Origin of the sequence: Ensifer sp. R-19 (assembly GCF_049905105.1) — a bacterium.
Taxonomy (GTDB): domain Bacteria; phylum Pseudomonadota; class Alphaproteobacteria; order Rhizobiales; family Rhizobiaceae; genus Ensifer.
This window is the reverse complement of the sequence record NZ_CP184570.1, coordinates 2,337,501-2,393,906: the sequence shown is the minus strand read 5'-3', so window position 1 is coordinate 2,393,906 and position 56,406 is coordinate 2,337,501. Positions and strand designations below refer to the sequence as shown.

Below are 56,406 nucleotides of genomic sequence, written 5' to 3'. Positions count from 1 at the left end.
TCGGTGCGCAACCTGGTCACGCGCTTCGACCTGAAGGCGGGGCTGTTCGGCCACGTCTCCGGCCGGGTGCATGCGGTGGAGAACGTCACCTTCGATATCTTTCCGGGCGAAACCCTGGCGCTGGTCGGTGAATCCGGTTGCGGCAAGTCGACGGTTGCCCGCTCGATCATGCAGCTCGATCGACCACGGTCGGGCTCTATCCGCTTCGATGGAACCGAGCTGATCGGCGCGCCGCGCCCCGTCCTCGCGAGATTTCGCCGCGAAGCCCAGATGGTCTTCCAGGATCCTTTCTCCTCGCTCAACCCGCGCATGACGATCGAGGAGTCGCTGATGGATCCGATGCGGGTTCACAAGCTGGGCTCGACGGAGGTCATGCGCGCCCGTGCCGCCGAGCTTCTGGCTAAGGTCGAGCTTTCGCCCGAGCACCTCGAGCGCTATCCGCATGCGTTTTCCGGCGGCCAGCGCCAGCGCATCTGTATCGCCCGCGCGCTCGCGCTCAACCCGCGTCTCATCGTCGCCGACGAGGCGGTTGCCTCGCTCGACGTGACGATCCAGGCGCAGGTCATCAATCTCTTGATGGACCTGCAGCGCGAAATGCAGATCGCGCTCCTCTTCATCAGCCACGATATGGCCGTGGTCGAACGCATCGCCCACCGCGTCGCCGTCATGTATCTCGGCGAGATCGTCGAGATCGGCGATCGCCGCTCGGTATTCGGCAACCCGCAGCACCCCTATACCCGCAAGCTGCTATCGACCGTTCCGATCGCTGACCCGACACGCCGCCCGGAAGGACGCCAGCCGATGTCCGACGAAATCCCGAGTGCGGTGCGTGGGCCGGACTTCGTGCCGCACGAACTGCCGATGCGGCAGATCTCATCGAGCCATTACGTGCGGCAGGTCGTAACCGGCTGACAACGGCCGCAATTTCCCGTCCAGATCAGAGTAACCCAACATGAGCACTTCCGAAGTGACGCAATCGGCTGCGAGCGCGGCCGGCATGGCGTCGGCAGACATCGACAACGGCGCAAACGAGGTGAAGGCCGAGGGCTTCCTGCGTCCAACGGCTGCCGAGCAACCGACGCCCTATATCGAAGTCGACGAGAGACGGCTTACGCGCAACATCAAGGGCATGCAGCAGCGCGCCGACGCGGCCGGCGTCACGATGTTTCCGCATGTGAAGACGCACAAGAGCCTCTACATCGCACGACAGCAGCTCGAGGCAGGCGCGCGCGGCATCACCGCATCCAAGCCCAGCGAGGCACTGATCTTCGCCGAAGCCGGGATCCCGTCGATCATCCTCGCCTATCCCATCGTCCGCGCCGCGTCACTCGATCGCCTGCTGCCTGTGGTAAAGGCACGGGGCGTCGAGCTGCGTACGATTGCGGCGAGCGAAACGGGTGTCGATGCGCTGTCGGAAGCCGCCAACCGACACGGCGTCGAGATCGGCGTGTTCCTCAAGGTCGACGTTGGCCTCGGTCGCGTCGGCCTCAAACCCAATGGTCCTGCAGCGCTCGATTTGTGCGCAAGGATCGCCGCCACCGACGGCCTGCGTTTTGCCGGCCTGCTTTCGCACGCAGGACATGCCTACGCGGCTTCCCAACCGCACGCCTTAGCCAAAATCGCCCGCGATGAGGCGACAGACCTCGTCAGTCTCGCCGACCGGCTTCGCGAGCGCGGAATCGCGGTCGACTGCATTTCCGTCGGCGCGACGCCGACTTGCCAGGGCGCGCCGCTGCCCCAGGAGGTCGACTGTATCCGGCCCGGCAATTACGTCTTTCTGGACGGCACCGCGCTCCGGCTTGGTATCTGCTCTGCCGACGACCTCGCGCTTTGCGTGGTCGCCCGCGTCGTTGCCTCCAACGACACTCACTTCGTCATTGACGCCGGCTCGAAGTCCATGAGCTCCGATCGCGGCGCGCATGGCATGGGTGGTGCAGGCTTCGGCACTGTCGTCAGCGCCGAAGGCGACGGCGAAACCGGTATGTGGACACTCGAACGACTGTCCGAAGAGCATGGTTTCGTTCCCTTCTCGGGACGTCCCCTGCCGCTCGGCAGTCGCGTGCGTGTGTTCCCCAACCACTCCTGCGCCTCGATCGCCAACTTTGACAGTTTCATCCTACGTCGCGTCGATGGTACCGCGCTCAGCCTCCCCGTGGATGCCCGCAGCGGCCAGACCTGACGAGCGTCACCGGCTTTACCAATCTCAACTCTCTCTCCCTCGCACTCCGGCCCCGGCTGCACATCGCCGGGAACCGTCCTCGTCTTGCAGCGTTTCTCGTTCCACCGGTGCTTTCGGACGCTGGACCGCACGAGAGAACCTGGATCGTACAGATCACAGGTTAGAGCAGAGGGTAAAAGACGATATGGGTTTGGTGCAACTCGGCCGGGCTCGCCTTGCGCTGGTGCTTCCACGGCATCGCGAACTCCTGCGCATGACAAAGAACCAACAGCTCTACGACCTTTACGAGGCCTATGCGCGCGAGTCGATGACCCTCGACAATCTGTTGCGGGAACTTCCGCGTCGCGAGAAGCAGGTATCCGAACATCAGCAAATCTGCCTGGACCTGCAGGCCGAAGTAGTAACGCTGCTGACGCGGCTCGCAGAGCCGCTCAAGCCGGGAGCGTTGTAGCATTCGGCCGCGACAGCCCCGGAGGCACCGTGCCCGACGCTTAACGCTTTTAAGCGACCCGGAAATAGTCTGTCCCAACTTCCAGCGCCTCAGCTCGGAATTCGCCCCGAAGGCCACCTGATCTGATCAAAACGAGTTCCTATATTACAGTTCCGTCGCCGGCGGTTCATTCCCCGTGAGTGGAGATGAGACCAAGGCGTATTTATCAACCGGAGGAATTCTGGATGACCAAGAGAGCTGTTCTGGCCGGTGGCTGTTTCTGGGGGATGCAAGACCTGATCCGCAGGCTTCCCGGCGTCACCGATACGCGCGTGGGTTACACCGGTGGCGACGTGCCCAATGCAACCTACCGCAATCACGGCACCCATGCCGAGGGCATCGAAATCCTCTTCGATCCGGAGAGGATCAGCTACAGGCGAATTCTGGAGGTCTTCTTCCAGATCCATGACCCGACCACGAAGAACCGCCAGGGCAATGACATTGGCATGTCCTATCGGTCGGCAATCTATTACGTCGATGACGAGCAGAAGCGAATTGCAGAAGATACCATCGCGGACGTGGAAGCATCAGGCCTGTGGCCAGGCAAGGTCGTGACCGAAGTGGAGCCCGTGGGAGATTTCTGGGAGGCCGAGCCGGAACACCAGGACTACTTGGAGCGCTATCCCAACGGCTACACCTGCCATTTCCCGCGCGCGAACTGGGTTCTGCCCCAGCGGTCGGCGGCGGAATGATCGCTCTACGTGGGGATGCTGGAAAGAACTTGGGCCCAACCGCGTAGGATGGGCTCTTGGCCGGGAACAGTCTCGCGCGTTGAGCTTACAGGTAGCGTTTCGCTCAAGGCGGAGAACCTTGATTCCTATTCGGGAAATTGCCGACAACGAGGGCAGTCGATAGGACAGCGGCGATGGTCGGCTTCAACCGCCTAGACGGGAAAGACCTTCGCACGGCGCAGCGTCACAAAACCATTTTCGCCGGATTTCACGGTCCGCTCCGCCTCCAGGTCGAGTTCCAGATGCACGCCGCTGCGGGTGGTCGCAATCACGCGGCGACCGCTAGGCCTGTCCATGACCCGGCTGATCGTGGCTGCGATGCCGCCCCCCTGCGGCACCCAGTCGAGATCACCCGGACGGGCGTAGAGTTCAGCCTTGCCATCTGCCAACCCCGCCGCCTCGATCACCGCGCCGTCGGCATAGGCCCTGCCGTCGCGCACTTCGGCAGAGAGCATGTTGGCATCGCCCAGGAACTTCATGACAAATGCCGACTTGGGGTCGCGGCAGACGGCTTCGGGTGTTCCCTGTTGAACGATGTGGCCATCCTTCAGGATCACGACGCGATCGGCTAGGTCGAGTGCCTCTTCCTGATCGTGGGTGACGAACAGCGTCGTGATGCCGAGCGTCGTATGGATCTCGCGCAGCCAGCGGCGTAGCTCTCGACGGACGTTCGCATCCAGGGCACCGAAAGGTTCATCGAGCAGGAGCACTTTCGGATCGACCGCCAGGGCGCGGGCAAGCGCAACGCGCTGGCGCTGCCCTCCGGAGATTTGCGCCGGAAACCGGTCGCCCAGCCCTTCGAGGCGCACCAGCCGCAAGAGTTCCGTCACCCGCGCCTGGATCACTGCCTTCTCGCGCTTGACCTTCGACACGTCCATGCCGAAGGCAATGTTCTCAGCCACGGTCATGTGCGGGAAAAGTGCATAGTGCTGGAACACGAAGCCGACGCCGCGGTCGCGCACCGGTATGTCGGTCGCATCCTGATCGCCGAAATAGATGTGGCCGCCATCGGCGAATTCGAGGCCCGCGACCATCCGCAGGATCGTCGTCTTGCCGGAACCGGACGGACCGAGCAACGCAACAAGCTCGCCGCTTTGAACCTCCAGGGAGACGTCCTTGACGGCGCGGAAGGTTTGGAAAGTCTTGACGACGTGGTCAAGGCGGATCTTCATGCTGTTTTCTCCGCAGGATTGACTGCCGGACGGACGCGGCCCGCCCCACGGCGCTCCAGCGCCACTTTGGCGATAATGGTGAAGACGGCGATGAGCGCCAGAATGGACGCCGACGCGAAGGCGCCTGCGGCCTGGTAGTCGTGGTAAAGCAACTCGATATGGAGCGGCAGCGTGTTGGTTTGACCACGGATATTGCCCGACACGACCGAAACCGCGCCGAACTCGCCCATTACGCGCGCATTGCAAAGGACGACACCATAGAGCAGCGCCCATTTGATGTTCGGCAGCGTGACCGAGAAGAAGGTACGCCAGCCGGATGCCCCGAGCGAGGTCGCCGCCTCTTCGAGGTCCCTGCCCTGGGACTGCATGAGCGGGATGAGTTCACGCGCCACGAACGGCGCCGTGACGAACATCGAGGCGAGAATGATGCCGGGGATGGCGAACAGGATCTTGATGCCATAGGCATCGAGCGTCGGCCCGAAAAGGCCCTGCAGGCCGTAGACGAAGAGGTAGGCGACGCCGGCTACAATCGGCGAGACCGAGAACGGGATCTCGATGACAACCAGCAGGAAGGCTTTGCCGCGGAAGTCGAATTTGGTGACGGCCCATGCCGCGGCAATGCCGAAGGCGGTGTTGACTGGCACCGCGACGAGGGCGGTAAGCACTGTCAACATGATCGCATGCCGGGTGTCGGGATGAAGGATCGTGTCGCGATAAACCTGCCATCCCTTGGCAAAGGCTTCGACGCCGATGATCAGCAGCGGGGCGAGAATGAGGAAGGCACCGAGGATAAGGACAATGCCTATCAATATGCGACGGAAGAATGGTCCGTCGCCGACCCGCGGCGGGGTACGTCCGGTTCTCATCGTTCCCATGGTCAGCCCCTTGCCGTGTAACGCAGCGCTCGCGCTTGCAGCCAATTGGTGAAGCCGAGCATGAGGAAAGCCGCAAGCAATAGGACGGACGCGATCGCGGCGGCGGCCTGATAATCGTACTCTTCCAGCCGAATGAAGATCAGCAGAGCGGTAATTTCGGTCGACATCGGCTGGTTGCCGGCAATGAAGATGATCGCGCCGAATTCGCCAAGGCTCCGGGCGAAGGAGAGCGACACACCTGCGAGAAGAGCCGGCGTGAGGAGCGGCAGGATGACCTTGCGGAAGATCGCCCAATCCGAGCCCCCGAGCGATTGAGCGGCCTCTTCCAGCGACGGGTCGAGATCCTCCAGGACCGGCTGCACCGTGCGCACGATGAAAGGCAGCGAAGTGAAGCACATGGCAATCATGATGCCGAGTGGGGTATAGGCGACCTTGATGCCGAAATCGCCGAGGATGGAGCCGAACACGCCGTTAGTCGTGAAGAGAGCCGTCAGCGAAATACCGGCGACCGCCGTGGGCAGTGCAAACGGCAGATCGACCATGGCGTCGACGATGCGTTTCCCCGGAAAACGATAGCGCACCAGGACCCAGGCAAGCGCCAGGCCGAAAAAGAGATTGAAGAAGGTCGCAGCAAGTGCAGCGAGCACGGTGACGCGATAGCTCGCGAGAGCCCGCGACGACGAGACAATCTGCCAGTAGTCAGCAGGGCCAAGGCTCGCCGCCTTGAACACGAGTGCTGCCAGCGGCAGGACGACGATCAAGCTCACATAGAGCAGCGTCACACCCAGCGACAGGCGTAATCCGGGCAAGACATTGCGTCTCAAGCGGTCATTTCCTTGTCATGTCATGGTGAAACCCGGCAAACGGATCGTCTGCCGGGCTGGCTGAAGGCGAGAGCCGCTTGACGATTAGCGGCTGCCGTAGAGCGTGTCCAAAACCCCGCCAGATGCGAAGTGCTCGCTCTGGATCTTGCTCCAGCCGCCAAAGACGTCGTCGACGTTGACGAGGCGGATTGCCGGGAACTTATCCTTGAATTCGCCAGCGACCTTGTCGTTGCGCACGCGGTGGCCGAACTCAGCGGCGATGCGCTGGCCTTCCTCGGTGTAGAGAAAATCGAGATAGGTTTTGGCAAGGGCTTCCGTGCCGTGTTTTTCGGCGACCTTGTCGACGACGGCAACCGGAAACTCCGCAAGCAGGCTGACGGACGGAATGACGCTCTCGACCTTGTCGGCACCATACTGCCTGACGATGCTGCGGGTCTCGGCCTCGAAGGTGATCAGAACATCACCGGTTTCGCGTTCGACAAAAGTTGTCGTGGAGGCACGACCGCCCGTATCGAATACGGGAACATTGTCGAAGATTTTGGTGATATAGGCCGCGATCTTTGCCTCGTCGCCCTCATAGGCCTCCTTGGCCCAGGCGTAAGCGGCAAGATAGGTGTAGCGGGCGTTGCCGGACGTTTTCGGATTGGGGAAGACCGCGTGAACATCGTCACGCGCGAGATCGGCCCAATCCTTGATGTTCTTGGGATTGCCGGTCCGCACCAGGAACGAGGGGAAGGAATAGAACGGTGAGGCATTGTTCGGGAAAGCCTTCGCCCAATCCTTGGCGACGAAACCGTTCTTGGCCAGGAACTCGATATCGGTGGTCTGGTTGAAGGTTACGACGTCGGCCTCAAGGCCTTCGAGGATCGAGCGCGCCTGCTTGGAGGTGCCCGCGTGCGCCTGGTCGATCGTCACGCCCGGATGCTGCTTGATGAACGCCTCGTTCTCAACAACGAAGAGCTCGCGCGAGACGTCGTAGGAAGCGTTGAGGAGTTTTGTGGGCTCCTCAGCCAGCGCGGGAGTCACGAAATGCGCGGCAAGGGCGGCGCCAAGAATGAGGAGGCGTTTCATGCAATTCTCCGGTGTTGACTTCCCCGAGAACCTACCGGTGGGCGTGCAATAGCGCGAGGGACCGAGCACTTTGGTTGCGCAACGCCTTAGAAATTCCGTCTAGTTTCCGCCACAGTTCGCGGAGTTTTTTGCCCGCAGGTCTTCAATTGGTCTGCCCGGACGCAATCACAGCGCAAAGCACCTGCCCCGTCGGCGATAACGCCAGCGGCGGGCCCGTCAGCTTTGCGCTCGAGAACGTATCTGAACCAAACCACAATTTGCAGTTGCAGAGAACGAAGACATGGTCGGACGCAGCGCGCACTTGGACGCGGGACGGGGTCTGATTAGTCCCCGTCCGTGCTTCCCTATCGCCCTGCGGTCGCCGTCAGCACGCCTTCCTGCAAACGGCCTCGTCGGCAAGAATGGCGGCGGCCTCGTTCAGCAGGACGTCCTTTGCATTCTTGCGGGCATTCTCAATGGCAATGTCGGCACTCAGGCTCCGCTCGTTTGCATTGAGGCCATCATCTCCGCCAGTGTCGTCGCCATCACCTGCTAGCGCGCGGGACTTCCGTCGTTTTTCCCGGTCGGTCTGTTCTTTGCGGCGTTCGGCTTCATTGAGGGAGATCTCCCCTTTCTCGCGCTGCGCTTTCACTTCCGCAATGTCTTTCAGCAGGCGCTGGAAGTCCGGATCGCTCTCAACCCGCACATCATGGCGGCTCTGCAGTTTCGGCAGCAACCTCATCACAGTGTCGGCGGGCGCATACTTCGCGGGCTTGATCTGCGCCCACGGCAAGGCATTGTCATAGCTGGTCTCGCCAAAGCTGGTCGGGTCGGAAAGTCCCGGCAGGCTGATATCAGGGGTCACGCCGCGCAGCTGCGTCGTGCCGCCATCGATCCGAAAAAACTGGGCGATCGTCACTTTCAGCTCACCGAATTCGGGCTTGCTGTTGCGAACCATCTCGTCAAGATTGACGACGGCTTGAACTGTGCCCTTGCCGAAACTGGGTTCGCCAATGATCACGCCTCGACCGTAATCCTGGATTGCCGCGGCAAAAATCTCCGAAGCCGACGCCGAGCCGCGATTGACCAAAACGCCCACGGCGCCTGTCCACACGGGCGCTGGAAAATCAGCGCTTCTTACGTCAACCTTGCCGTCGCTGCCGCGCTGCTGGACGACCGGACCATTGCCGATGAACAGGCCGGTCAAATCGATCGCCTCGTCCAGTGAGCCGCCGCCATTGTTGCGCACGTCGATAAGAACGCTGTCGACTTTTTCCCGCTTGAGTTCGTCGAGAAGTTTTCGCACGTCGCGGCTCGCGCTACGGTAGTCCTTGTCGCCTTTGCGCCGGGCTTCAAAATCCTCGTAGAATGCCGGCAGTGTAATCACGCCGATCTTACGCTCGGCGTCGCCCACTTTCACAGTGAGTACGGTCTTCTGCGCAGCCTGCTTTTCGAGGCTGATCTTATCGCGCACCAGGGTGACGACGCGATGCGTGGCATCCGCCCCGGCATCTGCTGGCAGGATGTCCAAGCGCACGACGGAGCCCTTCTTCCCGCGTATCAATTGCACGACTTCATCCAGGCGGGTGCCAACCACTTCTTTTATCGCACCGCCCTTGCCCTGACCAACACCGGTAATGCGGTCTCCGACCGCAAGCTTGCCGGACAGCTGCGCCGGCCCGCCGGGCACGAGTTCACGAATCGTCGTGTAGTCGTCGCGCTCCTGCAGCACCGCACCGATACCAACCAGCGAAAGCTTCATGGCGATGTTGAAATCGGCCGAAGCGCTCGCGCCGAAGTAATCCGTGTGCGGGTCGACCGACGTCGTGTAGGCGTTCATGAACGACTGGAAAACGTCATCGCTTTTGTACTTGTAGGCGCGATCGAGAGCGTTTGTATATCGCTTGGTGAGCGTTTCGCGAATGGCTGCGTCGGTCTTGCCGCCCAGCTTCAAACGCAACCAGTCGCTTTTTACGCGCTTGCGCCAAAGGTCATTGCTCTCGGCTTCCGACTGCGGCCAAGGCGCGTTTTCGCGCAGTACGGGATAGCTTTCCTGCTCGCTGAAATCGAAGTCCTGCTTAAGCAAGTCGCGCGCGTAGTTCATGCGGTCGACAACGCGCTTACCGTACACGTTGAAGATTTCAAACGGGATCTTCAAATTCTTCCGCCGGATGGCATCGTCGATCTCGCTGCGGTCGGACATGAACCCGTCGATATCCGCCTGCAGGAAAAGTACGCGATCCGGATCGAGGGATTTGATGAACCGATCCATGATCTTGGCGGACAAGGCGTCGTCGAGTTGAACCGGCTTGTAGCTGAAACGCGAGAGAAATTTTGCACTCAACTGCGCCGCTTGTGCCTGTTGCTTCAGTGGCTCCAAAACAGGCGGTGGGGCGACTTCAGCATAGGCGGACTGTACGATTGCAAGAAATGCACCAAGGAAGACGTATGATATGCGCATTCAGCGTTGATCCAATTCTTAATGCCGAGTGTCGATGCCAATCTAGGTGAAGCAATTATGGTTTTTTGGCAACCGGGTGGATCATGCGCGGCAGTTCTTACGACCGAATGACCGCTCAATCGACGGCGAGGTCAATCACGCCGCCGTCAGAATGACCTCCACGTCATCAGAAAAACCTCATATGATAGCCGTCCGCCCACAAGCTTTCCGGAGGATCCAGATGATCCGGCTCGAACCACCGCTACGAGTTGCAAGCGAGGCAGATGCGAAGGCGTTGGCCGATCTCGTCAACTTCGCGGGCGAGGGTTTGCCCCTGTACATCTGGGAGGGGCTTGCAAAGGACGGGCAAGATCCATGGGACGTTGGTCGCGTCCGACAAATGCAAAGGGTGCGCGAAGGCCAGATTGTGGTTGTGGATTTCGGGGATGGCGCCGTAGCAAGCCTGACTGGTTACCCGATTGGATCGGAGCCCGACCCAATTGCCGATGATTTCCCCGCCCTGTTCCGGCCGCTGCAAGAACTGGAAAACAAGGCACTCGACAGCTGGTATGTCAATGTACTGGCCTGCTATCCCGAGTACCGAGGGCAAGGGCTTGGCTCACGCCTGCTCGGTCTGGCAGAAGACATAGCGCGGGATCAGGCGCTCCGTCGGATGAGCGTCATCGTCGCCGACAACAATGTGGGTGCCAGACGACTGTACGAGCGCAGCGGCTACGAGCAAGTGGCAACGCTCGCCTGTGTCCGGGAAGGCTGGAAGGGCGATACGGAAAATTGGGTGCTTCTGATGAAATCGCTTCGTCCATCGGATGGCTGATGAGTCCTACTGCCCTCGGGCTCGGTACATTCCGCGCTGCGGTCATGAGACCCAACAAGGCACCTAATCGATACGCTAATATCGTCGCGCCACACGCGCTGAGCCGCAACAGATCGCATCCCGAATCGCGCCGGCGCGACCGTGAGTTCCCTCTCTCGTGTGGTCAATCCGAGGGGTCTTGACCCGCTTTTCTGGTGCCCGCCTCCATTAAGCGAGTTCACGTTTTGAAATGAACGGTCACGCAATATGACTTCCTATTCTAGACCAATGTGGTCATGTGACGCTCAAAGTTCGTCCGAGTCACCCCTCGACGACTAACGGACCAAAGAGCTGACAGTATGGAAAACCCGATCGCATTGAACCGTCTTGCCGAAAACAGCGTCTTTCGCAAAGGAGATGTTTTCGTCCTCTTCGGCGAACTGTTCGGTCGCGGATACGCGACTGGCCTGCTCGACGAAGCCCGGCGGGCTGGTATGGAAATCGTGGGGATCACGGTCGGACGGCGCGATGAGAACAACGCGCTGCGGCCTCTGGACGCCGAGGAACTCGCCGCCGCCGAAGAGCGGCTGGGCGGCAAGATCATCAACATCCCTCTGATGGCGGGCTTCGATCTCGACGCTCCGGCCGGCGGCCCAACTGCGACCGATATTCTCGCGGACATGACGCTGGAGAGCTGGCAGGACGACAAGCTCGACTGGGACTACATCAAACAGTGCCGGGACATCGCCACCGCGCGGTTCACGAATGCGCTCAAGGAGGTCATGGCCGCTCTCGACGGAATGATCGCCGACGGCCGCAACGTCTTTTTCGCCCATACAATGGCCGGGGGCATCCCGAAGGCGAAGGTCTTCCTGGTTATTGCCAATCGAATCTACAAGGGTCGTGGTGCCCGCCACATGTCGTCGCAAGCCCTGCTCGACAGCGATATGGGCAAGCTCATCCTGCAGAATTTCGACGAAGTCTCCGCAATCACGTTCCGACATCTCATCGACTACAGCACGGCGATCCGGGAGCGCATCGAGGCATCGGGCGGTCAGGTTCGCTATACGGCCTATGGTTACCATGGAACGGCCGTCCTGATTGACGGCAGCTACCGTTGGCAGACCTACACCAACTACACGCAAGGCTACGCCAAGATGCGGCTCGAAGGCATCGCGCAGGATGCCTGGACCGCGGGTATCAAGGCGACCGTCTATAACTGCCCCGAAATCCGGACCAATTCGTCCGACGTCTTCACCGGCATCGAGCTCCCACTGATACCGCTTCTGCTTGCGTTGAAGAAAGAGAACGGCGGCCAATGGGCAGAGTACCAGTGGCAGGCCTGCCAGCAGCTTCTGGCCGACGGCCTCACGATGAAGGATGTGTTCCAGAAAATTACCGACATGCAGGCCAATGAAGTCATGCGTCCGTTTTACGACTTCTCGGCGTGGCCCATGGCGAACAGCCAAGCGCAGTCCGATCTGACAATCGGCACGTCCAACGAAATCACGCAGATGCACCGCGACGGCAAGGTCATGATCAGCGACCACCTGAGTGCTCTGGTGGTGGAGGCGACGGGGCAACTCATCTTCGGCGCGTCGTCAGAACCGTCCGGTCCCATCCAGTGGCTCAACCACGATATCGTGGCGCGCCGGCTCAACGCTTCCCACATGCAATGGGAATCGCCGTCGATCGCTGAAGGGGCGAAAGACTCTCAGCTCGAAGTGGCCTGAAGGCGTCCCGCCCGCATGCGCGGTCAACAACGCGCGCTGCGCGACCACCAACTCCGCAGTCCCCGTCACGACCTCCCCGATTACGGCCGCCTCAAAGCCATGCTTGCGGAAGACGTCGAGCACTTCCGGCGCGGACGATCGCGAGCAGGCGACGAGCAGACCGCCGCTTGTCTGCGGATCGCATAGCAGCGCCTTGTCGATCGTTCCCATCTCGCGAGAAAAGACGACCTCCTGCCCGTAACACGCCCAATTGCGGCCCGCGGCACCCGTGATGAAGCCCGCACCGGCGAGGTCGCGGGCTCCCTCCAGCAAGGGCACAGCGGACCAGTCGATCCGCAGTTGACAGCCCGAGCCGCGCGCCATTTCGAGAGCGTGACCGGCAAGGCCAAAGCCCGTCACATCGGCCATGGCGTGGACATCGGCAAGACGCGCGAGATCCGGTCCGGGCGTGTTGAGGCGGGTCGTGCTCTCGATCACGCGGGCGTAGCCGGCCTCGTCGAGCGCACCCTTTTTTAAAGCGGCGGAAAAGATGATGACGCAGCGCAATGACATCAAAACAATTTCCCATGGAAGAAACTATACAATCGTATAGCAATGGTCTTGCGACGCGGCCGCGCCCGGTTATTCTGGGCTTCGGCGGCCCCGGCCGCCTCAATCGAAATTCTAATCGTGGTAGTAGCGATGTCCCGAGACCCCCGCTTCGATATTCTCTTCGAACCCGTCAAGATCGGCCCGGTCACGGCGCGTAACCGCTTCTATCAAGTGCCGCACTGTTCCGGCATGGGGTACCGTTATCCCAACGCAGAGGCCCACCTGCGCGGCATGAAAGCCGAAGGTGGCTGGGCGGTCGTCTCCACCCAGGAAGCGGAAATCCATCCAACCTCGGACCTGACGCCGGCCAACGAAGCGCGTCTTTGGGACGAGGGCGACCTGCCCGCGCTCTCGGCCGTCACCGAGCGCATCCATCACCATGGCAGCCTGGCGGCCATCCAGCTCGTGCATAATGGCCTGCATGTCGCCAACCGCTTCAGCCGGATGATCCCGCTTGCCCCGTCGCATGCCATCAGCGACAGCCTCGACCCCGTCCAGGCGCGTGCGATGGACAAGGCCGACATCGCCGACATGCGCCGCTGGTATCGCAATGCCGCGTTGCGTGCCAAGAGGGCCGGTTTCGACATCGTCTATGTCTATGCCGGCCACGACATGAGCGTGCTGCAGCACTTCCTTTCGCGCCGCCACAATGATCGCAGCGACGAATATGGCGGCTCCTTCGAAAACCGGCTGCGGCTTTTCCGGGAGATTCTGGAGGATACCCGCGAGGCGATCGGCGATACCTGCGCACTCGCCGTGCGCCTCGCAGTCGACGAACTGATGGGCCCATCCGGTATTACCAGCGAAGGAGAAGGCAAGGACATCATCTCGGCGCTCGCCGATCTTCCCGACCTATGGGACGTCAACCTATCCGACTGGTCCAACGACAGCCAGACGGCCCGCTTTTCCGAGGAAGGCTACCAGGAGCCCTATATCCGCTTCGTCAAATCCGTCACGACCAAGCCGGTGGTCGGCGTTGGGCGCTATACCTCACCGGACAGCATGGTGCGGGTGATCCGCCAGGGTATTCTCGACTTCATCGGCGCGGCACGCCCGTCGATCGCCGATCCCTACCTGCCGAAAAAAATCGAGGAGGGACGCATCGACGACATCCGCGAATGTATCGGCTGCAACATCTGCACTTCCGGCGACAATACCAACGTGCCGATGCGCTGTACGCAGAATCCGACAATCGGCGAAGAATGGCGCAAGGGCTGGCACCCGGAGATTATCGCATCCTCACCGGCGCCTGAGCCGGCGCTCATCATCGGTGGCGGCCCGGCGGGTCTTGAGGCGTCGCGTGCTCTTGCCCAACGCGGCGTCGACGTCGTACTCGCCGAGGCGGGCGGAGAATGGGGCGGACGGGTCGCGCGCGAATGCCGTTTGCCAGGGCTTTCGACCTGGGGGCGCGTGCGCGACTGGCGCGTCGGCCAGCTGAGCACGCAGGTGAATGCCCAACTCTACCTGCACAGCCCGCTGAGCGCCGAAGACGTTCTGCAATACGGCATGCCTCATGTGGCGATTGCCACCGGCGCGAACTGGCGATGCGACGGCGTCGGCCGCACCCACCGCTTGCCCCTGGAATTCCTTTCGGAAGGCGCCCTCGTTTCGCCCGACGCCCTTCTTGTCGACGGCACCGCGGCCGTGTCCGTCGACGGTCCGGTCGTAATCTTCGATGACGATTGCTTCTATATGGGCAGCGTGCTTGCTGAAATGCTCGCCAGGGCTGGCCGGGCCGTGACCTTCGTGACGCCCGAAGCCCAGGTTGCGCCGTGGAGCAAGAACACGCTGGAACAGGGACGGGTGCAAAGACGTCTCATCGAACTCGGCGTGGATATCATTCCTGCCATGGCGCTTGCCGGGCGCACGAAGGACCGGCTTGAGGTTTCCTGCGTCTATAGCGGAAAGACGCGGCAAATCGACTGCGCCACACTCGTCCCGGTCACGGCGCGGCTGCCCGATGAAACCTTGTGGCATGACCTGAAAGCACGGGAAGCGGAATGGGCAGATGCGGGGATCAAGACTGTTGTCCGGCTAGGCGACTGTTTGGCGCCCGGCTTGATCGCCGCCGCCGTCTATTCGGGTCACGAATATGCCCGAACCTACCAGGAGCAGATCGACAGGGATCGCCCTCCTTTCCTGCGCGAAGACATAGCAGTGCTTCACGACAGGTTGGGTGGCTGGAACCGATAGCGGGCGCGCCGGTGCGCGTTGCGTCAGCACAACCATCGCATTAGGGATCGACGTTCGAGTTGCAAGCGCGCGCCTGCTTGCGCGCGCCTTCACGATCCGGCTGAGCTCTGGGAACCTACGGTCACTTGAGTGGTGGTGAACGGTTCGCCATCCATGCGCAGATAACCGAAGGGTATCGTCCATACGTCCCTCGTATGGTTGCCCCCTGGACCTTGGAATGTCGCGCACTACTTCGTCACTTTGGCACGCCTGATATAGTATCGGGCCTCGCCCCTCCGCATTCTCGGCCGCAAGGATCTGCGGCTCGGAACTGCGCCCCCCTCAATCCAACGTATTTTCACCACGCAAGCGGAAGGACTTTCCATGGCCACTGCCCAATGCACCTGTGGCGCTCTTAGACTGACGTTTGGCGAACCGCCGCAATTGACCGCGCTGTGTCACTGCTTGGCTTGCCAACGAAGAACTGGCGCGCCATTCAGCGCCAACGCGTTTTACTCTGTCGACTGCATCGAGATTTCCGGAGCGTCTACGGAATTCGTTCGCACTGCTGACAGCGGGCGCAAGGTACGAATGCATTTTTGCCCAACATGCGGTTCTACCGTCTTTTGGAAGGCCGAGGCCGCACCGTCCTGGATGCTCATTTGCCGACCCGATCTTCGCGCCACCGGCCCTGTCAGTGTTCGAACAGTCGAAGCACAAGTGGGTGCAGCTTGACGAGAAGGTCAGGCATTTCAAAGGCCTACCGACCGGCCAAGATTAGTGGCGCGCTGACGAGAGTGTCGAGGTGCGCGTGAGAGCGAGCATGGACCATATCGGAAAAAACGCTTTCCGCTTCATAGCTGTTGGATCGCAAGCCACCGGGAAACGCCCAGCCTGTAGCGTGACGGTTGCGAGCCTCTTGCCCCCGCGTCACCGTCAGACTTGGCTTTGGATCCACTGCAGGAACTTGCGGATCGCCTTCTCGCTCGCGCGCCGCTCCAGGTGCACGAGATACCATCCGCCCGGTTGCATGACATCCGAGACCAGCGGGGCAACGAGCGTGCCGTTGGCAATGTCTCCCTCGACCAAAAACTGCGGCACGACCACCACACCTTGTCCATTGGCGGCCGCCTCTATCGCGAGCAGATTGCTATCGAAAAGCGGCGAGGATTTTTGGGAGAGGCCGGTCGCTCCCACGCTGGCCGCCCAAGTTGCGGCATCCTCCGCTGTCCCGCTGACCGACAGAAACGAGAAATGCCTGAGGTCTTCGGGCGACTTGATGACCTTGGCGATGGCCGGTGAGCAGACGCCGACGAGGCGTTCGCGGCGAAGCAGAGTGTATGCAAGGTTCGCGCGGTTCGGCGCCCGCGTGTAGATGAAGCCGATATCGGCGCGGTCGGAGTTGAACTCCCAATCGAGTAGGCTTGCGTCGAGATTGACGGCAATCTCGGGCGAGGCCTCCTTGAAGGTCTGCAGGCGCGGTATCAGCCATCGGACGGCGACGGTGACATAGACCTGTACGGTTAGCGAGGCCGGCGTGTTCGTTTGGCGGATGAGGTCGGTGGCGAGCGCAATCTTGTCGAGCGCATCCTGCACGACGGGAAAGTAGACCGCTCCGTCCCGGCTCAGTTCCACACGACCGGGAAGCCTGAGAAACAACGGAGTGCCGAGATTGCGCTCGAGCGAAGCCACCTGGTGGCTGATTGCCGATTGCGTGACGCGCAACTCTTCTGCCGCCGCCTTGAAACTCACCAGCCGCGCCGCGGCTTCGAACGCCCGCAGCGTCGTCAAGGGAGGCAGTGTGCGGCGGACCATGCTCTCAAACCCACATGAATTTTGCTCATGTAGACGTTAATTCTAATCGTTTGCAACCAGCCGTCCCCATTTTCATACTCCCTAAATAATCCAAAAATGGGGAACCGAAATGAAACGGGATCTTATGAAAACCACGGCGCTTGCCGTGGCCATGGCCGGCTGTTCGCTTTTCGCAACCGCCGCATCCGCTCAGCAGGCTTGCGTGCGCGTGCTCGGTTATGAATCCGACGGCGAGAAACAGACGATGGACCCGGCGGCCCTCATCGGCACCGACAGCGTCTACCACATCCGTTCGGTCTACGAACCGCTTGTCGATCGCAGCAACACGATGCAGCCCGTGCCTGTGCTGGCCGAATCCTGGCAGTCCAATGCCGATGCCACAGAATGGACGTTTCACCTGCGCAAAGGCGTAAAGTTCCACGACGGTTCCGACTTCGATGCCAAGGATGTTGTCTATTCCTATCGCCGCCTGCTTGATCCGGCGATCTCGCCCGGCGGCTTTTCGACCCTCGCTTTCCTCGATGCGAACGGCATCACGGCGGTCGGCGATCACACCGTGCTCTTCAAGGTGAAGGAGCCGGTCGTCGAACTGCCGATGTTGATCGCAACCAAATATGCATTGATGGTTCCGGATGGCGCCAAGTCCGAGGATCTACGCACCAAAGGCAACGGCACCGGCCCCTTCCTGCAAGAGACCTTCACCATCAATGGCGCGGTCCGCGTGATGCGGCGCAATCCGAACTATTGGCGTACCGGCCTGCCGAAGGCAGAGTGCCTGGAGATCACCACCAGCCTCGAATCCACCTCACGGCTTTCCGCACTTCTTTCCGGCACCGTCGACCTTTCCCTGACTGTGGATCCCCCGAGCCTGATTACGCTCAAGGACAATCCCGCGGTCGAGCTCGTTGCAACACCTGGCGCAACCTCGCTTTACCTCGCCGTCTGGACCGACACGCCGCCCTTCGACGACGTCAAGGTGCGCGAAGCTCTGCGGCTGGTGATGGACCGGCAGAAGATCCTCGATACCGTACTGCTCGGCTATGGCGAGGTTGGCGGAGATACGCCGATCCCGCTGTCGTCGCCGCTCGGCCTCGGTGTGCCTGCAAAGGCGGCGAATGTCGAGAAGGCCAAGGCCCTGCTCTCCGAAGCCGGCCACCCTGACGGTATCGACTTCGATCTCTACACGTCGGATTCCTACCCGGGCATGATGCTGCTGGCGCAGGTCTATGCCCAGATGGCCGCGGAAGCCGGCATCCGCGTCAATGTCATCACGTCACCGGCCGAAGGATACTGGGATACGGTCTGGCTGAAGAAGCCGGCGGTCATCTCCTACACCAGCGCCCGGCCGCCGGCGGAAGCCCTGACGCTCTCACTGAACAGCAAGTCCGAATGGAACGAGACGCACTGGAAGCGAGACGATTTCGATGCGCTCGTTGTCAAGGCCGGCCAGACGGCGGACGAAGCGGAGCGCAATAAGCTCTATCGCGACGCCCAACGCATCGTCGCCGATGAAGGCGGCATGATCCTGCCGGTCTTCACCTCGGTCGTGGCGGGCTTGCGCAAAGGCTGCTCGGGCTACCGGCCGAATGTCGATGTGAACCGCATCGACTATGCGGAACTGACCTGCGGCGACTAGAGCATCCCGCTCTCAAGTGGAATCACTTGAGGCGGAAAGATGCTCTGGAATCAAAGTACTAGAGCGTCCTTCGTGCGTTCAGCTGAACGCACGGCGCTCTAGAGCCGCCCTCCCACCTCTGAACACAACCCATCCACGGGACGACCAGTCCCGCGGAAGAGGATAGCTGCATGACGATTTCCGCTCTGAAGACCTTTGTAAACTGCTTTGCCGATGCGCTGGATCGCGATCCGCGAGCCGTATCGCGCTCCCATGCCGCCAGGCTGCGCCGGATTGCCGGTCGCCTGCCGCCGGTTGCCCCCGTACCGGAGGGGCGCGTGCCAATCCAGGTGGCTTGCGAAAACGAACTTGCTGCTTATCGCGAGACATCGGAGCTGGCCCGGGCGCTCGGCGCCCTACTGCCTGCCATCCATATCACCCGCAGCAAGAGCTATCTGGCCAATCCGCCAAGTAGCGATTTCGGTGAGAACTACGGATACGGCGTGATTTGCGGACCCGACAATGGCGTGCCGGCCTTGATCCAGGATCCGGACATCGCGTTCGGGCTGATGTTCCTGGGGCCGGAAACCCACTATCCGCTCCACCACCATCCCGCAGATGAACTGTACTACACGGTCACTGGCCCCTCATTCTGGCGGGCAGGGGACGCCGACTGGGACATGCGCGGCAACGACGAAATCATCCATCACGCACCATGGGTGCCGCATGCAACGCTCTCGGCCGACAAGCCCCTGGTGCTTCTCTACATTTGGGAAGGCGATCTTGAGACGGATGCGGCCTTCATTCCCGATCCGCTGACCGCGAAGGCGGCTTTGGTCTCAGTCGGAGCAAACCCAAAATGAGTGTAGCTCGCCTGCTTTTCAGCCGGATCCTGTTTTCGGCCCTCACCCTGCTTCTGGTCTCGATCCTGATCTTCCTGATCCTCGAGGCCCTTCCGGGCGACGTTGCCACCCGTATCCTTGGACGAGACGCAACCGCCAAGGCGCTGGAAGTACTACGCAGCCAGCTCCACCTCAACCAGCCCGCACTCGTGCGCTACTTCCAATGGATCGGCGACTTCCTGCGTGGCGATCTCGGGGTGTCGATCGCAACGGGCCGGCCGATCGCCGACGTACTCGCGCCCCGCATTCTCAACACCCTGCTTCTCTCGCTCCTCGCCTTTGCAATCTACCTGGTGTTGGCACTCGTTCCGGCAATCATCCAGGCGGTCAACCGCGGCAAGGCCGTCGACAATGTCATCTCCATGATCACCCTGCTCTTGCTGTCGCTGCCCGACTTTCTGCTGGCAACGATGCTGCTCTTCCTGTTTGCCGTCGCCGTGCCGATCCTGCCGGCGCTTGCGACGATCTCCGAGACCAGCACCTGGCAGGAGACGTTGCGTGCCATGGTTCTGCCCGCCGTGACGCTCGCGATCATGATGGCCGTCTATGCCATCCGCGTGCTGCGCGACAGCCTGATCGAAGTGCTGCGCTCCGACTATGTGCGTCTCGCGGAGCTGAAGGGACTTCGCCCCCGCGCCGTGCTCTTTCGCCACGCGCTTCCGAACGCCATCGTGCCCGCGCTCAATGTCACGGCGCTGAACCTCGGCTTCCTGATCGGCGGCGTCGTCATCGTCGAGCGGGTGTTCTCCTATCCCGGTTTCGGCACCCTGCTGATCGACGCGCTTCAATTGCGCGACATTCCCCTCATTAAGGCGACGGTGATGATCAGCGCGGCCGTCTATGTCGCCGCCAACCTGGTAGCGGACGTCCTGGCCGTCCTGCTTCAACCCCGCCTGAGGACAAGCCGATGACCATGACGACATCCAGCCTGCCCAGCCGGTTCGCCTGGCTCGACAAGGGGTTTTGGCAAACCACACCCGGTCCCTTCAGGGTCGGCGCGATCATCCTCATCGCCCACGTGCTCTTTGCAATCGCGGGCGCCTTCTGGACGCCCTATGGCTTTGCTGAGATGGGAGCAGGCCTCCCGCTTTCCGGTGCGTCCCTCCAGCATCCGATGGGGCTCGACCAAATCGGCCGCGATGTCTTCAGCCGTTTCATGTATGGCGCGCATATCGTGCTGCTGCTGTCCTTCGCCGGCACGGTACTGGGCATGGTGGCCGGAACGACGCTCGGCCTTTTGTCTGGCTATATCGGCGGCTGGTTCGACGAGATCACCCAGCGCATCGTCGAGGCGATGATCAGCATACCCTTCCTGGCGCTCGCGCTCGTCATGATCATTGCGGCAGGCCCGGCGCTCGCCGGAGAACCGGTGCTCATCGTCTTCGTCGTCGCCCTCGTCTATGCGCCGCGCATTGCGCGCATCGCCCGCGCAGCGGCCATGGAGATCGCCACGCGTGAATATGTCGCCGTGGCGGAGCTGCGCGGCGAAGGCACTTGGTCGATCGTCTTCCGTGAAATCCTTCTCAATGCCGCGAACGTGCTGCTCGTCGAGTTCTCGCTTCGCCTCAGCTATGCGCCGATCCTCATCGGGGCGCTGGGCTTTCTCGGCTTCGGCATCCGCCCGCCGACGCCTGAATGGGGGCTGATGATCAGCGAAAACCGCAACCTCCTGATCGCTTCTCCCGTGACGGTTTTCGGGCCGGGCCTCGGCCTCGCCTCACTCGTCATCGGCTTCAACCTCTTTACCGACGGCCTGTCGCGCATGCTTGGCCAGCGGTCCGTCGCGGGAGCGTGAAACATGAAAAAGCTCATCGAAGTTCGCAACCTCAACATCGCCTATGCCGGACCTTCCGGCTGGACAAACGTCGTGCAAGACGTGTCCTTCGAGATCGCCCGCGGCGAAGCCTTCGGGCTCGTCGGGGAATCCGGCTGCGGCAAGTCGACGGTTGCCTACCGATTGCTCGGCTACGGCACGATAAACAGCTTCGTTCAGACCGGCGAGGTGCTGTTTGACGGCGTCGATCTTCTGAAACTTGGCCCGGCATCGCTGACGCGCCTGCGTGGTAACCGCATAGCGCTCGTGCCACAGAACCCGACGACATCGCTCAGTCCCGGCATGCGGGTCGGTCCGCAGATCCGCGAGATGATCGCAACGCACAAGGCCCTGCCCGATGACACGACGATGGAACGACGCATCGTCGAGCTCTTTGCGCTCGTTGGGCTGCCGGATGTCGGTCACCGCTATCCGCACGAACTCTCCGGCGGCCAGCAGCAGCGGGTGACGATCGCCATGGCCGTCGCTTGCAATCCCGATCTTCTGGTCCTCGACGAGCCGACGACCGGCCTGGACGTCACTACCCAGCGCCAGATCATCCAGCTTCTTTCCGATCTCAGGGCCCGCATCGGCATGGCGATGCTCTACGTCACCCATGACCTCGCTCTGCTCGCCCAGATCGCCGACCGCGTCGGCGTCATGTATGCCGGCCAACTCGTCGAAGTCGCCGCCAGCGACAAGCTTCTTTCAGCACCCGCTCATCCCTATTCCCGCGGGCTGATTGCATCGATCCCCACGATGGACGGCACCGATCGACAGACGCGCGGACTGCGCGGCGTACTCCGGCGCGATCAGATGTCGACCGGCTGCAAGTTCGAGCCCCGCTGCGATTTCGCAACGACCGCCTGCCGCACGACACCTCAAGCCCTCGAACTGATCGCCGATGCGCGATCGGTTGCCTGCATGCGCTGGCGGGACGCCGCGACGCAGCAACTGCCGGCCGTCGTGGCCGGTCCGCACGGCCGGACAGCGGCCAGGTCGGAGCGCCTTCTCTCGGTCGCCGACCTTTCGCTTTCCTATCAAAGGCCAAGCATCGTCGACAAATTTCTCGGCCGCACGACCCACTCGGTGGTGCGCGACATCGACCTGGAACTCCGCGCCGGTGAAGTCGTCGCGCTCGTGGGCGAGTCCGGCAGTGGCAAATCGACGATCGCCCGGGCGATCAGCGGGCGGCTGCCACCGCGCTCGGGAGCGATCACTCTTGAGGACGGTCCTCTCTCTCCGGCGCTGGATGGTCGCTCGGCCGAGCACTTGCGACAGATCCAGTATATCTTCCAGAATCCCGACGCCTCGCTCAATCCCCGGTCCAGCATTCGGTCGATCCTTGAGCGTCCCTTGAAGCATTTCGGCATCCCGGCTGACGGAAAGACGCTTGAAACGGTGCTGGAAAGCGTCGGTCTTCACGCCGGCTATCTCGATCGCATTCCCGACCAGCTTTCGGGCGGCGAGCGCCAGCGCATCGCGATTGCCCGTGCGCTGCTCGTCAACCCGAAGCTGCTGATCTGCGACGAAATCCTGTCTGCACTCGACGTGTCCGTCCAGGCCCGAATTGTCGAGCTTCTGCGTTCGCTCAAGGAGAAGCACGACGTCGCCATGCTTTTCATTTCGCATGACCTGGCCGTCGTGCAGCAACTGGCAGATCGGGTGGCCGTGCTTTATCACGGCGAACTCATGCAGATGAGCGAAACGGCCTCGCTGCTCACCGCGCCGCTGCATCCTTACACCGAAATGCTGCTGGAAGCCGCACCAAGCCTTCGGAAGGATGGGCACGTCTCCCGGCCCCCGGCTACGCCCACGCTAAAGGCAACTCCGGGGATCGGCTGTCCTTTTGCCGGGCGTTGTCCGCGGCAGCCCGGCAGCCTCTGCGCGGACACGCGGCCACCCATTCAGGAAACCGGAAGCGGCTTTGTCCGCTGCCACCTGCCGATTGACGGGCTTGGCAGGCACGCTCGCTCGCCGCAACATATGCGATCGCCCGCCGTAGAAGACATGCGTCTCCAGAGCCTTTGACTTCCTTGCCTCCCCCCTTGCCCGGCCGCGCCAGCGGCCGGGCAAGGCCGGTGATGTCGTCCCTCGCCTGCCTTCGCGGTGCAGTCAGGCTGCACCCTTCTTGCGGCGAGCGCATCCGTCAGTTGATCGCGTTCCGGTAGAAACTCGCCTCTACCTCCGCCATGTCGATCGCCGCCAGATCTTCCGGCAGTCGGTAGCTGTCAGCATCGGCATGGACCTTCGCCTTGTCGAAATCATTCGCCTCGGCGATGAAATCGTTGGTGACATAGCGGGCGGTATCGATGTCGATGTTCGACTGGCCGATGCTCTTGAGGAGCCCTTAGGTCTTCCCTGTCCGCGTTCCTCTCAAGCGAAAGCGCCGGAAGCAGTGCGCCGTAGAGCGCAGGTCGATCGGGAAAATAACGCTAATCCAGGCATCGCCGGAGTCAAAGACAAATCGGCCCGTGAACGGTCAGGCAACGTCAAAAGTGGTTTCCATCCGAACGATCAAAAAGCGAAAGGGAAAGAGCGGTCGCGCGCCGACCGACGGGGACGGCGAGAAAACGCTAGGCGCGCGCCAGGGCGAGCCGGCTGTTCTAACGCTCGCTCGATCGTCCAGGAGATCGTCAAGGTATTGAACCGCTCCCTTGAAGTTGAGGCTTTACTGTCACCCATATGCCGTCGGGGCAATGGGAAGCCACATCCGGCAGCCCCCTAAGCACTTCCACGATTAGACAGCCCCCCGGACCAGCCCGATCCCCGTCACGACTGCTGCTAGTCGCCCGATTTCGTGCGTGCGTCTGAGCAACCTGTTGGCTAAATTTGCACGGCATTTCCACCGACCCCGGCCAACGGCAAAAGCGGGTCCGAAGTTGGCGCATCCGGACAACGGCCGGCAATTCTGTGGTCTTTGGACCTAGTGCCCAGGCAAGCTCGGCGGCGCGACAAACTGGTAGTATGACCACACCCCGATCAACGCAGCTACCAGCGCCAGCCAAATCAACGCCTTTCGCTGCGTTGCACTGACCGGCTTGGCCTCCTTCTTTGGCTTCGGTCGTTCAAACTTGATGATGTTGTTGTCGTCCATCTTGATCCCATCCTGAACAAGCCCACTCACCACTGCCCGCATTCCCATGCATATAGCGGGCACGGCTTCATTGATACGCCCTCAAGCTCGCCTTCTTGACCTAAGCTCCTGATTTGGCGTCAATAAGATATGAACGCAGGCTCGTCCTGGTTATCGAGACGTGGGAGGCAGGATCATGGCTGGGCGCTATGAAGAACCGCAGCATTCCAACTCCATAGCCCCTTTCGGGTCAGCCTTCGATGGCGCGAAGATCATCAGCCGGCGCCAGAGGCGCTGGGGTCCACCAGGCTCATTTTACCAGGGCATTCAGCCAGACCGTCGGAACAAGTCCGGCAAAGTGGCATCGCGTGCGATGCCACTGAAGACCTCTGCCACATGCTTGTTCTCCTCAAAGGAGCATCGCCATGAATTTCAACACTCAACGAATTGAATTTTCGGGCCATTCCGGCGCAACCCTTGGCGCTCGTCTCGATCTTCCCAACGGTCCCGTGCGGGCCTACGCTATTTTCGTCCACTGCTTCACCTGCTCCAAGGATCTAGCAGCGGCGCGCCACATTGCGGCCGAACTTGCGCGTGAAGGGATCGCGGTCCTCCGCTTTGATTTTACCGGCTTGGGATCGAGCGAAGGTGAATTCGCCTCAACCAATTTCTCCTCCAACATTGCCGACCTGCTTTCGGCTGCAGACTATCTGCGCCGACACTTCGAGGCACCATCACTGCTGATCGGCCATTCCCTCGGCGGTGCCGCAGTTCTCGCCGTCGCCAGAGACATTCCAGAGGTCCGCTCGGTGGCGACGATCGGGGCGCCGGCCGATGTCGGCCATGTCCTGAAGAATTTCGGGACGAGCCTCAAGGACATCGAGGATCGCGGCGCCGCCGAGGTCGATCTTGCTGGGCGCAAGTTCCTGATCAGAAAACAATTCGTCGAAGACGCCCGCGCGCATCGCGTCCTTAATGCTGTCGCGACGCTGAAGAAACCCCTTCTCATTCTTCATGCCCCGTTGGATCAAACGGTCGGTATCGAGAATGCGAGCGACATCTTCCACGCGGCAAAACACCCCAAGAGCTTTGTCTCCCTGGACAAGGCCGACCATCTGCTAACCGATCCTGCCGACGCCGCCTTCGCCGCCCGGATCATTGCGGAATGGCTGGGCCGCTATCTCGTGGCTGACCCGCCACAGGGCACGAGACCGATGGAACAGGTTCGCGTGATGGAAACGGGGGAAGGCAAATTTCAGAACTCGGTCCAGGCCGGTAGCCACCGCCTTTTTGCCGACGAACCACAAAGTGCGGGCGGGCTGGATTCCGGTCCATCGCCCTATGACTTCCTCTCGATCGGACTCGCTGCTTGCACCTCGATGACGCTGCGTCTTTACGCCGACCACAAGAAGCTGGCGCTGGGGCGCATCAAGGTGGAAGTCTCGCATTCCAAGATCCACGCGAGGGATTGCGAAGAATGCGCTGCATCCGAACGCGCCGATGGCGGAAAAATCGACCGGTTCGAGCGGGTCATATCGGTCGACAGCGAGATCTCGGATGAGGTTCGCGCCAAAATCGCCGAAATCGCCGACAAATGCCCAGTCCATCGAACGCTGGAAGGGATAGCCAAGATAGAGACGGCCGTGAGATAATTCCGAGGTCTCGCCCATCGAACCGGTCCCGAACGCCCACGCATCCTCGGCCTACGAGGCGGGAATCACGCCAAGCATGGACATCGTTTGCATTAGAAGCTGATCGGGCGAAGGCGAAATCAGCAGCGATCTAAACAATGGTGGCCCGTGTGGCGAAGCTCGTCCGGAAAAGTGCGTCGTGCGCAACTGTGTCGGGATCAAAACAGCAGTCACGGACGATGTAGATTTTATAATCTGCATCGCTTGACCACCCGACGCTGGAAAAAAGGACGCCGCTGGTCGCTATCCCAGCCATGACCAACGTCTTGATGCCTTTTGCCTGCAGGTCTTGGTGCAAAGTCGTGCCATGAAACACGTTGGCGCGCGGACATGCGTATCGCCAGTCGCTTTCGGCTACATCGAGCCCAGTTACGGGCGCCGGGTCACGAAAGTAACCTGTCTTCATGATGTTGCTGATCAACATATTGTTTTCACAGGGCGACCTATAGTCGATCGCGAAATTCGCGAAGATCGTCGGGTTCTCCGTGTCACGCCACCGCGCAATCAGTGAATTGGTGCGATCGAGCAGATCCGTTGGAACATCGCTTGCCAGGATCGAAAAGACGTCGGCCTGATAGTGCATGATCAACAAAGCCGCATCGGCGACGTCCAAATCATCCATATACGACACTGCTGTCCTCCCGCTTTCCGCCCGCCCGCTTCGAAGTAACCAGATGGCCGAATTCGCAAATCACCGAACCGCCCTCGCCTTATTCAACGTCGACGCGGCGTATCGTGTCAATCACGGCGGCGAGCGATCGGGTTTAGCGCTACAGCATCCGGCAACAGGTCGGCACGGCGCCGCTGGAACCAACAGCCGGTGGCGTACATCCTCCTCTAACCGGCCGCGCCAGCGACCGGACAATGTCGATGATGTCGCCTCTCGATGCGATCGAGTCTTCCGTGCTCCAGGCGACCCCAAGCCGATCTTGCAGCCTGAGGACGACGGGACTGCGCTAGTGCTTCAGTATCTGGCTGAGGAACAGTTTCGTCCGCTCGTGCCTGGGATTGGTGAAAAACTCGTCCGGGTTTGCTTCCTCAACTATCTGTCCGGAATTCATGAAGATCACACGGTCGGCGACCGCCCGCGCAAACCCCATCTCGTGCGTGACGCAGACCATCGTCATGCCGTCCTTCGCCAGGCTCGTCATGGTGTCCAGAACCTCGGACACCATCTCCGGATCGAGCGCGGATGTCGGTTCGTCAAACAGCATCACTGCCGGCTGCATACAGAGCGAGCGCGCGATCGCGACGCGCTGCTGTTGACCGCCAGAAAGCTGGATGGGGAACTTGTTGGCCTGTTCCGGAATTCGTACCCGCTCCAGGAATGTGAGCGCTCTCGCCCGCGCCTCTGCTTCCGATACGCCGTTGATCCACATCGGCCCGACCATGCAGTTCATCAGCACGGTCATGTGCGGAAACAGATTGAAATGCTGGAACACCATTCCAACATTGCGCCGCACGTCCGAGACATTGCGCATCTTGGCATGCAGGTTGATGCCGTTGACGACGATCTCGCCTTCCTGGTGCGCCTCCAGGCGGTTGAAACAACGGATCAACGTGGACTTGCCGGAGCCGGACGGGCCGCAAATGACGATGCGCTCCCCTTTGCGGACCGTCAGGTTGATATCCGTCAGCACCTGGAAGGCGCCGTACCATTTGGAAACGTTCCTGGCGTCGATGATGGTCTCAGCACTCATCTGACCTTGCTCCTGGCATAGTGACGTTCGATGCGGGACTGGATCAACTCGAGAGCGATGGACAGGGTCCAGTAGAGCATGGCGGCGGATATGAGCATTTCCATGTGCTGGAAGGTCTTCTGGCCCAATGTGCGGGCGAGAAACATCAGTTCCCAGACACCGATGACGGAGACCAGCGAGCTATCCTTCAACATCGAGATGAACTGGTTGCCAGTCGGCGGGATGATGACCGGCAGCGCCTGTGGCAGAATGACCTTGCGCATCGTCAGCCCGAAGCCGAAACCGATGGAGCGTGATGCCTCCCACTGGCCGCGATCGATGCTCTGGATGCCGGAGCGGAAGATCTCCGTCATGTATGCGCCGTAGCAGAGCGAAAGTGCCAGAATGCCGGCCGGCACCGCATCGATGATGAAGCCGAGTTGCGGCAGGCCGAGATAGATCAGATAAACCTGCATCAAGAGCGGCAGGCCGCGAAAGAAGGACGTGTAGAAGCTGGCAATCGCATAGGCAAAGCCGTTGCTCGAGAGCTTGGCCACAGCGCCCAGGATGGCGATCGCCGATGCAATCACAATCGAGATCGCTGAAACATAGACCGTCGTCACCAGCCCCTGCGTGATGAGAAACGGCAACTTCTCCTCGATAAATGGCAGGCTGAGATTGAAGGTCTGGAAGAAGGCGAGGAACAGCGCGAGCAACTCCAGCCAGACGACGGCGATCTGGACCCTGAGGCTCGCAAAACCGATCAGGACGATGTTGAGGCAGAAGAGCACTGCCACGACGAATGCGGTCGCAAAACGGCCATAGAACCCACTTTCGAGCGGTTCGCCGATCACCGGGCGCATCAGTTCGCCCATCGTTGTGCCGGTCAGGCCGAAGGCCGTGAAGGCAATGAGAACGGTGGCGAAAATGCTAGCCACGAACCACGGCTTGTGGACGAGTATTTCGGACTCAACAGTATCCGGATAAAGCATCTTTGGTCCCTTTGGACAAAGGGCGGTCCGGTCTCCCGGACCGCCAGATATGGGGTGCCTTACTTCACGATGGTGTAGTCGACGCCGTACCATTTCTCCGAGAGCTTGCTCAGCGTACCGTCGCCCTGCATCGCCTTGATCACTTCGGCGATCTTGGCGCTCAGTTCCTTGTCACCGTATTCGATGGCGACAGCGAGCGGCTCGTAAAAGACAGGGTCGCCAACCTGCTTGATCGGATAACCGGCCTTGATCGCGTCGCGAATGCTGGGCAGCGACGACACGACCGCGTCGAGGCGAACACCGTCACCGAGGCGCAGGTCGTCGAAGGCTGTCGTCGAGTTGGCGTAGGATTTCACTTCCTTCGGCTTGAACGCGTATTCGAAGGCAGGGGCGCCGGCAGCATCGAGTGTCAGATCCTGTTTGGCGTAAGCTTCGAAGGTCGACGTCGCCGTGGCGCCGACAACCTTGCCGTCCAGATCGATCAAACCGACCGCAGGGCTGTCCTTGTGAACGGCTACGGCGGCCGGGGTGTAGTAGTAAACCGCCGGGAAATCGAAGACCTTGGCGCGTTCCTTGGTCGGCGTCATCGAGCCGACATGCATGTCCCAGCGTCCCTGCCAGTTGCCGGCGGTGATGATGTCCCAACCGGGCGTGACGAACTCGACGCCGACACCCAGCCGCTTTGCAATTTCCTTGGCGACATCGACGTCGAAGCCGTCCATCTCGTTCTTCTCGTTCATGAAGGATTGCGGCGCCCAGTTGGCGTCGGTCGCGACCTTCAGCGTCTTTGCATCGAGCACGTGGTCGAGCACGGCACCGGCGTGCGCCGGAAAGGTCGCGAGCGACAGGGCGAGCGATGCGGCCGCGGTGAGTTTTGCGAATGTGTTCATGCTGTCGTTCCCTTTTGTCGTTCTGTTTTTGACAGGGTCCTCTTCCTGCCATCGGGTTGATCTTGAGGTCTCAGCCGGCCTTCCGTCTTCCGGCGATACGGGGTAGCGCGGAGCTGCCCTTTCCTAGAAACCGTGGAAGTCAGCGCTCCCCTTTCTGGGCCATCTCGTCGCGGACGCTCCGCGCAACGCGGAAGGCTTCGACGCCGGCGGGAATGCCGCAGTAGATCGCGATCTGGACGAGTGCCGCGCGAAGCTCGTCATCGGTTAGACCGTTGCGGATCGCCCCACGAAAATGGATGCCGAACTCATGCATTCGGTTGAGCGCCGCGAGCATTCCGAGGTTGAGCAGGCTGCGGCTCTTCAGATCGAGGCCCTCGTCCGTCCAGACGGTGCCCCAGCAATATTCGTTCAACAGATCCTGGAACGGACGCGAGAAGGCATCGCTGCTACCGACCGCGCGATCGACATAGTCGTCGCCGAGCACTCTGCGCCGAACAGCCTCTCCCCTTGCCTGCAGCGCCTCATCCATCAACCGTCTCCCCCTGGCTCAGAAACTCGCCCATCAGCGATGCAACAATGTCCGGCGCCTCGATGAGGATGGAATGACGCAGGCTCGGCAGGATGCGGAGCTGTGAACCGGGAATGCGCTCATGCATGTAGCGCGCCATACGTGGGTTGGAGCCGGCGTCGTCCTCGCCGGTGGCGATCAGCGTCGGGCAGCGGATCTGGTCGAGAAAACCGCCGAAGTCCGTTTCCGCCAACACGCGATAGGCGGCCGCATAGCATTCCGGATCATTTTCGGCGTCCCGCGCCCTTAGCCTTTCGACCACGTCCGGGTGGCGCGCCTGGAAGTCTTCCGTCAGCCAGCGCGACAGTGAGGCATTGTGATGATCGGCAGGCGTACCGGCCCTGAGTGCGGCCAGGCGATCGAGAACCCGCTCACGCTCGGCCGGTGTGCGGCCGGCGACGGTTGACAAAAGTGCCAGCCGGCGCAGACGGCCAAGATGGGTCAGGGCGAGACGCTGGGCGATCAACCCGCCCAGCGAAAAGCCTGCGAGATGGAATGTGGGGAAACCCGCCGCATCGGCGAGAGCCAGCGTCTCGTTGACGAAGTCATCGATCTCGTACCGGCCCTTGACCCGGCTGGACCGGCCATGCCCGCGAAGGTCGAATGTCAGGATCGTAAACCGTTCCTTCAGGCGTTCTACCACGCCCGACCATGCCTCGAGATAGGAGCCGACGCCGTGGATGCAGACGAGCGGCTCGCCGTCACCCTCGATGCGGTAGTTGAGCGTCACCTCTCCAATCGTATGGCGCTGAGCCCCTGCCATCGTCAGCCACCCACCGCAACGCGCTTCTGTTCCGTCTCACGGGCGGCGAAGAAGGGCATGATTTCGCTGACGAACAATTCCAGCGTCCGCTTCTGCAGCTCGAACGGCAGATTGAAGGTCAGGCCCAGGCAGTACTGGTCCACGCCGGCGGCCTCATAGACCAGCAGCTTCTCGATCGCTTCGTCCGGCGTGCCGAACATCAGGTTCTTGCGGATGTTTTCCGGGTTGTAGTTGTCTTTGCCCTTGACCGCCTCATAGGGCACAGCCTCGGGGAACCCCTCGCTCACGGTTCCGATGTTCTGCATGAGGTTTTCGAAGGCGCGGCCGTAATCCATGCTGTGTTTGACGGCGCGCTCCCAGCCATCCGGCCGGTCATAGACGCAGGTGCGGCGCTGCATCATGAAGCGCGGACGCCGTACTTCGGGATGATCGGCAACGGCCTTATGAAACTTCTCGGAAAGCACGTGGATCTCGGCCTCCGGAGCGGAGAGCGGTGTCGACTGGATGCTGGCGCCGTTCGCGATCGCCCAGTCGAAAGTGCCGGGGTCGCGCGCCGCCACCCAGATCGGCGGATGAGGCTGCTGCAGCGGCTTCGGCACGGCCGCCGTGATCGGGAAATTCCAGTATTGCCCCTCATGGGCATAGTCGCCGGACCAGAGCTTCTTCACGGCCGGCACGATCTCCTTCATGTAGGCGACACCCTCCTGCTGCGGCATGCCGCCCGCCATGCGGTCGAACTCGTACTGGTAGGAGCCGCGGGCGATGCCGAATTCCAGGCGCCCGTTGGTCAGGTGATCGCAGAGTGCCGACTCGCCGGCGAGCCGGATCGGGTTCCAATAGGGCGCGACCAGGGTGGAGGTGCCGAGCCGGATGCGATCCGTGTGCTGGGCAAGCCAGACCAATGTCTGAAACGGATTGGGGGAGATCGTGCATTCCAGCGTGTGGTGCTCGGCAGTCCACAGCGTTTCGAAGCCGCCTTCGTCGGCAAGCCGCGCGAGTTGCAGCAAGTTGCTCTTCACCTGCTCCATCGGAATATCGGGGGAGAAGCGTTCCATCGTGAGGGAGACTGCGAACTTCATGTTTTCTGCCTTTCCTGTGCCCGTGCTTTTGCTGTCATTTCAGGCGGATGACGAAGGGGTCCTGCATCGCGCCGGAGTAGTCGACGATGACGTTCTTCAATCGCGAGAACTCGTGCATGACCTCGAAGCCGCCGCGCCGGCCGTAGCCGCTTTCCTTGAAGCCACCGTTGGCGGACATGAAAGAGGCGGAGCGGTAGGTGTTGATCCATACGGTCCCGGCGTCGATCCGGTTGGCGAACCGCAGCGCCCGATCGATGTCCTTGGTCCAGATGCCGGAGGCCAGGCCATAGCGCGTGTCGTTGGCGAGCCGGATCATCTCTTCCTCGTCGCGAAATGGCATGACGCCGACCACCGGGCCGAAGAGTTCGTCGCGCATGAAGGTCATGTCGTTTTCGGCGTCGACCATCACGGTCGGTTCGAAGTACCAGCCCCCCGACGAAAGCCCTTGCCGCTGCGGCCGCCGGCCGCCGGCGGCGATGCGCGCCCCTTCCTTGATGCCGGAGGCCACGTAGGATTCGACTTTTGAAAGCTGATCAGCGAGCGCGAGCGGACCGATGTCGGTGTCGTCGGCCGTCGGGAGGCCGACGCGGATGCGTTCTGTCCTCGCGACGAGCGCCTCAATGAAGCGATCGTAGATGCGCGCTTCCACAAAACAGCGCGAGCCTGCGACACAGGTCTGGCCAGCGGCAGCAAAGACACCGGAGACGACGCCGTTGACCGCATGTTCGATATCGACATCGCCAAAAACGACATGAGGCGACTTGCCGCCGAGCTCCATCGAGCAAGGGACAAGGTTCTCAGCGGCGTTGCCGGCGATGCGCCGGCCCGTGGCCGTGCTGCCGGTGAAGACGTATTTCGCAATTCCGGGATGACGTGTCAGCGCCTCGCCGGCACTCTGGCCGGTACCGGTCACGACATTGACGACGCCGGCGGGAAAGCCCGCCTCGTGGATCAGCTCCGCAAGCGCCAGCGTCGTGGCGGTCGCATGCTCCGAAGGCTTGATGACGACCGTATTGCCGATTGCGAGGCAAGGCGCCAGCGTGCCGGTCAGAAGCATCAGCGGCGAATTCCACGGCGTGATCATGCCGACGACGCCCAAGGGTTCGCGCAAATTGAAGTTCAGCGTATCGAGACGATTGATCGGGATCGTCTCGCCCTGCAATTTGTCGGCCATGCCCGCGAAATAGTGGTAGCTGTCGGGCATGGAGCGCATTTGCGCCCTGGTTTCCTTCAGCAGCTTGCCATTGTCGCGCGTCTCGATTTCCGCGAGCGTGTCGGCGTTGGCGCGAACGAGTTCGGCAAGCCGGCGCATCAGCGCACCGCGATCGGTCTGCGTCATGCGGCGCCAGGCCGGATCGCGAAAGGCGGCATTGGCAGCGGCCACGGCGGCCTCGACATCGTCCGCATCCGCTTCGGCAAGATGATACCAGCACTCGCCCGTCGTCGGGTCGAAACTGGCGATGTAATTGCCGTTCTTCGGCGCCACGAACTGTCCGTTGATGAACAGGAGCTGGCGCGAACCTTCCATGGAACTGACCGTCGTCTTCATATCATTGTCCTTGGTCTTGGGAGGTCTGAAGCCAGGTACGGGCTTCGCCGTCGATCATCGCGATACGGCCGCCGTCGTCGGAATCCATGTAGATGCCGAAGCGGCCCGCCTGCCTCTCGCGTACGTAGCGCCGCAACATGGATCGCAGTTCGTGCGTCGCGATCGCATCGTCGGGAAGATCGTCGAGCGGGAAGAAGCGCAGATCCGCTGGCAGCCTGGTGCGGGCGCCGCCCTCGCCCGCCAGTCGGGCGCGATAGACGAGATAGCCCGGGTCGCTGTCTGCGACATCGAAGACCGAATAGAGGAAGGTCTCGTCCGGGACGAGCCGCAGCGCGTCGCCACCGTCGATGACGAGCTGGCTGTCCGCCTTGCGTCGCCGCGCAGACGGCAAAACCCAGCCGCCCTTGCCGTCCGAACGCAGAAGCAGGCCGTCGCCCGCTTCGATCAGATAGCCGATGATCATGCCATGCGACGCGAGCCAGCCATTCGGCAACGGGTCCTTAACGCTGGCATAGCGGCCGCGGCAAAAGCCGAGCGGTGCGGTCGGACTGGTACCAAAGGCCCGAACTTGGCCGATCAGGATCGCATGATCGCCGGCATCAACAGTGCTGAAAGTCGTGCAGTCGAACCAGGTCAGGCTGTCGGTCAGGACCGGCGCGCCCGTGTGGATGTGATCGTGGGTCACCGACTGAAACTTGTCCGGAGATTTTGAGGCAAAGGTTCCGGAGACGTCGACCTGTCCTTCATGGAGGATGTTGACCGCAAAACACCCTGCATTGGTGAAGGCAGGATAGCTCGAAGCCGACTTCGCAACGCAGACCAGAAGTAGCGGAGGATCGAGCGAAACCGAGGTGAAGGAGTTCGCAGTCATTCCACGCGGCGTGCCGTCATCGTCGCGGGTGGTGATGACGGTGACACCGGTCACGAACGTACCGAAGGCGCGACGAAGCGCAATCGGATCAATCGGCACGTCCGTCGATGCTGCAGTCTCAACCATGCGCTTCTTGCCTCCTCACCATCAGGTTGATTGGAGGCTAATGCCGTCACGGCGGTCGTTCTTCCGTCGCTTCACAGGAGTGGGCGAAGAACTTCTGCATCGAACCCTAGGAGGCGATTGAAGGCCACGAAAAGGGGTGGCGACGTGGTCGCAAGACGGCTCCCGACGGACGAGGAAAATCTAGCTGCGGAGGGTGGAACGGTTGTCGATGACACCGTGCAGGCGGATCGCGAGTTCGACGGCAAAGCGCTTTTCCGGCGTTTCGACATCCACGCCAAACAGCTCCTGAATGCGCGCCAGCCGATAGCGCAGCGTCGTCACATGCAGGCCCATCGCGTCGGCACAAGCCTGGCTGCGACACCCCTCCTGCAAGTAGATCGACAGCGTTTCGAGGTAGGGGGTTCCGTTGTCCCGGTCGTGATCGGCGATCGCCCCAACACTCTCGTGCACGAAACCGCGCACGTCGCCGGCCTCGCAGGCAGCGACCAGCATCGGCAGCGGGCCGAAATCCTGCGCAGAGACCGCGCCAGTCAGACCAAAGGAGCGGCCGATGCGGATCATTCGGGCGCAGCGTTCCCAGGCCTGCGGATAATCCGACAGGGCGGCACACCGGTTGCTGGCGACGACGATCGGTGCCTCGTCGAAGTAACGGCCGAGTTCCTCGGCGATACGGCGGGCGAGCTTTGTCGTGCGCTCCTGCCGCTTACCCGTATCGTGGGGAACGAGGCAGACGACGCCGCCCTCGACGGCAATCAGGTTCGCCTGAACGGATGCCTGCTGCATGACACGCGACAGCGTGTGCTCCACATCGACGGAAGCGCCGCCAAATGCCTTCGTCTTATCCGGAAAATCGACGACGATCATCTGCTGAGGCACGGAAAAACTCAGGCCGAGCCGCTGGGCGCGCTGGGCAACATCGCCGGCATTGCGCCACCGCGCCTCCACGATCTCGAAGAAGAGTTCGGTCTGCGTCCTGGTCTCGAAGCGAAACCGGATGAAGCTTCGCATCATCTGCACGCTCAGCGCAAACTTGGCGCTGTCGAGCATCAGGAGATCGAGATCGCTGAACTCGCGCGTCGTCGGGAAGATGATGAGCGCCCCGACCAGTTGATTGTCGACCATCAGCGCTTCGACACGGGCCGTTATCTTGAACCGTTGCGTGCCGTCATCGAGGTAGAGGTTCACGGCATCGGTCGTCCCGCGCTCGACAGCGTCTCGGGCGGCCTTCATCAGCGGCCGGCTAAGAACGGTGGAAGCCGCCTCGTGCCAGCTGGCCTCGTCGTAGAGTGCGCTCGGCGGTTGGCCGGCGACAACCTGATTGGCGGTGAAATCAACGACCACCGTCGGATTCGGCAGCATCGTGCCGACCATGGCCGAAAGTGGTGCGACCGACCCATCGCTCAACACATGTTCCAGAAGCGAGGTGTGTGCCTCCAGGGCGCGCTCCAGCCGCTGCGCCGACCGCTTCTCCGCCTCGAGACGATGTTCCCGTTCGACGGCGATGGCACCGAGGTGGATGATCGTGCCGAGAAAGGCGAGATCGTCTTCCGACACCTCGGCGACCTCGCGAGCAATGACGCTCAGCACCATCGGTCGGCCCTCAGCATCCCTGCAGTTCATCGGCATGACGAGCACCGTACGATAGTCGCGCTCGAAAGCCTCCTTCCGATAACCTGGAAACTCGGCGGATTCGCGTGCGTCACGGATGTAGACGGGCTCGTTTCGCTGCAGCGCGATCAGCGACGGGCTGGTCGCCAGCTCCCATTTGTCGGGCAACTGCCGCTCGATCAGTGTCGGATCGTAGCGCACGATGACATGGGCGTAACCATGCGCCGCGTCGATGCCCATGATCGACCCCAGAGACCAGTTCGCATGGCGACAGGCGGCCGCAATGAGCTGCTGCAGCGCCGTCTGAAGATCGCCACCGCTGTTGATCTGACTGGCGACGTCGCGGAGCGCCAGTATCTGGGACTTCTGATCCAAATCGTCTCGCCTCTTGACATCTATCAACCAACCATGCGCGCGGCGAAGGCCAAAGTCTACTCCGCTTCCGAGAAGCCGCAGCGCACATCTTCCGACGAAATATAGGAAGCGCCGCCCGGCGATCCCGCTAGGGTGCGAAGCAATCCCAACAAACAGCAACGGCGCATCCCATGACGATCGGCATTCGAAAAATCTGCACTTTCCTCGAAGAGACGCTGGTGGAGGGCGGCAAGGTGGCGCCGCGCCCGGTAAACGTCGTCGTGGTGGCGGCGGTGATCCAGAACCCCTGGGCGGGGCGAGGCTTTGTCGAAGATCTGCGGCCGGAAATCATCCGTATCGCCGGCGAACTCAGCCACGAGATGACGGACCGGCTGCTTCGTCAGATGGCGGCGGACCGGATCGAGGCTTGCGGCAAGGCGGCGGCCGTCGGCATTGCCGGTGAAATTGAACATGCTTCGGCAATGATCCACACGCTGCGTTTCGGCAATCCCTTTCGCGAGGCGATCGGCGGCACCAACTACCTCGAATTCGCCAACACCCGCAATGCGCCGGGCGCGCTGCTGTCGCTGCCGATGATGCACAAGAGCGAGAGCGGCAAACGATCGCATTTTCTCACTTCCAACTTCCAGATCGCCGACGCCCCGGGGCCGGACGAAATCATCGTCGCCATAGGTGCCTCCGACAGCGGCCGTGCCCATGCCCGCATTGCCGACCGGTTCCAGGACATCGCCGAAATGGATGCGGAAAAGGCTGCATTGCTCAGCAAGGCTTGATAAGAGCAGACAAACGAGTTGCGCGGGAGTTTGCCATGAAGCTTGATGCGATCGACCTGCGCATTCTCGATGCAATCCAGCGGGATGGACGCATCACCAAACTTGCGCTCGCCGAAAAGGCGGGCCTTTCGCCCACGCCCTGCTGGATGCGGCTGCGCAAGCTCGAAAAGGCCGGCATCATCAGCGGCTACCATGCACATGTGGCATTGCGGCGTGTCGCGCCGGTTGCCAGCGTGATGGTCGAGCTGACGCTCGCCAACCACCGTCAGGCGGACTTCGACCGGTTCGAACGAGCCGTCCGCGATATTCCGGAAATCGTCTGCTGCTGGTCGGTCGGCGGCGGCGTCGACTACATCCTGAAAATTGTCGCCGCCAATATCGACGCCTATCAGCGCCTGATCGACACACTTCTCGATAGGGAACTCGGCATCGCGCGCTACTTCACCTACATCGTCACCAAGACCGTCAAGGAAGAAGCGGTGCTTCCCGTGTCTTTGCTGATGGCCGACGTGGCCTAGCAGGGACTGGCGCCGGAGCGCCAGACATACGCACCCGGCGGGACAGGGTTGCGAATTAGATCGCGCCGAAGTTACTCGTCCATAGCTCGCGAAGATCGGGATCCGCGTCGACACGCCGGGCAATACTGAGCAGCTTCGGGCAGTTTTCTGCCAGCCAATCGCGCCCCGGTCGCCAGCGCGTCATCGCCGCGATCCAGATATCAAGGGCAGAGAACCGCTCTCCGAGCGCCCACGGCGCGGGTGCGATCTCGTCCTCCCACTGGCGCCACAGATCCATTCGGCGCCCGAGCACCCGGCTGCGCAACTCGTCCGGCACGCTCGGTGCCCAACGCTCGGGGTAGTCAGCGTAGGTGAAGGTCCCATATACGGCAGTCACGAGCCAGATCAGGCGACGAAGAAAGGCAGGACGAAGCGGGTCCCCGACCGGTGGCGCAAGTCCGGCTTCTGGGTATGTCTCCGCAAGATGAAGCAGAATGGCAGCGCTCTCCGTCATCACCGTGCCATCGGGAAGTATGAGCACGGGCACCTGTGCGAGCGGGTTGACGCCGACAAGACGGTCCCGGGCCGGGCCGGGCGCATCGAACCCCGCGACATTCTCGAACGTGTAGGGTAGCCGCGCTTGCACCAGCGCCGCTTCGACGAGAACGGAGCCCCAGCTCGGAACGCCGTAGAGGCGGTAAAGTCCTTGTGTATCGGCCATCTTCATTTTTCCTCGCAGTGCACGGTGCCATTTTGGTCACCGCCCCGCAAGATTGTGCCAGAAGCGCCAGCTTCCGGAATGCTCAAACATCGCCCATGACTGAGTTGAGGTCGCAAGCAGTCAAAATTGACTGGTGCCACTCTCTGCCCGATCCAGGAACAAATTTCCGGGCCAGGCGTTCTGCGCCGAACCGGAGACAACGGCAATGCAAGCGATCATTTGGGATCACCCCGTCAGGGTTGGTGTGAAAGGCGAGCGCACCATCAACGGGCCACAGGATGCCCTGCAGTATCTCAGCGAAATGCCGCAGGGCGGATGGTTCTACGAACGGGCAAGAAACCGCTGCCGCGCTGCTCTGGAGCGCGGCGACCAGCTTGGGCTTTCGCGGAAAGCCTTCATTGGCGCGGCCATCGAATCTTCGTTCCCAATCTCAGACGACGACGTTCTTTCCTGAAGTCGATGGCAACTTGGTCTCGCGAACGTCCCACGCACGGACGGCGACGAGCAGCGCGACCGATGGTCTTCGGCCGTATCGCCGGGCGTTTACTACTCTTGCTCCGTAGACTTGCCACGTGCGGGCATCGGATTGTTTTTCGCTTCCATGGCGGCCTCGATCTGCCTGATGACCTTGACGGCCTCCTGGAGGATTGCCCGCATCTCGTCATCGTAGAGATGCACCGGCATCCCACCGGCCCGAATGACATCCATGGTTTCGGCTGACTTCTTCAGTCGATCGGGCTGCCCGAGCATCGTCCAGCCTTCCTGGACAGCGACATAGGCCCGGACGAGGAGGCGAAGCTTTTCGCCCTCCGTCAGCATGTGAACGTCACGCTCGGCCTGCGTCAGTTCTGCAATGACGTCTGAAGTACTTCTCATAGGACACCCAGGCTACGCAGATACCACAGTGCAACCGGTTCATTCAGTATGACCTAACGTATGGACCGGAGAAAGCAAGTGGCCTCGCCTTGGGCGACCGATTTGGCCAACGAAGGCCGAGGTCGTGGGGATCTGCTCGTCGCAGGAATTCTTCATCATGAAGCCTCAGGGGGCAGCATCAACGGGTTCTTAATCCTTCGTTGACCATAATTTCCGTCGAAGAGCCGAACCGCCGGTCGTTGCCGCCGGTGGATTGTACCTCGAATGAATCGGAACCCGCCGTGTCTGAGTATCCAGTAACCGCGTATCCGGCGCCTGTATCGTGCGGCGTCGCAAGAAGAAGCGTTCAGCGCATTGGACGATGGTTTGGGCGTGTGACCGCGATCGCAGCCATCGCAGCGTCCGCTATGGCCTTCACCACCACCGCGTCTTCGGCGGAAGTTCGATCATTAAAACTGTTCTTCACCCACACCGGCGAGCGCGCGACGATCACCTTCAAGCGGGACGGTAAATACGACCCGAAAGGGCTTTCACAAATCAATCGCTTTCTCCGCGACTGGCGTAGGAACGAGCCTGCCCGCATGGACCCGCGTCTTCTCGACCTCGTCTGGGAAGTCTACCAGCGTGCCGGGGCCAAGGACTACATCAACATCGTCTCCGCCTACCGCTCGCCCGCCACCAATAACATGCTGCGCGGCCGTTCGCGCAGCACCGGGGTCGCCAAGAACAGCCAGCACATGCTGGGAAAGGCCATGGACTTCTACATTCCAGGCGTGAAACTCGCTCGGTTGCGGGAGATCGCCATGCAGATGCAAGTCGGAGGGGTCGGCTACTACCCCACCTCCGGATCTCCCTTCGTGCATCTCGACGTCGGAAACGTGCGGGCGTGGCCGCGGATGTCGCGCCAGGAACTGGCCCGCATTTTCCCGAAGGGGCAGACGCTTCACCTTCCCGCCAATGGCGGGACCTTGCCGGGTTATGACCAGGCGATGGCCGACTACAAACGACGGGTCAAGGCCACCTCGATCGTGGCTGCGAACAGTGCCGGTCCAGCAAAATTCAAGACTGCGGCACCCGCCGACAACACCCTGCTCACCGCCATGCTTCCAACGCGCAAGAGCCGTGGGGAAGAAGCCCTCGAACGCCAGACCCTCAAGCAGACTGTCGAAGAGCCGCCGTTCTTCGACCTTGCGTCAATCAGCGTCCCGCTCCCGACGCTCCGCACGGTCGCCAGCGAGCGCGCGCTCCCAGTAAACATCTCTGCATTCGTTCCGTCCTCGTCGTTCAAGATCGCACTTGGCACGGGCATGATGCGGGCACCGGGCGCAAGCGAATCCAGTCTCACGGGCTCGCCGTTCGCGAAGACGGAGTGGGCCATTCGCGACGCTACGCTTCTCAAGTGGGCGCTGGCGCCGGCCAAGGATCTTGAGCAACTCATCCTTCCAGCAGGCCTCTGGTTCTCGGTGGCCAGCGCTGAGGATGCAAACCGCGCACCGAAAGGCGCTTCCCAACTCGGCGAACAGAAAAAGGCCTTTGACAAGGAACGCTTCTGGTCGGACGGCTGATTGCGGCGCGCGGACGTGTATCCCGGCGACATGCAGTCGAACCGGCCGCCAGTCAATCAATCGGTCGGCTCAACCTGCCGGCTCCGCCCACCTCACAGAGACGTTTCAGACGCTACGATTTGGCGCCGTCAGCCATGCTGCTGATGTAGGCGCAGAACATGTCGGCCATGGCGCCGGCATAGGCCTCTATCTCGGCCTCACTCCGTGGCGTCTCTGAAAACGCCTTACCGACGGTGGTCATCGTCGTGATGATCAGATCCGCGGCCAGTTGCCGGGCAGCACCGGTGCTGTGCGGAAGCACTTCCAGCATGAAATTTTCGAAGATCGGATCGCCCGCTTCCTTTGCCTCCCGAGCTTCGGGCGCATCGCGATAGAGCGGGGCGGCATCATCAAGCGCGACGCGGACGGTCGCCTCCTCGCATTCGGACCGGATAAAGGCATGGACGAGGGTCCGTAGCCGCTCAAACGGCGATTGCGAGCGATCCTCGAGGATACCCCGCAGAAGATCCGTCGTCTGCTGCCACTCATCGCTTTGCAATCGAAAGAGGATCGCGGCCTTGTTGGGAAAATACTGGTAGAGCGATCCGATGCTCACGCCGGCTTTTTCCGCCACCCGGGCGGTGGTGAATCTCTGCGCACCCTCCTCCGCCAAAACCTGAACAGCAGCCTGCAAAATGGCGCGGACAAGCTCGTTCGAGCGCGCCTGCCTTGGCTGTTTTCTTGAGGATATACGGGCACTTGGACGATCCGTCATTGGGGCGCTCGGCAATGCGATTAGCAAATGCGACGAATTATTCGTATTTTCAATTTCAACACAAGCCGCATTCCTACAACGGAGCTTTTCATGACGACCTTGACCACCGAACCTCTCGCACCGCTTCTCGATCGCCTGTTCAAAGAAGCCGATGCGGCATCAAGTCCGGCGATGGCCGCGCTTTCGCGCGAGGAGCGCGAACGTCTCGTGCGCAGCAAGACGGAATATCTCGATTTGTATGGGCGACTGAAGGATCTCTGGCTCCCGGTATCGCGCGAAACGGGCACGCTGCTTTACATGCTGGCTCGCAGCTGCGGCGCGAAATCGATCGTGGAATTCGGCACATCCTTCGGCATCTCCACGCTCCATCTTGCCGCCGCGCTGCGGGACAATGGCGGCGGGCGATTGATCACCAGCGAGTTCGAGCCTTCCAAGATCCTACGGGCACGCCAAAACCTGGCTGACGGCGGCCTTATCGACCTTGTCGAAATCCGGGAAGGCGATGCGCTCAAGACCTTGAGCACCCGTCTTCCCGAGACGATCGATCTGCTGCTGCTCGATGGCGCCAAGGCCCTCTACCGCGAGGTGCTGGATCTGGTGGAAGACCGTCTGAAACCCGGCGCATTGATTGTCGCTGATAACGCCGACGATTGCCCCGACTACCTTGCCCATGTTCGCTCAGACGCCTCGGGCTATATCTCCGTGCCCTTCGCGGAGGATGTCGAACTGTCCATGCGGGCCGGATAAATCTGCGGCTATCCAACCTTCAAGACTTGTCCAAAGACTGGAGAAACATCATGCACGTATTCGTAACGGGCGCGACCGGCTGGGTCGGCGCGGCCATCGTGGACGACCTTTTACGCGCAGGCCACCGCGTCGCCGGCCTTGCCCGCTCCATGGAGAAAGCAGAACATCTTGTCGCCGCCGGCGCCAATATAGTCCAGGGCTCGCTCGACGACCTTGATGTGCTGCGCGAAGCCGCATCGGCGGCAGACGCCGTCGTCCATACCGCTTTCAACCATGATTTCATCCATGCCGCCGGGAACCATGGCTTCACGACATTCCTCGAGAGTGCCGCACAGGACCAGCGCGTGATCGAGATCCTCGGCGGTGCACTCGAAGGATCGAACCGGCCGCTGCTGGTTACCTCCGGTCTGTCCGGCCTGCCGCGCGGCGTCACCGAAATGGACCTTCCGAACCCGGCCAGCCCGCGCAAGTCGGAGGCAGCAGCAAGAACCCTTGCCGCCCGGAGCGTGCGCGCAGTAACCATACGCCTCGCCCCGTCCGTTCACGGGATCGGCGATTACGGCTTTGTTCCGGTCCTGGTGAAGCTGGCGCACGCGACTGGCGTTTCGGCCTATGTCGACGAAGGACAGAACTGCTGGTCGGGTGTTCACAGGCTGGATGCCGCCCGCGTCTACCGGCTCGCCCTGGAGCAGGGAGTGACGGAACCGGTGTACCACGCCGTCGCCGACGAGGCGGTCCCGTTCAAGGAAATCGCCGCTGTAATCGGCCGCCAACTCAACCTTCCTGTCGAGGCGCGGCCGCGTGAACACTTCGGCTGGTTCGCCACGATGGCAGGCGCCGACATGGCCGCTTCCAGCGCGCATACCCGGACATTGCTTGACTGGCAGCCTTCCGGCCCCGGCCTTCTCGCAGACCTCGATCAGCCCGGCTACTACACCCGATGAGCGCTGGTGGTCAGCGATGGGGTGCTGTCGCTGTCAACCGCGATGTTGGCCCACAACGTCGACCCGGCCGTCCGGGCGGAGTGGCTAAACGGCATGTTCCTGCCGTCAGACGCTTTCGATTGGTCGCGCAACGTGGTCCTCCTTCGCAGCGGCGACCAGACGATACTCGTCGACGCCGGCCTGGGTTTGGACCCTGACCTGAACTTGCGGTCGGGTTCGAACACCCCGACTGGCACAACGGCTTTTGAACACGACCCAGAGGAAGCAACTCGCGTTGCAGCCCAATCCTCCTCAACCGGGACGGCGACATCAAGCGCACCAGGGACCTGACCCGCCACGTCCTTCTCGACGGCGTCGGATCCACCCACTGGAACGACTGGTTCCGTCACCACGACCAGGAGATACCCGTCACGGTTCGCCGGCTGAGTTTTGAAGATTTCAATCAGAACCTCGCGGCGGCACGCTGCGGAATTGGCATTGCGATGGAGGACAACATCACTGCTGGCGAAGAGCTTGCCCAAGGTGCGCTTGTCCGCCCGCTCAGAGGTTTCATAAAATCGGCGACGAAGGCACGCAAAAGAACCGGGACCATTCCCCGCTCGCCAAGGTGTTCATCGATTGGGTGGTCAACGAAGCCCAGGCCACAATAGAATTTGCCTGAGGGAATGGAGCAACGGCCAAATCGCCCCAAATGAGGATACGCGTCGGTTGCGCGTGCTGGACTGAGCACTCGGACGATTGAGCAACGACGCAACAGTCGCCATAGTGCTGGCGCACCGCGGTGCCGGATTTTTCGGGAGGAAGCGACATGCATGAATTCGCAATTCTTGTCACCATCCTGGGCGTCTTCCTTCTTGGAGCCATGAGTCCTGGCCCAAGCTTTATTGTGGTGTCGCGTATCGCGATCGCCCGGTCACGCGCTGACGGATTAATGGCAGCGGTAGGCATGGGAATTGGCGGCTTTCTATTCGCTTGCATTGCAGTCGCCGGCCTGACAGCGATCCTCCTTCAAGTGGAGTGGCTCAGCATGCTGCTCAGGCTCGCCGGTGGCGCGTACCTCGTCTGGATCGGCGTCGGTATCTGGCGTGCCGCTCCCCAGACGATAGCGATTGCCGATGCGCCCGCAGATCAACCAGGTACACTGTGGAAGTCTCTGCTGCGGGGCCTTTTCGTGCAGATTTCCAATCCGAAGACGGCCATCTTCTATGCATCCATGTTTGCTGCGCTGCTACCGTCTCCCACACCCACCTGGATGCTGCTGGCGCTTCCGCCACTGCTCTTCATCAACGAGTTCGTGTGGTATGCGATTGTCGCCCTTGGTTTTTCGTCACGTGCGCCGCGGGTCGTCTATCTGCGCTCGAAGACCTGGATTGACCGCGTGGCTGGCGCTGTGGTGGGCGCACTCGGCATCAAGCTGATGGCCGATAGCGTGCGAACAATCGGCTAGGGCCTATCCGCACTCGACTCTCCTGACCATGTTTCAAAGCCGCAGACGTCGGCGTTTCCAACGTCGACCGCATACTGAATGTGCGGGGTCCGGTGCGCGCCCAGCCGGCCGAACGCGTGCGGGAAGCTGCCGAACGCATTGGATTTCACGGGGTTACGGCGATTCGCCGCCGCTAATATATGAGCGACGCTTACTCGCCGCGACCACGCTCGTACAGCATGTCGTGGATCGAACCCCCACTCGATAGACGGTGGGTTGCCCAAAGTTTGTGTTGACCGTTTTCGACGGCGCGGCGAAACTTGCAACCGGGAGCGAGGAGGAGGACGAATGATGGCTGAGCCAGACCGCTGGCGCCACATGGCAAGCGCACCGAAAAACGGCAGTCGGATCCTCGTCACGATCCGCCCGTCCGAACAGGGGACAGCGGAAGTTGACCTTGCATATTGGTCGAATGGCGATCAGTTCGGTAGAGAAGGCTGGCGCGCCTCCGATTCCTCGCCCGGCCGCATCATCGAATACGCCGAGCCGGAACTGAAATGCTGGATGCCGATGCCTTCAGCCAATCTCAATCTCACCTCGATGCCCCTACCCTGGGAAGGCGATGACGACCAAGAACTGGACGGGTCGGGGATTTGACGCAAGCGAAGAGCATACAGCAGACCGGCCCGCCATCCGGGTCCGGCAAGCAATCCATGTGCCCTTATCGGCCCGACGCAGGAACCGCTCTATTGGGCAAGCCCCCACGCAGGGGCAGAGTGCTTTGCGCCTTTTCCAGCCATCGCGCATGTCCTTGAATGGCCATCAGCGTTCAGGCAATCCCGCTTTCCGCAACCCCTCGGCCATTTGATCTTGCCACCGCGGGATGTTTTGAAACCAGGGAAGCGCTCGATACCGGTCGATTGTAAAGCCTGGCTCGGCCGCCAATAGCTTCCTCGCAGCCCATCGGGAGGTCTCCAAGTCTCCGTTCATCGCCGACCAGGCGGCGAGATGACGGTAGGACCATGTGACGTCCGGATAGGTGTTGACGACCTCATGGGCTATCGCAATCGCCTGTGAAAGAGCACCTTCCATGGCCAAGGAAAAAGCCATCCCCAATCTCATGTTGAATGCGAGCGGATCTCTTGGGCTCAGGGTCATCCCCCGCTGGAAGCATTCCGGTGCGTGCGTGGCTTCGTCCTTGTAGATCGCGAGCCACCCCAGGCGCGCCCATGCCCAGGCATTGTTCGGATCAAGCGCAAGCGCCTTTTCGATAAAGGTGGTCGCGCGCTCCTGGTCGCCGCAGATGCTCATTGCCGCACCGGCGGCAGTCAGGGCGGTTGGATCGTCGCCGATCGAGCCCACAGCCTCTACCGCTGCGCGCGCCTTTTCCAGCTCACGCTCCGGTTGTTCGGTCCATAGGTAGGAGGCGTTCGAGGCGTGGCACCACGCCAAAAGTGCATGCGCGCGACCATAGCCCGGATCGACGGCGATAGCTTGCCGCAGCAGTTCGATCGCCTGGTTGTTGGTATCCTTGCGGCGGCCCCAGAGGTTCGGGTAGGCGCGCATGACAAGGTCATAGGCCCTGAGACTGGTCGGCGGCCTGCGCCTAGCCAGTTCGATCTCGGCATCGCGGATCGCCGGGTGAATGGCGCCTGCCACCTGCGCCGCGATCCGATCCTGGAACTCGAACATGTGTTCGATTGCACCCTCGTAACGGTCGGACCAGAACTGGGTCCTTGTCTCCGCATCGACCAATTGCACCGAAATGCGCAGTCGATCGCCGCCTCGGCGAACGGTGCCCTCGACCACATAATTGACGCCGAGTTCCCTGCCGACCTCGCGCACGTCGACGAAGCGTCCCTTGTAGGTGAACGCGGACTGTCGCGCGATTACAAAGAAATTCCGAACGCACGAGAGCGCCGCGGTGATCTCCTCGACAACGCCGTCCACGAAGTATTCATCGTCTCGCCCGCTGAGGTTGTCGAAGGGCATGACGACGATCGATGGCTGGTCCTTGCCACGGCGGGCGGCAAGTGGTGGCACGGACGCGATGCCGCCTTCGACAGACGTCTCTTGCTGCCAATCGACCCCGAAGACGAAAATTGGGCGCGGGATGTTCTTCAAGTTGCGCTCGCCGAGGCTGATCAGCGGGAACGGCACTTTCCCATCGAGATGCTCGCGCACCGATGCGGAAATGCAGATGCCTGACGGAGCGGCGATCTCTTGCACGCGCGCAGCGATATTGACGCCGTCGCCGAGCAGGTCGTCTCCCGCTACGACCACGTCACCCAGGTTGATACCGATGCGGAACTCCAAACGGCGATCGGGCGGGCGGTCTTCCAAGGTACTGAAAAGACGGCGCTGGATTTCGACCGAGCACCGGACGGCCTGGACAGCGCTTGGAAACTCGGCGACAAACCCGTCACCGGCGGTTCCAAAGATACGGCCGCCATGCTCCTTCACCACTTCGGCAATCCTGTTGCGGCACACATTTAGTGCACCAAGCGTACCTTCCTCGTCCAGCGCCGCAAGGCGACTGAAACCAGCAACATCGGCTGAAAGGATGGCTGCGAGCTTTCGATCCATAGCGATGACCGCTCCTGCGGCGCCACGATATCGTTGGGCTTAATATGCGCTCAGTTTCCCATATTCACAGGTGCTTGTCGCCCGCAAGATCGGAGGATCTGCAGCAATCAGGATGCTGCGTCGCCACACGCCTGATAGGACGCATGGCGACGCAGATTTTCGGTTACCGCTGCGCGACCGGGCGCACCAGCGGCGTCACGCGTCGGATGGTCACGCGGCGGTTCTCCTCCTCGGGTTCCTGCGTGCCGATTTTCAGGAAGCGCTCACCATAGCCTTGCGTGACTAGGTTTTCCGCCGAGATGCCGTAAACTTCGGTCAGGAGGACTGCGACGGATTCGGCACGCTCATCGGAGAGGACCAAGTTCGAGCGATCAGAACCGACAGCGTCCGTGTGCCCTTCGATGAAGAAGGTTTCACCGGGATCCTTGTCGAGAATCTTCTGCATTGCGTCGGCGACCGTTCGCAGTGTCTTTGCCTGCGACATCGAGACTTCGGCACTCCCCGTCGCGAAGTGGATCGTGTCGAGATCGATGCGCCGGACCTTGTCACGCAGGCGGGCCGAATTGCGGACCTCATCGATCGTGTAGACTCGCTCGACGCGTTCGACCGGCGGCTCGGACAGGAATTCGTAGTAGTCCCGATCCGGTTCTTCCGAGTAATCGACGATGTAGTCGTCGACCGGAATCGTCAGGCGCATCGGCGGCAGTTCGTAACCGACGTCGACGATCGCCGGACGCCGTTCCTCCTGATACTCCGGCGCGTACATCAGCACATATTCGTTGCCGTCGCCGTCGACGCGCGAGCGTTGCAAGATGTCACCGTAACGGTCGTAGACGGTAACGATCCGATACCCGCCCGGGCGGACGATCGTTTCACGAACGCGGCCGCGCGGAAGCTCGTCGTAGTAGGCCTCCTGCGCATCGTGGCGCAGACGCGGACGGTCGTCGCCACGCACGAAGATCTGGTCGCCGACGCCGAGGACAACGCGATCGCCGACCCTCTCGACCAGTTGCACCTCGGTCACATCATTGTTCCTGGTGTTGTTGACCGTCGTGTTGTTGATCACCGTATTGTTGATGACGGTGTTGTTGACGATGTTCGTCGTCTCCGGGACCGCGAAGACTGGCGCCGCTTCGACGCGTCGCCCTTCTTCCTTGATCGCGGCCTCGATCCTCTGCGAAACGGCCTGCCGACCCTCGGCCGGAATCTCCGCCTGGGCCGCGGCGTCGTCGGTCGGCGGCGCTATGTTCTGATCCTGGACGCGCAGCTCCTCGCGCTGCTTGCGCCGAGCCTCGCGCCCCTGGTTGCCCCCGGAATTATCGGCGTCCTTGTCGCTGTCGAGCACAGCCGCGCCATTGTCGACCGGAAGCACCACGGTTTCGTCGGTCGCCGCCGGATCCTGGGCGATCTTGCGCTTCTCTTCCTTCGTGCGCTTGTCGACAACGATCGGAGCGGCCTTGCCCTGGTGCTCCTCGCCCTGGCGCTGCTCGGCCGTTGCGGGTTGTTCGGCCCCTGGAACCGGCTGCTGCTCACCCTCGCCTGTCTGCGGCGTCGGCTGCTCGGCTGTGGTTTCGCCTGTCGGTGCGGCACGCTCTTCGAGGGCCTTTTGCTCCTCGGGCTGCTTTCCTTCAGCTTGCTGCTTGCGCTTCTTGGGTAGCGGTACCTGCTGTTCCTCGGCCTTCTGAGGGTTGCCTTCCTCTACGGCGGGCTGCCGTCCTTCCGCCTGCTGCTTGCGCTTCTTGGGCGCGGGTGCCTGCTGTTCTTCGGCCTGCTGCGGGGTCCCTTCTTCTACGGCGGGCTGCTGGTCTTGGGCCTGCTGCTTGCGCCTCTTGGGCACAGGATTTTGTTGCTCCTCAGCCTGCCGCGGAGCCGCTTCCTCGACACCAGGCTGCTGTTCCTCAGCTTGCTGCTTGCGCTTCTTGCGCACAGGAGTTTGTTGCTCTTCGGCCTGCTGCGGAGTCCCTTCCTCTGCACCAGGCTGCTCCTCCGCCTGCTGCTTGCGCTTCTTGCGCATCGGAGCTTGTTGCTCTTCGGCCTGCTGCGGAGCGCTTTCCTCGACGCCAGGCTGCTGTTCTTCGGCCTGCTGCTTCCTCTTCTTGCGCACAGGCGCTTGGAGTTCTTCAGCCTGCCGCGGTGCGTTTTCCTCGGAGCCGGGCTGCTGCTCTTCGGCCTGCTGCTTGCGCTTCTTGCGAACCGGCTCTTCGACCTGACGCTGCGGCTCCTCGGCCTGCGGTTGCTGCTGTTCTGTCTGCCCTTCCTCGGCGGCATGCTGCTTCTTGCGCTTCTTGAGCAGAAGCAAGTCCTCGGGAGACTGCTGGTCGGTCCCTTCCTGCGCTACCTGGAACGGCGCCCTCAGGCTCTCGGCTAGCGCCGGCTGAATCGCGAAAGATACGGCGAAGACGGGCAAGGTCACCGTTGCGAAAAGTTTGGATCGAATCGACATCATCTTTGTTCCTCTTATTGGGAGGTCCCCGCGCCAGTTGCGCTTATCGCCCGCATCAAAGCCGGCAGAACGGTACGCCTGTTCGCGCGCCCCAAGGGGCCATGCCCCGCGGCTCCGACTTTTTTGTGTCAGCCAAAGGCTCGTCCCAACGCCGCAGTTCCCGATCGGTTCCGCTTGCAGGCCGATCCCGAACCTGCTGGCGGCAGGTCGCGCTGTCGTTCGTATTGATCCGAAAGGCGAATTTTCGGAGGTCGCTGGCCAAGCGCGCGAGCGTTTCCTCACTGAACGGCATTCCTGCGGACATTACTGCTCGTTGGTAAGTGGTTATTGGGCGAAACATTCCGTGGGCAAAGCACCAAAACAGACGCCATTGCCGAAATCGAGCAATACACGCTCCATCACCATTCGACCGACACCGTTGCCGGCGCCTCCCATCGAGCTCCCGCCGGAGGTCAAGCAACAGGCGGAAAAAGCCCGTGCGAGTGAATCCGCCCTTGCGGTGCCCGAACGTCTTCTGAGACCCCACGCAGTCATCGCCTCATGCCTCGCGGAGCACGAACAGAAAAAGCGTCAAGCCCGCAGTGAGCACGATCCATGGAGGCGCAATCTTTATGACCCTGGCTATTTCTCCGAAACGGACCACCGCAAACACCCCATTCTGGATGCGCTGTTCAAGGCGATTGAGCGCCAAGGCGGAGAGGTTAACCAGGGAGAGCGCCAACTTGCCGAGCAGCGCCGAAGAACATCGGCGTCGCAAGCGCGACGCTAGCCGCTGGCGACGCTTCCGGGACTTAGCGCAAGATTGGCACGAGCTCAGTGCCGTGCGCGATTTCCTAGTGGCGCTGCGATCAATGGACTTCACCACCACCGCCGAGATCGATGGCCGCAGCGTTGAAGAGTAGATCGCATGGGCCGAGGGCTGGCTCCAGCCGGCTGATCCGACGGCCGGCGGCGTCGACGGCGTGTTCGAGCAGGTCGCTTAGCCGCCACCAAATCTGCCCCGCTTACCCGCGCTTTCGCCAATTTAAGAACGATTAACCGTTTGAATTGGCGTATTAAATCGCACGCACGGATACTAAGCACCAACATCGTTCCGTCACCTAAACGTCCCGCATTCTCGACCATGACTATCGATAGTGATTAAGTATCGATAGCGAGCCATCTCGAAGTGATTTTCTTGCCATCTAAAACTATAGTCGCTATATTCGAAGGGATTTCGATCGAGGAAACGCAATGTCCGAACCGCAACTGTCCGTCCGCAGCACCAAGGCCAGGGATCTGGCGCACGCGCTGGCGCGCCGCACGGGTCAGCCGATCAACAGGCTCGTCGAGCAGGCGCTCGAGCACTACGATCTGGAACTGCGCCAGCAGTCTATCCGGGCGCCGATCGATGTCCTGTCGGATTTGATGGCCGAAGGGCGGCGTGCGGTCTCGGCCGGCACGACATCCGCGCATGACGATTACTACGACGACTACGGTTTGCCGCGATGATCGCTGTCGATACGTCGGTCATTCTGGCGATGGCTCTGGCAGAGCCGGAGGCCGAACGGTTCACTGCGTTGGTGGGGCAGGAGGCCGTTGCGATCGGCTGGCCGACGCTGCTTGAGGCGCGCATGGTGCTGGCAGGCAGAGGATTTCCCAACGCTTCGGACATTGTCGATCAGCTTGTCCAGCTGCCGAACGTCACCGCGATTGCGTTCGACGAGGCGCATTACCGAGAAGCGGAACGAGCGTTCGACCGCTTCGGCAAAGGCCGCCATCCGGCCACGCTCAACATGGGCGACTGCTTTTCCTATGCTGTTGCGAGGATCACCAAAGCGCCGCTGTTGTTCAAGGGCAACGATTTTGGCCAGACGGACCTGAAAATTCACCCGGCATCATCCGGCTGAAGGACGATTGCCCACCAAGCCCGACGGGATCCCATGGAAGTCCGCGTCAGATTTGCTCTCGAAAAACTGCTGACCATCGCCCACGAGGACGCCGGCCAGGGCCGGCGGGTGGCGAAATTCCTGCTCGCCTGGTGGAACGCCGACGCCAATGGGGGCTTCGATCTCGCCGACCTGTTCGCCGTCGACCGCGCGGTCTCGGAGGACATGGCGACGATCTTCACCTCTCTCGCGCGGGAGGAAGATGCGGTCTACCCGACCGACGACCGCGGCGAGCTCGAAAGCATCATCAAACGCTGGCGGCCGCAAACCGATGGCTAAATCCGGCAAGAGCGTGAAGGCGACGTCCATTTCCGACGCTGTGCTGCGGCGTGCAGAGCAGCTCGACGCCCTCGAGGCCATCCTGCCCTTCGATCGCCGCGACCGACTCGCCGCACTTCTGACCGACGACGACGTCGATACCCTCAAGCACCTCGCCGGCGAAGGCATTGGCGACAATACACTTCGCGCACTCGCCTCCGATCTCGGTTACCTTGAGGCCTGGTGCCAACTCGCCACCGGCGTCCCCCTCCCCTGGCCCGCACCCGAGAGCCTGCTGCTCAAGTTTGTCGCTCATCACCTTTGGGACCCGATCAAGCGCGCCGAGGAGCCCAGCCATGGCATGCCGGCGGAAGTGGAAGATGGCCTCCGTGAGCGCCGGCAGCTTCGGTCCGAGGGACCGCACGCGCCCGACACGGTGCGGCGTCGGCTGACGAGCTGGTCGATCCTCACCAGGTGGCGCGGCCTTACCGGCTGCTTTGACGGTCCTTCGCTCAGATCCGCTCTGCGGCTCGCCGTTCGCGCCAGCGCCCGACCACGACAGCGCAAGAGCAAAAAGGCGGTCACAGCCGATGTTCTGGCGCAATTGCTGCTGGCCTGCGCCGGCGAAAGCCTGGTGAACTTGCGCGATCGCGCACTGCTGTTGGTCGCCTTCGCGTCCGGCGGTCGCCGCCGCTCGGAAGTGGCGGCATTGCGGGTCGAGGATCTAACCGACGAAGAGCCGGTGCGGGCCAACCCTACCGATGAAAACTCCGCCCTCCTCCCATGCTTGTCACTCCGCGTGGGCCGGACGAAAACGACGACGCGTGACGACGACGAACAGGTAGTCCTCATCGGCCGGCCAGTGGTGGCGTTGCGACGCTGGCTTGAGGAAGCCGATATCAAGGATGGCCCCGTGTTTCGGCGCATCGACCAGTGGGGAAACATCGACCGGCGAGCCCTGACACCGCAATCCGTCAACCTGATCCTGAAAGGCCGTTGCAAACAGTCGGGACTCGACCCGACCTTGTTTTCGGCGCATGGACTGCGGTCAGGCTATCTCACCGAGGCTGCCAACCGCGGTGTTTCCTTGCCAGAGGCAATGCAGCAGTCGCTGCACAAATCGGTGGCCCAGGCGGCGCGCTATTATAACAACGCGGAGCGAAAGAATGGACGAGCGGCCCGGCTCATCGTCTAGGCGAGACTACGCGCCGAATAATGTATCAGCTCGCTTCTCAAACGACTGTCATTCTTCAGGCTCAGCTTCCGCCTCCGATCTATCGCGCAGGTCAGCGGCTACCGCCGCCCGGCCCCAGGCTTCGGCCCGCTGCATAAGCGACGCCATCTCTGCCTTCAAGTGATGCGAGCGTTGGAGGTCGGCGGCGCGCTCGGCATTTTGTCGCGGATCGTAGAACACGCCAATTTGTGCACCGGCCGCCTTTCGCTCCGCTTCCAACTCCGCCGTCAGTGCGGCCAATTCGGCCTTCACCGCAAAATACCGTCTCATCACAACGATGAGTTCGCGGTCGTCCGTTTTCATCATCGCTCCCGAGATTCTGTTTGCATGAGGACAATGATGATCAACAACAAGGCAGAATCGCGATGGGTCATTGGACTTCACAGTTTGGCGCAACGAAAATATCTGGCGTGGAAGGAGTGGGCCGCCCAGCACGAGCATTGCGGCGCCAGCCAAATAATTGCGACGGATGTATTCCGATGCGATGCTGCAATCGCCAAAACGCTTGCGCCGGGCTCCATTGCCTCAGCCACGGCCCGCTCCTTGAATTCATCGGACCACCGTCGCCGAAACTGCCGCGGCGCACCCTCAAGCCGTTCCGGAACGGCTTCGATCGGAAGTTTCTAGTTCCAGAGCTAGGCGCAGACATAGAAGCTCACAGTCTGTGAATCGTCTGTCCGCAATACAGGCCCCCGCGCTACCTAGGCCAGATGGGGGTCAGCTTGCCGCTTACCGTTCTCTCCGGGTAGCGCTAGAACGCCAAAAGCCCGGCGGATTTCTCCGCGCGGGCTTTTTGGATGTTTGGTTGCGGGGGCAGGATTTGAACCTGCGGCCTTCAGGTTATGAGCCTGACGAGCTACCGGGCTGCTCCACCCCGCGCCATCTAGGTAAACCGCTAAGCGGTTTATCCGTCATCGCGGTAAATCCCTATGGGATTTATCCGCTCTTTCCGGGTTTTGCCGAAGGCAAAATCCCGTTTAATCCGGTCCGAGTTTTGCGAAGCAAAATCTCGTTGTTTGTCTCTGCCGAGCAAATCCGTGAGGATTTGTCTCGCGTAAGGGACGCACTGATTATTTTCAGCCTAGCAAAACAAAAGGGCCGCTTGGTGGCGGCCCGTGTTCGGCAGGGCCGAGACAGAAGAGAAGAAGATCGTTTTCGGTTTTGTTTCTCTTGCGTTTTGCAGACCTGGCAGCGACCTACTCTCCCGCGTCTTAAGACGAAGTACCATCGGCGCTGGGGCGTTTCACGGCCGTGTTCGGAATGGGAACGGGTGCAGCCACCCCGCCAGAACCACCAGGTCGGCAAAGCGCAAGATTTGCGCCTAGCTTGGCGCAAACCGAATGAGAAGCTGGTTGAAGTTTTCACTTCAGTTGTTTTGAACACGTCACTCATCTCAAGGCGAATGCAAAAGCATTCGTCCGAACGTGATGAGCACAAGCAATGGGAACGATCAAGCCAATCGAACGATTAGTACTGGTAAGCTTCATGCGTTGCCGCACTTCCACACCCAGCCTATCAACGTGGTCGTCTTCCACGGTTCTCAAGGGAATACTCGTTTTCAGGTTGGTTTCCCGCTTAGATGCCTTCAGCGGTTATCCATTCCATATATAGCTACCCTGCTATGCCCTTGGCAGGACAACAGGTCCACCAGAGATATGTCCATCCCGGTCCTCTCGTACTAGGGACAGATCCTGTCAATATTCCTACACCCACGGCAGATAGGGACCGAACTGTCTCACGACGTTCTGAACCCAGCTCACGTACCGCTTTAATTGGCGAACAGCCAAACCCTTGGGACCTGCTCCAGCCCCAGGATGCGATGAGCCGACATCGAGGTGCCAAACAACCCCGTCGATATGGACTCTTGGGGGTCATCAGCCTGTTATCCCCGGCGTACCTTTTATCCGTTGAGCGATGGCCCTTCCACGCGGGACCACCGGATCACTATGACCGACTTTCGTCTCTGCTCGACTTGTCAGTCTCGCAGTCAGGCGGGCTTATGCCATTGCACTCGACGACCGATTTCCGACCGGTCTGAGCCCACCATCGCGCGCCTCCGTTACTCTTTCGGAGGCGACCGCCCCAGTCAAACTACCCACCATACACTGTCCCGGATCCGGATAACGGACCGCGGTTAGACATCCATGACGATAAGGGTGGTATTTCAAGGATGGCTCCACAAGAACTGGCGTCCCTGCTTCAAAGCCTACCACCTATCCTACACATGCCGACACGAATGCCAGTGTAAAGCTATAGTAAAGGTGCACGGGGTCTTTCCGTCTGACCGCAGGAACCCCGCATCTTCACGGGGAATTCAATTTCACTGAGTCTATGCTGGAGACAGCGGGGAAGTCGTTACGCCATTCGTGCAGGTCGGAACTTACCCGACAAGGAATTTCGCTACCTTAGGACCGTTATAGTTACGGCCGCCGTTTACTGGGGCTTCGATTCAGAGCTTGCACCCCTCCTCTTAACCTTCCAGCACCGGGCAGGCGTCAGACCCTATACGTCGTCTTGCGACTTCGCAGAGCCCTGTGTTTTTGATAAACAGTCGCTACCCCCTGGTCTGTGCCACCCCATCTGACTTGCGTCAAAAAGGGTCACGCTTCTTCCGAAGTTACGCGTGCAATTTGCCGAGTTCCTTCAGCATAGTTCTCTCAAGCGCCTTGGTATACTCTACCTGACCACCTGTGTCGGTTTCGGGTACGGTCTATAATGGTGGAGCTATTTCCTGGAACCGCGTCCCCGCCTGGACAATCCAATAAGTCCAAACAAGTTAAGCGATCCGTCACTACCACCAGGCCCACGAATATTAACGTGGTTCCCATCGACTACGCGTGTCCGCCTCGTCTTAGGGGCCGGCTAACCCTGCTCAGATTAACTTTAAGCAGGAACCCTTGGTCTTTCGGCGAGAGGGTCTCTCACCCTCTTTATCGTTACTCATGTCAACATTCGCACTTCCGATACCTCCAGGACCCCTCACGGGTATCCCTTCACAGGCTTACGGAACGCTCCGCTACCACACGTCTTGCGACGTATCCTCAGCTTCGGTGCATGGCTTTAGCCCCGTTACATTTTCGGCGCAAAGACCCTTAATTAGACCAGTGAGCTGTTACGCTTTCTTTAAATGATGGCTGCTTCTAAGCCAACATCCTGGTTGTTTTGGGATCC

The 56,406-nt window shown here is 61.2% G+C and carries 50 protein-coding genes, 1 tRNA gene, 2 rRNA genes and 5 pseudogenes (2 of these 58 running past the window's edge); 30 read left to right on the top strand and 28 right to left on the bottom strand.

Annotated features, from left to right (window positions below):
* The 4 genes and pseudogenes from ACN9MO_RS30325 to msrA form a co-directional block, all read left to right on the top strand.
* A pseudogene (locus ACN9MO_RS30325) lies at positions 1–912 on the top strand (dipeptide ABC transporter ATP-binding protein) (it extends 968 nt beyond the left edge of the window).
* A 40-nt stretch (positions 913–952) separates the two neighbouring features.
* Positions 953–2,179 carry an alanine racemase gene (locus tag ACN9MO_RS30320; protein WP_112994877.1) on the top strand — a complete coding sequence of 409 codons (1,227 nt, stop codon included), beginning with the start codon at positions 953–955 and terminating at the stop codon, positions 2,177–2,179.
* Between the two features lie 253 nt (positions 2,180–2,432).
* A complete protein-coding gene (locus ACN9MO_RS30315; RefSeq protein ID WP_245296090.1) occupies positions 2,433–2,630 on the top strand; it encodes a hypothetical protein in 198 nt (65 codons plus the stop codon).
* A gap of 224 nt (positions 2,631–2,854) precedes the next feature.
* Positions 2,855–3,361, top strand: a complete 507-nt coding sequence (gene msrA / locus ACN9MO_RS30310; protein ID WP_058327197.1) for a peptide-methionine (S)-S-oxide reductase MsrA — start codon at positions 2,855–2,857, stop codon at positions 3,359–3,361.
* A gap of 191 nt (positions 3,362–3,552) precedes the next feature.
* On the opposite strand, the gene ACN9MO_RS30305 is transcribed toward msrA, so the two are convergent.
* The 5 genes from ACN9MO_RS30305 to ACN9MO_RS30285 all read right to left on the bottom strand — a co-directional run bounded on the left by ACN9MO_RS30305 (position 3,553) and on the right by ACN9MO_RS30285 (position 9,782).
* The gene (locus tag ACN9MO_RS30305) at positions 3,553–4,572 is read right to left on the bottom strand and encodes a sulfate/molybdate ABC transporter ATP-binding protein (protein WP_058327198.1); all 1,020 of its coding nucleotides are present in this window, start codon (positions 4,570–4,572) and stop codon (positions 3,553–3,555) included.
* Positions 4,569–5,447: a sulfate ABC transporter permease subunit CysW gene (cysW, locus tag ACN9MO_RS30300; RefSeq protein ID WP_058327199.1), complete on the bottom strand. Its 879-nt coding sequence runs from the start codon at positions 5,445–5,447 to the stop codon at positions 4,569–4,571. Before cysW ends, ACN9MO_RS30305 begins: the two co-directional genes overlap by 4 nt.
* Positions 5,448–5,449: 2 nt before the next feature.
* On the bottom strand, positions 5,450–6,271 hold the full coding sequence (gene cysT, locus ACN9MO_RS30295) for a sulfate ABC transporter permease subunit CysT (protein WP_112994878.1): 822 nt from the start codon (positions 6,269–6,271) through the stop codon (positions 5,450–5,452).
* Between the two features lie 84 nt (positions 6,272–6,355).
* Positions 6,356–7,342, bottom strand: a complete 987-nt coding sequence (locus ACN9MO_RS30290) for a sulfate ABC transporter substrate-binding protein (protein WP_112994879.1) — start codon at positions 7,340–7,342, stop codon at positions 6,356–6,358.
* Positions 7,343–7,706: 364 nt separating this feature from the next.
* Entirely contained in the window at positions 7,707–9,782 is a 2,076-nt protein-coding gene (locus ACN9MO_RS30285; protein ID WP_112994880.1) for a carboxy terminal-processing peptidase, read from the bottom strand.
* 220 nt (positions 9,783–10,002) lie between these two features.
* On the opposite strand from ACN9MO_RS30285, the gene ACN9MO_RS30280 reads away from it, so the two are divergent.
* Entirely contained in the window at positions 10,003–10,596 is a 594-nt protein-coding gene (locus tag ACN9MO_RS30280; RefSeq protein WP_112994881.1) for a GNAT family N-acetyltransferase, read from the top strand.
* A gap of 338 nt (positions 10,597–10,934) precedes the next feature.
* The gene (locus tag ACN9MO_RS30275) at positions 10,935–12,308 is read left to right on the top strand and encodes an enoyl ACP reductase FabMG family protein (RefSeq protein WP_425987386.1); all 1,374 of its coding nucleotides are present in this window, start codon (positions 10,935–10,937) and stop codon (positions 12,306–12,308) included.
* A 69-nt stretch (positions 12,309–12,377) separates the two neighbouring features.
* On the opposite strand, the pseudogene selD reads toward ACN9MO_RS30275, so the two are convergent.
* A pseudogene (gene selD, locus ACN9MO_RS30270) lies at positions 12,378–12,860 on the bottom strand (selenide, water dikinase SelD); the annotation flags it as partial.
* A 129-nt stretch (positions 12,861–12,989) separates the two neighbouring features.
* Between selD and ACN9MO_RS30265 the strand changes: the two are divergent.
* Positions 12,990–15,092 carry an NAD(P)-binding protein gene (locus tag ACN9MO_RS30265; protein ID WP_112994883.1) on the top strand — a complete coding sequence of 701 codons (2,103 nt, stop codon included), beginning with the start codon at positions 12,990–12,992 and terminating at the stop codon, positions 15,090–15,092.
* Between the two features lie 363 nt (positions 15,093–15,455).
* Positions 15,456–15,852, top strand: a pseudogene (locus ACN9MO_RS30260) (GFA family protein).
* A gap of 155 nt (positions 15,853–16,007) precedes the next feature.
* Here the strand turns inward: ACN9MO_RS30260 and ACN9MO_RS30255 are convergent.
* Positions 16,008–16,886 carry a LysR substrate-binding domain-containing protein gene (locus ACN9MO_RS30255; protein ID WP_112994884.1) on the bottom strand — a complete coding sequence of 293 codons (879 nt, stop codon included), beginning with the start codon at positions 16,884–16,886 and terminating at the stop codon, positions 16,008–16,010.
* A gap of 109 nt (positions 16,887–16,995) precedes the next feature.
* Here ACN9MO_RS30255 and ACN9MO_RS30250 point away from each other — a divergent pair, with 109 nt between their 5' ends.
* From ACN9MO_RS30250 to ACN9MO_RS30225, 6 genes are all read left to right on the top strand, one after another.
* Positions 16,996–18,522, top strand: coding sequence for an ABC transporter substrate-binding protein (locus ACN9MO_RS30250; protein ID WP_057249854.1), 1,527 nt, complete (start codon positions 16,996–16,998; stop codon positions 18,520–18,522).
* 170 nt (positions 18,523–18,692) lie between these two features.
* Positions 18,693–19,364, top strand: coding sequence for a dimethylsulfonioproprionate lyase family protein (locus tag ACN9MO_RS30245; protein ID WP_057249855.1), 672 nt, complete (start codon positions 18,693–18,695; stop codon positions 19,362–19,364).
* Positions 19,361–20,314, top strand: coding sequence for an ABC transporter permease (locus ACN9MO_RS30240; protein WP_112994885.1), 954 nt, complete (start codon positions 19,361–19,363; stop codon positions 20,312–20,314). The genes ACN9MO_RS30245 and ACN9MO_RS30240 overlap by 4 nt, the downstream gene beginning before the upstream one ends.
* Positions 20,311–21,198, top strand: a complete 888-nt coding sequence (locus tag ACN9MO_RS30235) for an ABC transporter permease (RefSeq protein WP_057249859.1) — start codon at positions 20,311–20,313, stop codon at positions 21,196–21,198. The genes ACN9MO_RS30240 and ACN9MO_RS30235 overlap by 4 nt, the downstream gene beginning before the upstream one ends.
* A gap of 3 nt (positions 21,199–21,201) precedes the next feature.
* A complete protein-coding gene (locus ACN9MO_RS30230) occupies positions 21,202–23,247 on the top strand; it encodes an ABC transporter ATP-binding protein (protein ID WP_112994886.1) in 2,046 nt (681 codons plus the stop codon).
* A 211-nt stretch (positions 23,248–23,458) separates the two neighbouring features.
* Positions 23,459–23,944: a hypothetical protein gene (locus tag ACN9MO_RS30225; protein WP_162771034.1), complete on the top strand. Its 486-nt coding sequence runs from the start codon at positions 23,459–23,461 to the stop codon at positions 23,942–23,944.
* A gap of 198 nt (positions 23,945–24,142) precedes the next feature.
* Here ACN9MO_RS30225 and ACN9MO_RS30220 read toward each other — a convergent pair whose 3' ends face one another.
* The gene (locus ACN9MO_RS30220) at positions 24,143–24,313 is read right to left on the bottom strand and encodes a hypothetical protein (RefSeq protein WP_218374199.1); all 171 of its coding nucleotides are present in this window, start codon (positions 24,311–24,313) and stop codon (positions 24,143–24,145) included.
* A 404-nt stretch (positions 24,314–24,717) separates the two neighbouring features.
* Between ACN9MO_RS30220 and ACN9MO_RS30215 the strand changes: the two genes are divergently transcribed.
* Positions 24,718–25,944 (top strand): bifunctional alpha/beta hydrolase/OsmC family protein, encoded by a 1,227-nt coding sequence (locus ACN9MO_RS30215; protein WP_057249864.1) that lies wholly within the window; start codon positions 24,718–24,720, stop codon positions 25,942–25,944.
* Positions 25,945–26,074: 130 nt separating this feature from the next.
* On the opposite strand, the gene ACN9MO_RS30210 is transcribed toward ACN9MO_RS30215, so the two are convergent.
* The 10 genes from ACN9MO_RS30210 to ACN9MO_RS30165 form a co-directional block, all read right to left on the bottom strand.
* Positions 26,075–26,605: an isochorismatase family protein gene (locus tag ACN9MO_RS30210; protein WP_057249866.1), complete on the bottom strand. Its 531-nt coding sequence runs from the start codon at positions 26,603–26,605 to the stop codon at positions 26,075–26,077.
* A gap of 334 nt (positions 26,606–26,939) precedes the next feature.
* Positions 26,940–27,683: an amino acid ABC transporter ATP-binding protein gene (locus tag ACN9MO_RS30205; RefSeq protein ID WP_057249868.1), complete on the bottom strand. Its 744-nt coding sequence runs from the start codon at positions 27,681–27,683 to the stop codon at positions 26,940–26,942.
* Positions 27,680–28,654, bottom strand: a complete 975-nt coding sequence (locus ACN9MO_RS30200) for an amino acid ABC transporter permease (protein WP_057249870.1) — start codon at positions 28,652–28,654, stop codon at positions 27,680–27,682. The genes ACN9MO_RS30205 and ACN9MO_RS30200 overlap by 4 nt, the downstream gene beginning before the upstream one ends.
* A gap of 59 nt (positions 28,655–28,713) precedes the next feature.
* The gene (locus ACN9MO_RS30195; RefSeq protein WP_057249872.1) at positions 28,714–29,544 is read right to left on the bottom strand and encodes a transporter substrate-binding domain-containing protein; all 831 of its coding nucleotides are present in this window, start codon (positions 29,542–29,544) and stop codon (positions 28,714–28,716) included.
* A 139-nt stretch (positions 29,545–29,683) separates the two neighbouring features.
* Positions 29,684–30,073, bottom strand: coding sequence for a carboxymuconolactone decarboxylase family protein (locus ACN9MO_RS30190; protein ID WP_057249874.1), 390 nt, complete (start codon positions 30,071–30,073; stop codon positions 29,684–29,686).
* On the bottom strand, positions 30,066–30,875 hold the full coding sequence (locus ACN9MO_RS30185) for an alpha/beta fold hydrolase (protein ID WP_057249876.1): 810 nt from the start codon (positions 30,873–30,875) through the stop codon (positions 30,066–30,068). Before ACN9MO_RS30185 ends, ACN9MO_RS30190 begins: the two co-directional genes overlap by 8 nt.
* A 2-nt stretch (positions 30,876–30,877) precedes the next feature.
* The gene (locus ACN9MO_RS30180) at positions 30,878–31,954 is read right to left on the bottom strand and encodes an LLM class flavin-dependent oxidoreductase (RefSeq protein ID WP_112994888.1); all 1,077 of its coding nucleotides are present in this window, start codon (positions 31,952–31,954) and stop codon (positions 30,878–30,880) included.
* Between the two features lie 34 nt (positions 31,955–31,988).
* Positions 31,989–33,503 carry an aldehyde dehydrogenase gene (locus ACN9MO_RS30175; protein WP_425987378.1) on the bottom strand — a complete coding sequence of 505 codons (1,515 nt, stop codon included), beginning with the start codon at positions 33,501–33,503 and terminating at the stop codon, positions 31,989–31,991.
* Between the two features lies 1 nt (position 33,504).
* The gene (locus ACN9MO_RS30170) at positions 33,505–34,500 is read right to left on the bottom strand and encodes a flavin reductase (RefSeq protein ID WP_057249881.1); all 996 of its coding nucleotides are present in this window, start codon (positions 34,498–34,500) and stop codon (positions 33,505–33,507) included.
* Positions 34,501–34,680: 180 nt separating this feature from the next.
* Positions 34,681–36,483 carry a helix-turn-helix domain-containing protein gene (locus ACN9MO_RS30165; protein ID WP_112994889.1) on the bottom strand — a complete coding sequence of 601 codons (1,803 nt, stop codon included), beginning with the start codon at positions 36,481–36,483 and terminating at the stop codon, positions 34,681–34,683.
* 170 nt (positions 36,484–36,653) lie between these two features.
* Between ACN9MO_RS30165 and ACN9MO_RS30160 the strand changes: the two genes are divergently transcribed.
* Together ACN9MO_RS30160 and ACN9MO_RS30155 are read left to right on the top strand one after the other, a co-directional pair.
* Complete coding sequence (locus ACN9MO_RS30160; protein ID WP_112994890.1) at positions 36,654–37,256, top strand: amino acid synthesis family protein; 603 nt, start codon at positions 36,654–36,656, stop codon at positions 37,254–37,256.
* 35 nt (positions 37,257–37,291) lie between these two features.
* Positions 37,292–37,774: an Lrp/AsnC family transcriptional regulator gene (locus ACN9MO_RS30155; protein WP_057249886.1), complete on the top strand. Its 483-nt coding sequence runs from the start codon at positions 37,292–37,294 to the stop codon at positions 37,772–37,774.
* Between the two features lie 55 nt (positions 37,775–37,829).
* On the opposite strand, the gene ACN9MO_RS30150 is transcribed toward ACN9MO_RS30155, so the two are convergent.
* Positions 37,830–38,474 carry a glutathione S-transferase family protein gene (locus ACN9MO_RS30150; RefSeq protein WP_112994905.1) on the bottom strand — a complete coding sequence of 215 codons (645 nt, stop codon included), beginning with the start codon at positions 38,472–38,474 and terminating at the stop codon, positions 37,830–37,832.
* Between the two features lie 205 nt (positions 38,475–38,679).
* Between ACN9MO_RS30150 and ACN9MO_RS30145 the strand changes: the two genes are divergently transcribed.
* On the top strand, positions 38,680–38,928 hold the full coding sequence (locus ACN9MO_RS30145; protein WP_057249890.1) for a DUF982 domain-containing protein: 249 nt from the start codon (positions 38,680–38,682) through the stop codon (positions 38,926–38,928).
* 92 nt (positions 38,929–39,020) lie between these two features.
* On the opposite strand, the gene ACN9MO_RS30140 is transcribed toward ACN9MO_RS30145, so the two are convergent.
* Positions 39,021–39,350: a hypothetical protein gene (locus tag ACN9MO_RS30140; protein WP_156414621.1), complete on the bottom strand. Its 330-nt coding sequence runs from the start codon at positions 39,348–39,350 to the stop codon at positions 39,021–39,023.
* 407 nt (positions 39,351–39,757) lie between these two features.
* On the opposite strand from ACN9MO_RS30140, the gene ACN9MO_RS30135 reads away from it, so the two are divergent.
* The gene (locus ACN9MO_RS30135) at positions 39,758–40,915 is read left to right on the top strand and encodes a DUF882 domain-containing protein (protein WP_246806058.1); all 1,158 of its coding nucleotides are present in this window, start codon (positions 39,758–39,760) and stop codon (positions 40,913–40,915) included.
* A gap of 112 nt (positions 40,916–41,027) precedes the next feature.
* Here ACN9MO_RS30135 and ACN9MO_RS30130 read toward each other — a convergent pair whose 3' ends face one another.
* The gene (locus ACN9MO_RS30130) at positions 41,028–41,669 is read right to left on the bottom strand and encodes a TetR family transcriptional regulator (RefSeq protein ID WP_112994891.1); all 642 of its coding nucleotides are present in this window, start codon (positions 41,667–41,669) and stop codon (positions 41,028–41,030) included.
* A 90-nt stretch (positions 41,670–41,759) separates the two neighbouring features.
* Between ACN9MO_RS30130 and ACN9MO_RS30125 the strand changes: the two genes are divergently transcribed.
* The 6 genes and pseudogenes from ACN9MO_RS30125 (at position 41,760) to ACN9MO_RS30100 (ending at position 45,443) form a co-directional block, all read left to right on the top strand.
* On the top strand, positions 41,760–42,416 hold the full coding sequence (locus tag ACN9MO_RS30125) for an O-methyltransferase (RefSeq protein WP_057249896.1): 657 nt from the start codon (positions 41,760–41,762) through the stop codon (positions 42,414–42,416).
* A gap of 50 nt (positions 42,417–42,466) precedes the next feature.
* On the top strand, positions 42,467–43,360 hold the full coding sequence (locus tag ACN9MO_RS30120; RefSeq protein WP_112994892.1) for an SDR family oxidoreductase: 894 nt from the start codon (positions 42,467–42,469) through the stop codon (positions 43,358–43,360).
* Positions 43,361–43,363: 3 nt separating this feature from the next.
* A pseudogene (locus ACN9MO_RS30115) lies at positions 43,364–43,567 on the top strand (MBL fold metallo-hydrolase); the annotation flags it as partial.
* 601 nt (positions 43,568–44,168) lie between these two features.
* Positions 44,169–44,807, top strand: a complete 639-nt coding sequence (locus ACN9MO_RS30110) for a LysE family translocator (protein ID WP_058321952.1) — start codon at positions 44,169–44,171, stop codon at positions 44,805–44,807.
* Positions 44,808–44,878: 71 nt separating this feature from the next.
* Positions 44,879–44,980 (top strand): annotated as a pseudogene (locus tag ACN9MO_RS30105) (LacI family transcriptional regulator); the annotation flags it as partial.
* 157 nt (positions 44,981–45,137) lie between these two features.
* Complete coding sequence (locus ACN9MO_RS30100) at positions 45,138–45,443, top strand: hypothetical protein (RefSeq protein ID WP_057249940.1); 306 nt, start codon at positions 45,138–45,140, stop codon at positions 45,441–45,443.
* Between the two features lie 165 nt (positions 45,444–45,608).
* Here ACN9MO_RS30100 and ACN9MO_RS30095 read toward each other — a convergent pair whose 3' ends face one another.
* Both ACN9MO_RS30095 and ACN9MO_RS30090 read right to left on the bottom strand, forming a co-directional pair.
* Positions 45,609–47,372, bottom strand: a complete 1,764-nt coding sequence (locus tag ACN9MO_RS30095) for an adenylate/guanylate cyclase domain-containing protein (protein WP_425987372.1) — start codon at positions 47,370–47,372, stop codon at positions 45,609–45,611.
* Between the two features lie 163 nt (positions 47,373–47,535).
* A complete protein-coding gene (locus tag ACN9MO_RS30090; protein WP_112994906.1) occupies positions 47,536–49,815 on the bottom strand; it encodes an OmpA family protein in 2,280 nt (759 codons plus the stop codon).
* 343 nt (positions 49,816–50,158) lie between these two features.
* Between ACN9MO_RS30090 and ACN9MO_RS30085 the strand changes: the two genes are divergently transcribed.
* From ACN9MO_RS30085 to ACN9MO_RS30065, 5 genes are all read left to right on the top strand, one after another.
* Positions 50,159–50,584: a hypothetical protein gene (locus ACN9MO_RS30085; protein WP_162728004.1), complete on the top strand. Its 426-nt coding sequence runs from the start codon at positions 50,159–50,161 to the stop codon at positions 50,582–50,584.
* Positions 50,585–51,048: 464 nt separating this feature from the next.
* Positions 51,049–51,306, top strand: a complete 258-nt coding sequence (locus ACN9MO_RS30080) for a type II toxin-antitoxin system VapB family antitoxin (RefSeq protein WP_057252921.1) — start codon at positions 51,049–51,051, stop codon at positions 51,304–51,306.
* On the top strand, positions 51,303–51,704 hold the full coding sequence (locus ACN9MO_RS30075) for a type II toxin-antitoxin system VapC family toxin (RefSeq protein WP_057252923.1): 402 nt from the start codon (positions 51,303–51,305) through the stop codon (positions 51,702–51,704). Before ACN9MO_RS30080 ends, ACN9MO_RS30075 begins: the two co-directional genes overlap by 4 nt.
* A gap of 33 nt (positions 51,705–51,737) precedes the next feature.
* Positions 51,738–52,022, top strand: coding sequence for a DUF7673 family protein (locus tag ACN9MO_RS30070; protein ID WP_112994897.1), 285 nt, complete (start codon positions 51,738–51,740; stop codon positions 52,020–52,022).
* Complete coding sequence (locus ACN9MO_RS30065; protein ID WP_057252927.1) at positions 52,015–53,196, top strand: site-specific integrase; 1,182 nt, start codon at positions 52,015–52,017, stop codon at positions 53,194–53,196. Before ACN9MO_RS30070 ends, ACN9MO_RS30065 begins: the two co-directional genes overlap by 8 nt.
* A gap of 48 nt (positions 53,197–53,244) precedes the next feature.
* On the opposite strand, the gene ACN9MO_RS30060 is transcribed toward ACN9MO_RS30065, so the two are convergent.
* The 5 genes from ACN9MO_RS30060 to ACN9MO_RS30040 all read right to left on the bottom strand — a co-directional run.
* Positions 53,245–53,538, bottom strand: a complete 294-nt coding sequence (locus tag ACN9MO_RS30060) for a hypothetical protein (RefSeq protein ID WP_425987368.1) — start codon at positions 53,536–53,538, stop codon at positions 53,245–53,247.
* 77 nt (positions 53,539–53,615) lie between these two features.
* On the bottom strand, positions 53,616–53,768 hold the full coding sequence (locus ACN9MO_RS30055) for a hypothetical protein (protein ID WP_162728005.1): 153 nt from the start codon (positions 53,766–53,768) through the stop codon (positions 53,616–53,618).
* Between the two features lie 269 nt (positions 53,769–54,037).
* Positions 54,038–54,114: transfer RNA gene (locus tag ACN9MO_RS30050), tRNA-Met, on the bottom strand.
* Positions 54,115–54,418: 304 nt separating this feature from the next.
* Positions 54,419–54,533, bottom strand: a 5S ribosomal RNA gene (gene rrf, locus ACN9MO_RS30045).
* Positions 54,534–54,681: 148 nt separating this feature from the next.
* Positions 54,682–56,406, bottom strand: a 23S ribosomal RNA gene (locus ACN9MO_RS30040) (it continues 1,072 nt past the right edge of the window).

Coding starts and splice junctions, on each gene's coding strand:
- ACN9MO_RS30225 (WP_162771034.1), top strand. CDS start 23,459: ATGGACCTTCGCCTTGTCGAAATCATTCGCCTCGGCGATGAAATCGTT.
- ACN9MO_RS30100 (WP_057249940.1), top strand. CDS start 45,138: ATGGCTGAGCCAGACCGCTGGCGCCACATGGCAAGCGCACCGAAAAAC.
- ACN9MO_RS30285 (WP_112994880.1), bottom strand. CDS start 9,782: ATGCGCATATCATACGTCTTCCTTGGTGCATTTCTTGCAATCGTACAG.
- ACN9MO_RS30135 (WP_246806058.1), top strand. CDS start 39,758: ATGGCCTTCACCACCACCGCGTCTTCGGCGGAAGTTCGATCATTAAAA.
- ACN9MO_RS30070 (WP_112994897.1), top strand. CDS start 51,738: ATGGAAGTCCGCGTCAGATTTGCTCTCGAAAAACTGCTGACCATCGCC.
- ACN9MO_RS30210 (WP_057249866.1), bottom strand. CDS start 26,605: ATGGATGATTTGGACGTCGCCGATGCGGCTTTGTTGATCATGCACTAT.
- ACN9MO_RS30250 (WP_057249854.1), top strand. CDS start 16,996: ATGAAACGGGATCTTATGAAAACCACGGCGCTTGCCGTGGCCATGGCC.
- ACN9MO_RS30195 (WP_057249872.1), bottom strand. CDS start 29,544: ATGAACACATTCGCAAAACTCACCGCGGCCGCATCGCTCGCCCTGTCG.
- ACN9MO_RS30240 (WP_112994885.1), top strand. CDS start 19,361: ATGAGTGTAGCTCGCCTGCTTTTCAGCCGGATCCTGTTTTCGGCCCTC.
- ACN9MO_RS30065 (WP_057252927.1), top strand. CDS start 52,015: ATGGCTAAATCCGGCAAGAGCGTGAAGGCGACGTCCATTTCCGACGCT.
- ACN9MO_RS30130 (WP_112994891.1), bottom strand. CDS start 41,669: ATGACGGATCGTCCAAGTGCCCGTATATCCTCAAGAAAACAGCCAAGG.
- ACN9MO_RS30280 (WP_112994881.1), top strand. CDS start 10,003: ATGATCCGGCTCGAACCACCGCTACGAGTTGCAAGCGAGGCAGATGCG.
- ACN9MO_RS30175 (WP_425987378.1), bottom strand. CDS start 33,503: ATGAAGACGACGGTCAGTTCCATGGAAGGTTCGCGCCAGCTCCTGTTC.
- ACN9MO_RS30205 (WP_057249868.1), bottom strand. CDS start 27,683: ATGAGTGCTGAGACCATCATCGACGCCAGGAACGTTTCCAAATGGTAC.
- ACN9MO_RS30220 (WP_218374199.1), bottom strand. CDS start 24,313: ATGGACGACAACAACATCATCAAGTTTGAACGACCGAAGCCAAAGAAG.
- ACN9MO_RS30060 (WP_425987368.1), bottom strand. CDS start 53,538: ATGAAAACGGACGACCGCGAACTCATCGTTGTGATGAGACGGTATTTT.
- ACN9MO_RS30275 (WP_425987386.1), top strand. CDS start 10,935: ATGGAAAACCCGATCGCATTGAACCGTCTTGCCGAAAACAGCGTCTTT.
- ACN9MO_RS30160 (WP_112994890.1), top strand. CDS start 36,654: ATGACGATCGGCATTCGAAAAATCTGCACTTTCCTCGAAGAGACGCTG.
- ACN9MO_RS30315 (WP_245296090.1), top strand. CDS start 2,433: ATGACAAAGAACCAACAGCTCTACGACCTTTACGAGGCCTATGCGCGC.
- ACN9MO_RS30255 (WP_112994884.1), bottom strand. CDS start 16,886: ATGGTCCGCCGCACACTGCCTCCCTTGACGACGCTGCGGGCGTTCGAA.
- ACN9MO_RS30190 (WP_057249874.1), bottom strand. CDS start 30,073: ATGGATGAGGCGCTGCAGGCAAGGGGAGAGGCTGTTCGGCGCAGAGTG.
- ACN9MO_RS30185 (WP_057249876.1), bottom strand. CDS start 30,875: ATGGCAGGGGCTCAGCGCCATACGATTGGAGAGGTGACGCTCAACTAC.
- ACN9MO_RS30230 (WP_112994886.1), top strand. CDS start 21,202: ATGAAAAAGCTCATCGAAGTTCGCAACCTCAACATCGCCTATGCCGGA.
- ACN9MO_RS30110 (WP_058321952.1), top strand. CDS start 44,169: ATGCATGAATTCGCAATTCTTGTCACCATCCTGGGCGTCTTCCTTCTT.
- ACN9MO_RS30290 (WP_112994879.1), bottom strand. CDS start 7,342: ATGAAACGCCTCCTCATTCTTGGCGCCGCCCTTGCCGCGCATTTCGTG.
- ACN9MO_RS30200 (WP_057249870.1), bottom strand. CDS start 28,654: ATGCTTTATCCGGATACTGTTGAGTCCGAAATACTCGTCCACAAGCCG.
- cysW (WP_058327199.1), bottom strand. CDS start 5,447: ATGGGAACGATGAGAACCGGACGTACCCCGCCGCGGGTCGGCGACGGA.
- ACN9MO_RS30095 (WP_425987372.1), bottom strand. CDS start 47,372: ATGGATCGAAAGCTCGCAGCCATCCTTTCAGCCGATGTTGCTGGTTTC.
- ACN9MO_RS30305 (WP_058327198.1), bottom strand. CDS start 4,572: ATGAAGATCCGCCTTGACCACGTCGTCAAGACTTTCCAAACCTTCCGC.
- ACN9MO_RS30180 (WP_112994888.1), bottom strand. CDS start 31,954: ATGAAGTTCGCAGTCTCCCTCACGATGGAACGCTTCTCCCCCGATATT.
- ACN9MO_RS30080 (WP_057252921.1), top strand. CDS start 51,049: ATGTCCGAACCGCAACTGTCCGTCCGCAGCACCAAGGCCAGGGATCTG.
- ACN9MO_RS30125 (WP_057249896.1), top strand. CDS start 41,760: ATGACGACCTTGACCACCGAACCTCTCGCACCGCTTCTCGATCGCCTG.
- ACN9MO_RS30235 (WP_057249859.1), top strand. CDS start 20,311: ATGACCATGACGACATCCAGCCTGCCCAGCCGGTTCGCCTGGCTCGAC.
- ACN9MO_RS30145 (WP_057249890.1), top strand. CDS start 38,680: ATGCAAGCGATCATTTGGGATCACCCCGTCAGGGTTGGTGTGAAAGGC.
- ACN9MO_RS30320 (WP_112994877.1), top strand. CDS start 953: ATGAGCACTTCCGAAGTGACGCAATCGGCTGCGAGCGCGGCCGGCATG.
- ACN9MO_RS30265 (WP_112994883.1), top strand. CDS start 12,990: ATGTCCCGAGACCCCCGCTTCGATATTCTCTTCGAACCCGTCAAGATC.
- ACN9MO_RS30090 (WP_112994906.1), bottom strand. CDS start 49,815: ATGTCGATTCGATCCAAACTTTTCGCAACGGTGACCTTGCCCGTCTTC.
- ACN9MO_RS30150 (WP_112994905.1), bottom strand. CDS start 38,474: ATGGCCGATACACAAGGACTTTACCGCCTCTACGGCGTTCCGAGCTGG.
- ACN9MO_RS30120 (WP_112994892.1), top strand. CDS start 42,467: ATGCACGTATTCGTAACGGGCGCGACCGGCTGGGTCGGCGCGGCCATC.
- msrA (WP_058327197.1), top strand. CDS start 2,855: ATGACCAAGAGAGCTGTTCTGGCCGGTGGCTGTTTCTGGGGGATGCAA.
- ACN9MO_RS30155 (WP_057249886.1), top strand. CDS start 37,292: ATGAAGCTTGATGCGATCGACCTGCGCATTCTCGATGCAATCCAGCGG.
- ACN9MO_RS30215 (WP_057249864.1), top strand. CDS start 24,718: ATGAATTTCAACACTCAACGAATTGAATTTTCGGGCCATTCCGGCGCA.
- ACN9MO_RS30245 (WP_057249855.1), top strand. CDS start 18,693: ATGACGATTTCCGCTCTGAAGACCTTTGTAAACTGCTTTGCCGATGCG.
- ACN9MO_RS30170 (WP_057249881.1), bottom strand. CDS start 34,500: ATGGTTGAGACTGCAGCATCGACGGACGTGCCGATTGATCCGATTGCG.
- ACN9MO_RS30140 (WP_156414621.1), bottom strand. CDS start 39,350: ATGAGAAGTACTTCAGACGTCATTGCAGAACTGACGCAGGCCGAGCGT.
- ACN9MO_RS30075 (WP_057252923.1), top strand. CDS start 51,303: ATGATCGCTGTCGATACGTCGGTCATTCTGGCGATGGCTCTGGCAGAG.